The sequence below is a fragment of the Gemmiger sp. An50 genome (assembly GCF_002161595.1).
Classification (GTDB): Bacteria; Bacillota; Clostridia; order Oscillospirales; family Ruminococcaceae; genus Allofournierella.
Map to the genome: position 1 here is coordinate 1 of NZ_NFID01000022.1, position 56,148 is coordinate 56,148.

Here is a 56,148-nt window from a genome sequence, read left to right on the forward strand (position 1 = left end):
GCAGTCTCGATGATTTCCAGCCGGTTTTTGCAGGCGGCGTCGGTTTCCGCCAAATGGGGAAAGAGTTTTTCTGTAAGCAGCAGGGTACTGTAAAGGGCCGGACGGTACTCCTTCAGATAAGCACGACGCATCCGTCCATACTTGCCGATGTGATACTCCCTTGTGTCTGACAATACAAGGTTGGGAATCAAGTAGTCCCCGCATTGTGTGTAGGTCAGTTCCATAATGGCCTCCTTTGTGGGAATGTGTAGTGGGTGACAGTTACGGTCAAGGTCAGGAGCATCCCTCCTTCATCACAACTGTCTTTTCATTCGCCACAAATGAGCCGCAGTCATGATGTAATTTTCGGTGGTGTAATCCACCCTTTATAAATTACATCATGGTTGGAAATGGAATTGCTCTCGCCTTGCAACTCGTCCTCATGAGACAATCTCGGATAAAGGGCGGTAATGAGGTTTTGGGTGGCTTGTCTTAACATAAAATCCTCCGTTTCCGACAGCCAGCCCCACTATTCCGTGGTTTCATTGTACCACGGAATAGGGCGGGCTGTATAGCTGCAAAAGTGTAAAATCTGCTTCTTTATGATTTGTCAAATTGCTGATTTTTGTGTAGCGTTTTGTAGAGTTGCTTTCAGTAGAAAAGTTTATATCTGTGTGCTATACTTACTTTCAAAAGCGATTTCGATAGAGCGGGTGATAAAACATGAGTAGTTGGTTTACAACGGAAATAATCGACAAAGATACTTTTGCAATCAGTGAGTATCGGCATTGGGAAGAAACGCATTGCTATTTACTTTGTGGCACTAAGAAAGCCATATTGATTGATACGGGGTTAGGGGTGGCAAATATCAAAAAAGTAGTTGATAGTTTGACATCACTTCCAGTTACAGCCATAACAACACATATACACTGGGATCATATCGGCGGGCACAAATATTTTGATATTATCGCAGTCCACGAAGCAGAAAAAGATTGGTTATCTGGTAAATTTCCTATACCTTTGCAAGTGGTAAAAAGCAATCTTATGAGAAAACCATGCGATTTTCCCTCTGACTTCAAAATAGAGGAATATCAGATTTTTCAAGGAGTCCCGCAAATAATTTTACATGATAACGATTGCATTGATTTGGGGAATAGGAAATTGATAGTTCTTCATACGCCCGGGCATTCTCCGGGGCATTGCTGCTTCTATGAACCGGAAAGAAAATACTTGTATTCCGGTGATTTAATATACAAAGGGTGTCTTGACGCTTTTTATCCAACAACAGACCCACAACTTTTCTTTCAGTCCATAAGAAAATTGCAGTCTTTAGAAGTACAGCGAATTTTACCTGCACATCATCAACTTGCTATTCCCGCCGATATAATTAGCCGGATTGAAAAAGCCTTTTGCCAATTAGCAAAAGAGGGTAATTTAAAGCAAGGCTGCGGTGTATTTGATTTTGGTGATTTTCAAATCCATGTATGACCTTTACTCACATTCCAGCGGCCATGCTCCCCGGCATGGCCGCTTTCCTCATGCCCCGGTTCACGCCGGACAAGTCGGCTCCTGTGTAGCAGCGGCTTCCGCTTCCAGTACCCGCGCCATTTTGTCGGCGGCGGTGGTGGTAGTGTCTTTCTTGAAATAGCCGGACACGACAAGGACGGAATTGCCCATGCGGATTTCCGTCACGCAGTCGGGGCGGCGGGCTGTGCGGGTGTCGTGCTGCTTGTTATCTGCCATAGGCAATACTCCTTTCAGTCGGTAATCAGTTTCTTCATGCTCTCCATTTTCCGCTGCGCGGTTTCCTGCCGGAAATTGTCGCCGGTAAAGCGTACCGGGACGCACATGGAAAGCAGGCGGTCATAAATCCGGGAATGGGCGGTGTCCTCCGGGTTCCGCAGGTCGTCCAGCGTGAGGTTGGTCGTGACGATCAGCGGCTTGCCGCTGCGGTAACGGCTGTCAATCACATTGAAAATCTGTTCCAGCCCGTACTCGGTGCCGCGCTCCATGCCGAAGTCGTCAAGGATAAGCAGCGGATAGCGGCAAAGGCGGGAAATGTATTCGTTGCGGTTCTCAAAGCTGGCGGCAAGGTCGTTGAGGATAAGGGCAAAATTCGTCATGTGGACGGGGATTTCTTTCTCCATGAGGGCGTTTGCGATACAGCCCGCAAGGTAGCTTTTCCCGGTTCCCACGCCGCCCCAGAACAGGCAGCCGATATTGTCGGCTCGCATATCCTCCCAATGCTCCACATACCGGCGGGCAATCCCGGCCTGCGGGTTCCTGCCGTTGTCGTTCTCAAAAGTCCAGTCCCGCATGGTGGGGTCGGTAAAGCCCCGGCGTTTCAGTTCCTCCACGGTGTCAAGGTGCCTGCGCCACTTCTCGGCGGCCTCCCGTTCCTCACGGGCGGCTCTCTGGCAGTCGCACTCTGCCGGGTGGCGGTCACGGCCAAAGATAGCGGCCTTATCCGGCGCAAAATAGGCTTCTTTCGGCTTGCGGCACTTGCCGCAGTACAGTAAACCGTCCTCGCCGGTGTAGTCCTCCGGCTCCGGGGTGGCAGTCGTCATATTCTCCAAAACAGCGTTGATTTCGTTCTTCATAAACTCTCGCCCTCCTTGCATGAGTAGTCTGGTATGCCCTTTTTCGGGGCTTTCTTGGCTGCGTCCTCCTGCGCCCATTTGTAGATTGTGGCGGCATGGCTGCGGTATCGCTTGCCGCTGGACGCGATATGGCAGGATAACCGGTCAATGTAGTAGTTCCATTTGTCGGGCAGGTCTGCTTTCAGCCCGTCCAGTTCTGATTGCGAAAGAAAGACATTTTCATACCGGCCATAGGCAGCGCGGGCGGGCTGTCCCGTATCTAACTCTCGCTCTCTCTCTTTTTCTATCTCTATCTCTTTCTCTATCTCTATCTCTGGTGGACAAATGTCCGCTTGATATGGTGGACAAATGTCCGCCCCGGCCTTTGGCAAGGCTTTCTGCTCCTGCAAAGCCAGCCTTGCCCGCCGTTTCCGCTCCCCCTCGGTAGAGGATTGGCCGATCAGCAGTTCAATGTTGCTCATATACAGCGCGCCGCTTGGCAGCGGCTCTACAAGCCCCAGCTTCATAAAAATCTGCAAGGCTCGTTCTACGGTGCCGACTTGCTGGCGGGTAATGGTGGCAATCATCTGCGCGGTGTAGGGGATATTTTCATCAAGCTGCAACTTCCCGCCGTTTTTCAGCGATTTTAGGTACAGTTTCAAGAGAATGTTGGAATAGAGGATACCGTCCTGCATACTTTCCAGCAGCACGATAGCGTCCTCGTCAAAGTAATTCTCTTTCAGCTTGAGGTAGTAGTATTTTCGGTTGTCTGACATGGTTCCTCCTTTGGGTGGATTTGGGGCGTTTGTACGCATTTAGAACGCCGTTTCCGGGGGAAAAGGATAAATGTATCGCGTACCCTTTGACATCCACGAAAAAAGCCTTGATTTATGCGGGTTTGAAAGGCTCTAAAGCGTGACATTTACGCCTTTGTTTCCGCTTTCTCTCGGCGGCTTTGATTTTCTTCATGCGTCCGGCGCAGTCGGGGCAGTAGTTTCCCCGGTTGGATTTGGGGACAAATGCCGCGCCGCAGACAGCACACCGTTTTCGGCTCCCCCGGTACAAGAGGGCTGCGGCCAGCTCCCCGTCAAGGGGCAGGACAGCCACACGGAACCAGCGGCACATGAGGGAAAGGGAAATGCTCTGGACGCACACGCAAGGCTCCCCGTCGTCTAACAGCAGGCAGTTCCCCCCGTCATAGTTACAGCACTCATGTACCAACCGCCGCGCCCGCCGGTGCTGGCGGTAGTCCATGCGGGGCAGGTTATCGTTCATGGCTCTGCTCCTTTCTGCGGTGGGGTTCCTCCCGGCGCAAAATCTGGTCGATGTTCCGCTTGACGGTCTGCAATTCCTTGAACCGCTGTTTCTGTTCGTGATAGGTGTTATACAGGCCGTCTTTCTCGGAGATAAGCTGCTCGATCTCGACCTGCAAAGCTTTCCGGGCGGGCAGCTTGGTAATGCCATGCGCCTTGAAATACCGGGCGGCGGCTTCGGCTATGATAAAATCGCTCTCGTTTGCCTGCCGGTATGCGGCGCGGGCTTTCTCGGATTTCTGCGCTTTCAGCCCGTCGCGGGCGGGCTTGGTCTTGGCATAGGCAAGTACCTGTTGCTGCAACTCCTTTTTCCCTTGTAGCTTTGTTTCCAGCGTTTTCAACTTGCCGCTGGTCTGGCGCATTTCCTGATAGGCGGTATCAACGGCGGCTTCTAACTGCTCCGGGGAAGTGAAGCCGTATTCCTGATACACATTCAGCGTCGCGGCCATTTGTTTGAGGTTGTGCATGGTCGCCCAGCGTTCATAGCCCCGGCCTTTGCCCTCGGCCATTTTCTGCTCAATGTCCACAAGCCGCTGCACACCGTCCTGTTTCGTGGTGGTTTGTGGGGCTTTTGTGGGCTGTATGCCGGTTTCCCCATGCCGGGGATATTCGGGTATGGCTGCGGCCTTTTCTGTGGCTCTGGCGGCGTTCTGCTCCAAAACGGCAAGGACAGCGGCGCGGTCAAAGTCGTCGCCCAGTTTCCGGGCGGTAATGGGCTTTGTCCTGTCCGGCGTGAGATAGGATAGCCGCCCCCGGCTCTCCTTGACGGCCACGCCCTCCCGCAGCAGCAGAGAGGAAAAGTCCTCGAATGAGGTCGCCGCAGACAGCGCGGCGCGTATGGTCTGCCGCAGCTTCTCCTTGTTCGTTTCAAACTTGGTCTGCCGGGGCGTGATACCGTCTGCAATCATGGGGGCGTTCTGCTTGTCCAGCGCGGCCTGTCCCTTTTTCTGCGCCCAATACTCCCGGTCTGTGACGCGGTTCTTGCTGCCGTTCAAGAGGTCGATTTGGTAAAGCCCCTCCCGGTGGCACATTTCCATGACTTCGGACTTGAAGTAGCGCAAGGCAGCGTCGGTACAGCGGTGCTTGCAACCGGCTTTCGTGTCGGCTGGCCTGTCCATGTAGGGCAGGAACGGGACTTCCTCTATCCGCAGGCTGTTAATGACGATATGCACATGGATATTGCCGCTGTGGTTATGCCCGTCCGGGTGGGTACATACAAGGGCTTGGTGGCCGGGGAAATGCTCGGCGCAAAACTTCTCGCCCAATGCCTGCGCCCGGTCTACGGTCAAGCCGTTGTCCGGGCCGTCCCGTGGGTCAAAGCTGATGATATAGTGGTGGCTTTTCACATCTTCCCGCCGCTGGTTCTTCCCATAGCGGAGATTTGCCCGCATACAGGCAACGGCAAAATCCTCCCCACCGCAGTTCAGCGTGGACAGCCGGTAGTCCTCGCGGGGGATAAGCCTGCCGGTTTCATCAAGGACGGGCTTCATGGTAAACTCGTCATGCTCAAAAAGCAGATATTGTTCGGCGGCTCCGTAGTCGGCATTTTTAGAGTTGATATGCTTGAGTGTTGCCAACTGCGTCACCTACTTTCTGTAAGACTTCATACTTGAGGGCGGCAAGGTCGGCTACGGCGGCGCGTACCTCGCCGGAGAGGGCGTTATAGGGTGCGCCGTACTCATTCAGATACCGGGCAATCTGATTGAGGTTGCCGCCGATCCTGCCGTACTCGGCGGTCAGCTTCCCGACAGCGGAGAGCAGTTCGTCATTGACCGCTGACACATGGATAACGGGGCGTATGGTGGTGCGCCGTATCGCCTGCCGGAGAAATTCCGACTGGCTGATACCATAGGGCGCAAGCCGCGCTGTGAAGTCGGCGTATTCATCTTCGGACAGCCGGGTTTTCACAACGCGGCTGCGGTGGGGTGTGTTGTATTTCTTTCGCATGGTCGTGACCTCCTTTCTTGCCGCATGAGCGCGGCGGGGATAAGCGGCGCAAGCCGCAAAGCAGGGTTTGGGGAAGGCACTCCCCAACAAGTTTCCCGCGAGGGGCAAAACCGCAGAATTGCGGATTTTGGCACCGTGGTAGAAACTTGCTCTTAGTAAGCCGCAGACTGCCCCTGTCCGGGCTTTTCCGTACATAGAGCGAACGGGGCGGGGCTTTCAGCCCGCTGTACGCGGTCTTTTTCCTTTCGCCAAAGATACATTTGAAAGGCCGCCAGCTACCCGCTGTCCGGGGATTTTTTCAAATTTCCTTTCGCTTCTGTAATACGGGAAAGGGGATTTTGGCAACCGGCGGGGCAGAGAAATTTTCCTTTCACTCCCTACAACACCAACAAAGGCAAAAATGACGGAAATACTGGAAATTTTCTCTTTGCTTCTTAATACGGACAAATTTCAAAAATGCCAAATGGACAACAAAAAAAGCAGCAAATCTTTTTCAGACTTACTGCTTTCGCTGGCCGCCGGTGGCGGCTGGTATTCAGTTTTGAAAGTTCAAGTTTAGATTTCCCCAACGAATTGGAAATGTTATTTCCGATTCGGTTTTCTTTTGATAGCTAACAATTTCATATAATCATCAAATTCAGCCATATTAGTCGGTTCAAACATTACCCATTTTCCGTCGTGGTAGGTTTTTGCTTCATCATATTGTTTACAAACGGAATTAGAAAGGCTATCCCTAATATCTTCAAATTTTGTCCTTTCATCTTTTCCAAAAATAATCATGAAACCAATGCAATTACTTTTTGCATATAGGCAACAAAGTGTTTTGCCACCTCTACGATATTTATACTCGTAAGTCCAATTCTTACCGCCAGTATTCCAAAGTCGTTCCATATCGTATTTTTCATCAATAGCTGAACATAATGTTTGCCATACTTCAAATAAAGATTGTCCGAGCAATTCAGTCATAGTTGATTGAGATGGTATATTTTCGAGCATTGTATCACCTCCATAAATGTGTGTTTATCGCTGGGTCTATTATACTATATCTGCTCTTCCTTGGAAATAGATGAATTGTAAACTTGCTGAGTGGCACCGCTAATGACAGTTGGTATTCAGTTTTTCAATCTATCGGTCAAAGCGAAACTTGAATAGCGCGGCAATTAGCTGCTGCTTCACATATTCCTCAACCTCGGCGTTGACCTGCCCGTGTACTTTGGAAAAATAGCGGATATATCCGGCGTAGTGGGAAAGGACGGTGTCGATTGCGTCCGGGTCGCCCCCATGGGCTTTAACGATTGTTTCATAGGGGAGAAGTTTACTCATAGTCTTTTCCCTCCATGAGCCGCCGTAACCGCTGCAAGGCAAGCTGGATATGCCGCCCCGCTGTGCTGCGTGTCCGGCCAATATGTATGCCGATCACTCGCTGCGGCTGGCGCAGGAAATAGTAACGGAAAATTTCTTCCTGTGCCTGCTCCGACAAAAGGGCAAGGGCAGCGGCAAGTTCCGCATGGTACAGAACGGCGGTCTGGCCGCAGGCGGTAAAAAGATATTCTTCAAGCTGCTCCGGCTCGGCAAGCTGGACAAACTTCTCATTCATCAGATAGTCAAGGGAAACTTCCCGTTCCCATCTCCGGCGCAGATTCAAAATTTTATCTATGGCTGCGTGACGAATGACAATCTTGCAAAAGGCATTGAATGTGTACTGGATATGCACCTTGTAGGCTTCATCTTCGGTCATGGAAATTCCCCCTCTCTGATAATAGTGCGGGGCGGCAGCACTCCTTGCTGTCGCCCCTTGATTGCCTACCAGCAAAGGCGGGCGGGGCTGTCAACGACGACGCGGAGCGGCGTTCATTTTATCGTTGATTGGCTCGGCTGGCTTTGCTATGACAATATAGTTATTTCCAATGCTTTAACTGCGAAAGATACAAATCAAACTGATTACGTCTGGTTTTTTCATCTGCGTTATCGGGATTTGGCATATTCGCAACCAGATAATCCAACAAAGATTCCTTGGATTGATATGCAAATTCCCCATTAGCATAGCACCATTTACAATAGTCCTCGTTATAGCTTCCGTCTGGTTCTCGGCTAATCAGACCATCTTCATTCAATGGCATTCCGCAACACTGACAAACAAGTTGCCGTGGAGAACCCAGAAGCGTATTGATTGACACATCAAAAACTCGTGATAACAGTTTTAAGGTATCTGTATTTGGCTGTGTTTCGCCTGTTTCCCAGCGACTAACCGCCTGTCGGGTAACTTGCACACGTTCAGCCAGTTGTTCTTGCGTAAGGTTGTTTTTCTCGCGTAAATTTTTAAGAATACCTTGTATTTCCATGCCCGTCCCTCCTAAAGGTTGTTTTTACTCATTATAACTTCAAAACGGGGTTTTAACAAGCAACTTGCTGTTGCTGCGGAATAGTGGGCTGCTGTCTATCAATTCTTATGTGTTACTTTATGGCACATGAGCATTAGCTCCGGGATTGTCATTTCCATATCCTTCCAAAAGATTGATAACGCCCCATGCACCCAAACCGGCGCCCAGCGCAACAACCAAAATCTGCAGGGTATCAATAGCAGAAGTGAAAAAACTCATATTGGGTAATTACCTCCTTATCAAATGAAAAATGATAGTGTTGTGGCCGTTTTTGGCCTGAAACGCAAAAAAAGCCGCCCGCTGCTTGAAGAAAGAACAAACAGCGGGCGGCGAGCGCAGGCGTACATCCTGCGGATTGTGAGTAAATTTAGGAGAATCACGGCTCCTTACCAATAGGCACCTCCTTGAAATGGGCATAAAAAAATAAGGCCCGCCGAAAAGAAAAAGGATTTTGCAAATCGGCGGGCCTATTCGGTATCGTCTGCGGATTCTTCCGCAAGCTCGGACGGGCTGATCTCATAGTTGAGGAACAGATCGTCCGGCCTCACCCGTAAGCGGGTAGACAGGTATTTCTCTATATCGAAAGTATTTTTCGGGTTAAAATCCGAAAGGTACTTATAATTGGGGTGCTGGGTAATATCGTATTTTTTGGACAGGAAGGGCCGGACGCCGCGCACCTGCAGCAGACACTTCCCGCCGTCCATCACGGCAAGCTCATCCATGGACATCAGATCTTTACCCAGCTTTTGGAAATTCTGACCGTGGGATTCCTGCGTCCCTTTCGTGACGCTGGTGTTATACATATCAATCGTTTCTTTCCCCAGCAGGGCGCTCCAGCTTTTCAGGGTGGTTTCCTCCTTTCCTCCCAGGAACAAGCTGGAATCACAGTTGCCGATGATGGTGTCCATGTTATCCTTATACAGTGCTTTCAACTGGCTCTGTGCCTGCAGCACCAGGCAGGCTGAAATCTCTCTTGACCGAATCGTTGCCATGAGTTTTTCGAGGTTTGGGATCTGCCCGATATTAGCCGCCTCGTCAATCAAACAGCGCACATGCACCGGCAGCCGGCCTCCGTATTTATCATCCGCCCTTTCACAAAGCAAGTTAAAAAGCTGGGTATAGGCCATGCTGACAAGGAAGTTGAATGTGGCGTCCGTATCGGAAATGATAAAAAACAGGGCTGTTTTCCGGTCCCCGACCAAATCCAGCTCCAGTTCGTCATACATGGTGATCTCCCGGACTTCCGCAATATCAAAGGGTGCTAATCTGGCTCCGCAGGAAATCAGGATTGACTTTGCTGTTTTTCCTGCCGCCAGTTTATACTTCTTGTATTGCCTGAGGGCGAAGTGGTCCGGATCTTTCTGCTCCAAAGCGTCAAAGAGAAGGTCAACCGCATTTTTGAACGATTCATCATCCTCACGGACCTCCATGGCATTTATCATTTCTACCAAAGTGGAGAAGTTCTGCTCATTCTTGGGAGCCTCATAATAGATGTAGCCGATCAAAGCCGTGTAAAGCAACGTCTCGGCCTTCACCCAAAAATCGTCCCCAGATTTGCCTTCCCCTTTCGTATTGGCAATCAGAACTGTCACCAGTTTTAATATATCCTTCTCCGAATGTAGATACGCAAAAGGGTTATAGTGCATACTTTTCTTAAAGTTAATGGTATTGAATACCTTGATCTGATAAGGCTCATAAACGATCTTGCCTTTCTTATTGCGTAGGGGCTTGCCGTCCTTGCCCAGCTTGGGAGCGCCGCGGGACAGCAGCTTTCCGCACTCCACCAGGACAGTGCCCTTCGGGTCTGTCACTACATAGGAGGAATGGAGCTGCATCAAGTTCGGCTTGATGAAGAAGCGGGTTTTCTGTTCGTGATTACCGGATAGCTTTTTATCTATCCCTCCGGGGCTTTCGCCCATTTCCATCGGCATGGCGTCCATGCCCGGCATAGCATACCTTTTCGCCTAGCAAAGACCGGCAGGCGGCGCGGACTCGTGGAGCCGTTATATTCTGCCGAAACAGGGTCAGGCTCTATGCGTTGCGTGTGACTTCCTTTTTACAGGCAAGCCTTCCACTCTGATTAGGGCGCGACACCCTTCCAGGTTTCTTCCGCACTGATACCCTCGACCTGCAGCCGGTATTGGTCGAGGCGGCGAAAGCAACGCCCATTCGCGCATTTCAAGCATTGCCTGTCAGTCCACCACTGCCGCTTCCTCCAACGACAAGGACATTTTTATTCCGGGCAAAAGCCGGATTTTTTGGCCTGCCGGACATCATCAGCCCCTCCGTCTGGGTCAGAATGATGTTATTTTCCGGCTTGGGGTCCATAAAGGGAGCAATATCCGCCTTCGTGCCCCAGCGGGCGCTCCCGTATTCCACATCCTTCCTGTACTTTTTGGCATTTTTACCTTTCACATAGACCACCAGGCGAACCACTGCGGCGCCAATCAGCCCGATCAGCCAGTCAACCGCCGCGCCGGGCATAGAAGTCTGAAAGGCCAGAGTAAAACCATCCGCCAGCCCCAGCAGCTTTGTGGAAGCGTCAACACCGGGAGCCAGCCGCACCGCTTCGCCAACCTTGGCAAAGAACCAAAGGAATATAAGATAAGGAAGGTTCGGAAGCACATATTTTTTCAGAATATCCGTCATCTTCATCGCTCCGGCCCTCCATGCTCCTTGTTCTTTACAGGATCGCGGGCCATCTTCCTTGCCATCTCTTTGAATTTCGATAACTGGGAGAGAAGGGACGGCCTGTTTTCACGTTTTACCGTCTTTTGCGTATATTTCTTGAAGGCGGCTTCGATAGCATCGGCTTGATTGGCCTTAAAGTACACGGTCCATTTAGGAGGGGAAACACTGACATCCTTCTCCACATGGTAACGGACCTTATATTTCTTTGCATACCGCTCAAAAGAGCGAATCCGTTCCTCAACCTCGATCTTATGGGCGTCCGGCGTCTGTGCCGTAAGGCGGCGCATACTGTTCCGGCCCACTTTTGGGGTATTGCGCTCTTTTTCAATTTTTCGCAAGGCAGCGGCAATAGCAGCCCGCATGACACGGCCTGTCAGCTTTGTGGCCTGGACAGTTACGGATATGGATTTCCGTTCAAGTTCTTCCTGCAATCACATCCTCCTTTCGCATTTATAATAGGTAGAAAATCATCTGGCCTCCGTTTGGAGGGCTTGCTGCCGGGGCGCTTTTTCAAAGTCTTTGGCCGCCTGCGCTACCTGCACACGGGCATGGTCGAGAAACATTTTTAACATGGAACGGGGAGAATCCCGTTCCACCAGCTCACCGGTCATGCCGCTGCACTCGTCAGGCAGGTAATCCTCAATGTCTTTTAAGGCTTCCTCGTTACTGCCGATAAAGCCCCAGCAGCTATCCTCCAGCTCGCCGTCTTTATACAGTTCAAAACCATACGCCTCGCCGCGAAGGTAGGAATCGTAATATTCCACCTCGCCGCGCATACGGTCCTCCGCCTTCTTCCGGGTAGCGGAAGTGAAGGTCTTGCCGCCAAACTCCCGGAGGGCATCTTCCTTGGAGGCGTAGATCCATCCGACCTGCCCGCTGTCCCAGGGGCAGGAAAAGCCAGTGGTATTCATGGTAATGCCGCTGTGGTCGTAAAGATACAGCGGCAGCATAAGGAATTTCTGTGAGATCACCTTCATCAGCCGTTCATCCACCTCACGCTCATAGGCCGGAGAATCAAAAGGGGCTTTGATTTTGTAATTCATTAGGTCCAGTGCCCGCTCATAACGATGGGCGCCCCGTTCATTGTCACCCACTGTTTTCAGGTACAGGTCCCGGAGAAAGTCATCTTTATCTATGTAATTGTGATGGTCGCCCAGGGGATAGCGCCGGTGGAAGCAGACCATTTTCCCGAAATTATCATCCTCACGGGGATTGAACGGGTCATCGTCCGGCTGGATCACCAGCACATACGGGCCGCGTGTCGCTGTCAGCATCTTTGGCCTCCTTCCTAAAGCTCCGGCCCGGATTTATGGGGCGGCTTCTGTGTCCTCTCTTTATCTTCCGGCGAGGGGACCGGCTGCTTGACGGCAAGGATCTTACCGCCGATCCGCGCAAACGATTCCGGCGCCAGAAATTGCTCCTTATATTTTTCCAGCAGGTCAGGGGGAAGATCTGAAAAACTTTCTTCCCCAAGCCCGGTGATAAGAAAATTACCGGCAATGATGTCGTAAATCTCTCCGGTATCATCCCGAAGCGCACGGTTCAAAGGCAGCCCCAGGAATTTCCCTTCCTCATTGCAGATCAGGGCCACAGGGTCCTCATACGGATAAACCGCCTGGATAGGGCCGTCCACCGCAGCCTGCAAAGACTCAAGCCCCGGCTCAATATCTGTTTCATGGGGGATTTCCCCAGGCTGCACCATTAAAACTTTCATCTATGAATATCCTCCTTTTTCTTATCCGGCGCTTTTGGCGGCGCTGCTTTTTCCTGCCTCTTTGCGTCTGAGAGCTTTTCCAGCACCGAAGCCCGTCCTGCCTTGCCCGAATCACGCCCCGGCGCAGTTACAGTCTTTTCCGGTTCCTGTCCTTCCACGGTATATCCGGGCAAAAGGGCGCCATGTACGGTAAAATGGTCTTTGTATTGCTCTGGGACCGGAGGGGAAATCTCCGTGAACAAATGAGAATAGGCTTTTTTCCGGCCTTCCAGATACTTCATGGCAGCATTTTTATCGGTATAGCGTTTCTGGTTCTGCCCGGCGATCCTTTTTCCGTACCCCCGTTTAGGGGAATTTACATAGACATCCCAGGTGACATACCAGGCAACCGGTATGCTCTGTTTCGTTTCCCGGTCATATTTCGTATCTTCCCAAACGCTGCAAGTCATCTTATAAACACGGTTGCTGATTTCTTCGCCATCCCGCCAGTTATCCTTTGATTGCCACTGATTAGATGTATGAGCAACCTCCGGGGTCCGCAGATATTCCAACGCCCGGTTGATGGTCTGTGTCGCCGCCGCCTGCTGTTCCCATTGCTTTGCCGCAGCCAAAACGATCTCATAGGCTTTCTGCTCACCATCAATGCTTCCCTGGCACATGGCCTCCAAACTTTCCGTGCCCATGGCGATCAAAGCAGAAATATCTACATTTTCGCAGGAAACACTATGTTCCACTTTTAATTCATATCCGGGTTTTAAGTCATCCCCATAACGATAAACACGGTAATCCTTATTTTCTTCCAATCTTTCACCTCCATCAAAGTTCCGGCTCATGGGTCTTATTTTGTTTTGGCGCTGCTGGCGTTTTGCTCTGCTCTTTAGTAGCGGCAAGTTGTCCTAAAATAGAAGGCTTCTCCCCACCAAAGAGGGAAAGCTGTTCTACATCCGTGATAACCGGCATGGAATCCATGCGAGAAGGCGTAGGTGCGGCCACTGGCCGAGTTTCCTCCAATGTCTGCGGGTGATCGGAATGGGTGAGGAAATGCTCCCGCTTTAGATCCGCAAAAACTTCATCAAAAACAGCATTGATGGCCTTGCGTTCCTCGCCCTCCGGGAAGGCTTTCAAGATTTCCATTTTCCCATCCTTGCCGGTGGCAAAAGTAGCGGCGCTGTCGGCGTGGCCCGCCAGGTAGTCCGAAATTTCAGGCGCCAGCTTATCTTTGATATAGCAGGCGAAAGCCCTGGCGGTCATCTCCGTATTGCTTTCCCAATAGCCGCCGTCCTTTTCGCACTCTTTGCCCATACGGATAGAGTTTTTATAGAAATCCGTTTCTACACGGCCAATCTGCGGAGGTTCCTGCGTCTGCATCCCGGACAGCATATGCTCGAAAATCTCCAGCCGGTCACGCTCACTCTTAGGGATCACCCGCCCGGTAACAGATTTCTTGAAATCATTTAACTGTTCCACAGAGCCGGGGACACCCAAAAGAAATTCTTCCCGAAGGACCGCATAAGCCTCCATGTGCATCTCGTCATTTGCCGCCCGTTTAAGCGGGGTGAGTACCGCCGAATCCAGCCAGCTTGCCGCATTTTTCCGGGTACGTTCCACCTGCGTCTCTGTCCGGGCCGCGGCCTGTTCCGGTGTTTCCGGCTTATATTTCATGGTTTCAATCAGTTTTTTGAATGGCTCATACAGGTGAGAATGTTCAGAAAGAAATCCCTTTGCTCCCATTTTCACGCCCAGGTAATCATCAAGACCATGCCACCACTCATGGGCCAGTGAACCGGCTCCGTGCATTTTGGTAAGATTGATGACCTTCCGCAGCGGTTCATAGTGGGCGGCGGCATTTCCGCTGCCGCGGGCGCCAAAGGCAATCGAGAGCGTTCCCTGGTAGGAAATATCCTTTTCACTGATCTGCAGGACAGCCGCCAGGTCTTTAAGAGCGTCAAACCCCATATTCAGAGAAGCGCGCCGGTCATTCTGCGTCATCCAGTTTCCAAACTCGCCGCCCCGGAAAGCAAAGGCGTCAAGATAATCCTGCCCGATCACATCACGCTTTCCGCGGTAATCCGGGCCGGTACGCCGGACGCGGGAAAGCTGCTGCGGTACAAATCGCTGTTTACCGCTGGCTCCGCGCTGTCTGGAAAGATCCTGAACCCATTTCAGAGCTTCCTCACGGGTGGCAAAATTCGTTTTCAGGATCGTATAGCCCTTCGTGACATAGTAGGTATCGGGAAGCCAGTCATTATTTTTCGAGTAGGTCCTTTTGCCATCATTGAACCGAATATCATACCCGCGGGGAACCTTTTGCTCGGCGGGGACGCCAAACTGCTTTTTTACAGCCTCCCGAACGATTTTCCGGTCAAAGTCCTGTGTCCCACGGAAATATAGGGCATTTACCAGCTTATCGGTGATTACCGGGTTATCCCGCCCCTTTGGGGTGGCCCGGATATACCCGCCGCCGATCCCGTGAGAAATACGCTCACAGTAACCTCCGCCGATGATAAGAGACTCAAACACGCCCATAGCCTCCTGAATCGTCTGAACCTTTTCAACGGCTTCCTGCACCTGACGGACGGTTGCAATGTACTCTTTCTGCCGCGCCAGGCGCTTCTCCGGCGTATCATCAGAACGCAGATAACGCGGGGAGGCGTTCAGGCTGTCACGCACAACTTTCCGAAAGTACAGAATATCCACCGGGACGCCGGATTGGATCAAGGCATTATAATCCGGCTTTTTCCATACATTATCTTTTTTGACATACTTATCGGCCTCGCGCTCGTTCATACCCAACAGGTCATCCACATACAGGCCGCGGGCTGCCCAAAGGTCCTTTTTGGCGCCGCCGATCTTTTCACCGAAATCTTCATGTACGATTTCTTTCGCCATCTAACTCCACCTCCTTTATCAGCGAGAGTATATATTTTTTTGCTTCCGGCACATTAGAAAAAGCGCATGGCCTTCCAGACAGATAGGCCAGCGCCCGGTTCCATTCAGATATGGGATATAAATGGTTATCTATTTCAAGCATGATCCCGAAAGCGGGGAGCGTACACCAAAGCCGCAGATCCGAAATGAACACATCCAGCCGGTCAGCAAGGGTGTCAAGCAATCCCATTGCCATGACACCTACCGTTCCGCTTTGCTTACAGCAGGCACAGTTTTTTTCGCTGGCGGCTGCACCTTCTCGCCATTTTCCTGCATAGCCCTTAAAACGGAGGGCCTGCGTTCAGCGGATTCCTGCAAGCGGGTTACACTGTCAATGGCTTTTTCGATGCTCTTTTTGGCGGCGGTCATGCAGGCACGATCCGCTTTATAGGGAGCCGCAATCACCTTAGAAAACCTGCCGGGGCTTTTGACTTCGGCCACCGGTTCTTTGCCCACCAGGGCGCGGCCCATGTTTTTCAAATGCCTGCCCGCCTGATGGTATTCAGCGGAAAGGGTCTGGATCTTGGAAACAGCGTTATCGTCAATACGAATACTGTTATCAATCGCTTTCCTGATCCCTTCCAGCATGGGTTTGACATGGAAAAACCGGGAAAGGCCATCCAGGGCAGAAGTGCCGCGCTCTTTGAAAGCCGAAAGTGCTTTTTGGCAGCCTTCGATAATGTGATCTTTCAGCTCCGCCAGCTTTTGGCGCATATTGGATATATTATCCTCCAGCGACTTACAGCTCTTTTGAAGCACAGCTTTCAGAGAGCGGCTCTGCACCTGTTGAAGCTCCTGGCGCATAGTTTTCAATTCCTCTACGGCCTCGGCCAACCGGCTTTCCAGCTCGCCAACATGGGCAACCATTTCAGCAAAATCCTTGCCGCTGGGGGAAGGGTTCTCTTTCAGGACGGCCAGCAATTCCTTCACATACTCATTTTCCACAAGAAGCTGTTTGTTCCTTCGCTTCACTCGTCTGGCGTCCTCCTTTCTCCGGGCAGCTTTCCCCGGCAATCTTACTTACGATTTCCGGCCCGGATTCATAAATCTGCATCAGCCTCCGGGCCATGCTGCAGGGACGGGCAGCACCCGTTGTCCAGAGGCGCACCGTGGAAGGGGTGACATTCATTAGCAGAGCGAAGGCTTTTTCATTGGTTTCCAGCTTTTTCATCAAAGCCTTAACCATGGACGGGCTGTACTCCGGGCAGCGGGCAGCCCCGGCGATTACCTGAATCGCGGATTTGTCGTTATTCATTGGGTTTTCCTCCTAAATTGAAACAGCCGCCTGTTTCTGGCGGCTGGCGTGTTTTTCTTCGCGGATCGCTTGAAGCGTGCGCTGTAATTTTTCATTGTAGTCTTTCCCGCTGCGGGGAGGATTGACAGACACCCGGATTTTAGAAAATCTCTGGTCTGATTTCAGCAGTGCCTTGATTTTCCGGGCGTTGACCCGGCCCGCAAGGTCATTGTCCAAGTAGAGGGCAACACGGGTGATCTCCGGGTGGCGTTCCAGGAAAGCGACCAGGGCCACAGGGGAGGTCCCGCCCAGGGAAAGCCGGTAGCCATTCCATTGCCAGCCCTCCAGCTTTTGGAGCGTAGCATGGGAGAGGGCGTCAATCGGAGCCTCAAAAACCGCCAGGTGGCGGCTGCCCGGCTGATCCGGCGGGTAGCAGAAGCTAAACCGCTTATCGCTGCCGCTGATGTCCTTTTTCAAGTTACCTGCAATTCCGCGGACGCAGGCAAACCGGTCCGTACCGGTATCATCCCGGCCAACAAAAACGCAAACCGCCTCGTTGTTATAGCGGGACTCATAGAATAGGCCCAACTGCATACACCGTCTGATGATGTCCGAATGGATTCCCCGGCGTTGAAGATAAGAAACAGCAAAGGTGGCACAGCGTTTCCCCCTGGGGAGGCGGAAGGGCTTTTTCTCCACCGGTTTCCGCTGTTCCCGGCTGCCGGAAGCTGTATAATGGGAAACAACAGGGGTTCCGCTGCCTATCAGCCGTTCCACAGCATCCACAAAGCTGTACCCCCGGATCTCCATGAGATAATCCACGGCGTTGATCTTTCGTCCACGGCTGTTCCAGTACCAGTAATTCTTACTTGCCACATAAACCAGGCTGTCATGCTCATTATGGCGGTAATTGGCGCCTTCCTGTTTCAGCACACCGCTTTCGTTGGAAAGCAGATAAGCCAGCAGATCAACTTCCCGTGCCTGGTCGATCTGTTCCTGGCTTAACTTCGGCATAATTTCAGCGTTTCATGGATTTTCATGGCGCTCGGCCTCCTTTCTGTAATTTTTTCATGTAAGTACGCAGGCAGCTCCCGTCCGTACTCCAGCACACAAAACCATGTGAAGGAAAAGGGCAGCCTGCACAATCCGGTTTCATCGTGCAATACATTTTTTCGGTTTGAGGACGCTTTTCCTCCCGCCTGGAAGCATATACCGGGCGTCCGTTTCTTTTGCCCATAGATGCATCCCCCTTTAGCCGTAAAGATCGTGATTGACTTCGGCCCGGTAATAGCTGTCCATGGTAGCCGGCGCGTTATAGAGAGCCGCCAGCAGATAGGACTTGATATTCCGAACCTTGGTCGTGTTATTATCCAGGCAGTCAAACACGTACTCCACATGAGAGAAGTTCACTTTCAGAAAGCGGCTTTTTACCACCTCACGGGGGTAGTCATCACCGGCAATGCGGATATATGGCCGCTGGGAGAGGACCGTCTGCAGCATCAGCTCAACCAGTTCGTCCACACGCTCATACCCATACCGGTGGACAAGAGCCTCAAATTCAATATTTTCTTTGATAATCTCCCGGTAGGTATCTATCCTATCAATCCTATCCCTATCCATCTCCGTGTTACCATCAGGCGTTCCTCCAGAGGCCGGATAGATTGATTGATGGATATTTGATATATCCGTAATTGATTTTTCAGTAATTGATTCTTGTATATTTAATTGGGCGGGTTTTTCCTGTTCAGGTTTTCCCAAAACAGGTTTTACCTGTCTTGGATTTACCTGTCTTGGATTTTCCCGTTTAGGTGGCAGAATAGCGTCCTGCTCATCAGAAGGCACAGGTTTTTCATGGATGACATACTCAATATCGCCCAGCCTGCCATGCGCGTCACGGAGCCGCTGCCGGGTAAGATACCCTTGCTTTTCCAGCTCCTTGATCGCGCTGCTGATAGAATCCACCCCATCTTTACAAATATGGGCCAGGCCCTTAGTCGTATAGTCCCAATTATCAGGCAAGGACAACATCAACGACAGCAGCCCCTTTGCCTTCAAAGACAGCGACACATTCCGAAGATGGTGATTGGACATGACCGTAAAATCTTTTGTCTTTTCAACTCTGAACACTGCCATTTGACATCCTCCTTCCTGGCAAGTCTTTATACTGAGCAGCAGCTACAAATCTCTGTCTTTATGGTCGTAATTCAAATAGCCATTGTGTACCTTGGCATGGTTCTTTAGCTTGATAAAGCCACGTTCCTGATTCTCCAACGCTTTCTGATACCCTTCATCCGTGAGAAACAGGCGCATCTTATCGCCTTTATAGCCGACAGGGGATTCAAAAGAAAGCACATCAAAGACAACCATGTGGCGTACCTGCGGGTCAAACCGCTCCAGGGCCATAATGTCATGGCCTTTCAGTTTTTCAGCCCCGGATTGCTGCCGGGCCAGTGCGATCCGCTCGCCCATAGTGCGAGGGTAAGGCAGGTGATAATTCTTCTGGATGTCCTTCACCAGATCCATGCACTGTTCATCCGACAGAACCCGCAGCTTTGCCATGAGGCCCCGCACCATATCACGCTGCTCTGGGTTGCGGGTGAAACGGGCTGTCATATACAGTTCATCCAGCACTTTGGCCTGGCAGTCGCCGTCAACCTGAAACAACTGCCTTTTTTCTTCTTCGTTAAGTTCCATGTGAATTTCCTCCTTCTGAAAATGGGCGCAAAAAAAGGGCGCCCATCAGATCAGATGAAACGCCTTGGCAAACAGCGGTCCGGTAAAATACCGCACCGCTGCTGTAATATTCAATTTTGTCTTTTAGGTAACACCTCCCATCATTCGACAGATTTTTCGTTGACTATCAAGGTTGGAAAAGGAATTGAATAGGCAACGACAAACGCTGAAACCCTTGAAAACACTGGGTTTTTCCGTTTGTCTTTATTATACCGTAAGGGCATACCTGTGCCTCGCTTTTGCTGGCCAACGGTGTTCCGATGGAACAGGTAAAAGAATGGCTGGGACACAGTGAGATTTCAACAACGGTGGATATTTACGGGCATCTGCAATATGCCACGAAAAAACAATCCGCCGCAGCCATTGAGCAGGACATTGTGGCGCCCATGCTGCAAAACCTATCGGCGGTTTCTCCATAAAAAGGAAAGAGGTCTACCAGCTTTTCGCTGGCAGACCTCATGGCGGAGATGGAGAGATTCGAACTCTCGCGCCGGTTTTGAGCCGACCTACCGCATTTCGAGTGCGGACCCTTCAACCGCTTGGGTACATCTCCAAATTTATGTTATATCCCTGGTCCCGACCCGCCGACCAATTCAGCCGGTGGAAATCGGGAAGAACAACAGGATAGAACAAGCAACATTATTCAATTTGAACTCGGCTGGAACCCGCATGGTTCCAATGGTTTCAGCCGTTTGGCACTCCGCATAGGAAACCTGATTTCGAATCATTACACCAACTTGGATGATGACGGTAAATCAGGGACGATAGCGGTAACTACGGAACCCCAAAACACACCTCTCAAAGTGGCCGTCAGATGGCTGCTCTCATTATAGCCATTTTCCCGCAAAATTCAAGCCGTGGAAATCGGGAAGAACAACAGGATAGAACAGACCCCAATTCACGATTTGAACTTGCCCGCAAACCCGCATGGTTACTGGCTTTTCGGCAGTTTGGACTTCCAAAGTGGAAACATGATTTCGAGTTTCGCACCTTCGACCACTCGGACAACTCTCCAGATTTAATTTGCACCGTCTATTATAGCAAAATCCCGGCGGCGCGTCAATTTGAAATTTGCGCGCCGCCGGGATTTTTTCGTTTTTCCCTTTAGCCGATCAGGCTCCAGTGCTTGTCCACCTGATTCAGCACCTCGCAGCCGCCGGCGGTCACCAGCACCAGGTCCTCCACCCGCACGCCGAACTCGCCCGGCAGATAAACGCCCGGCTCGATGGAAAAGATCATTCCCTCCTCGGCCACCAGCTCGCTTGTGCTGCTCACGTCGCCCTGCTCGTGGTCGGTCTGGCCGATGAAATGCCCCAGCCGGTGGGTGAAGTATTCGCCGTAGCCCTCGGCGGCGATCAGATCCCGGGCGGCGGCGTCCAGCTCGCTCAGCTTCACGCCCGGCTTCACCAGCGCCTCGGCGGCCTCGTTGGCCCGGCGCACCAGATCATGGATGGCGGCATACTTCGGGTCGGCCTGCTTGCAGAAGTAGGTGCGGGTCATATCCGAGCAATACCGCTGCTTGCGGCCGCCGATGTCGATCACGATGCAGTCCCCGGCCTTCAGGCGGGTCTCGTCGGGCATGTGGTGGGGGTCCGCCGCGTTGGCTCCGAAGGACACGATGGGCGCAAAGGACACATCCTCGCAGCCCAGCTCCTTATACTGGGCCAGAACGAAGGCCTCGCCCTCCTTCTCGGTCATGCCCTCCTTCAAAAAGGCTACGGTGCGGCGCATCACCTCGTCGTTCAGGCGGGAGTTCATACGCATCAGCTCCCGCTCGGCCTCATCCTTACGGGCGCGGGCGTCGTCCACGCAGTCCGAGGCCAGGCGGCACTCCATGCCCGGGCAGGCAGCCATCAGAGGCAGCAGGAACCGGGCGGGCCATTCCTTATCAATGCCCAGGGGTTTTGTCTTGTCCACCCGGGCGGCGATCATGCCCACGCCGTCGTCGGTGTCGGTCATCCAAACCGCCTCGCAGGGAGGATTCGGCACATGGAACAGCCGGTTCAAAAACAGCACGCTGCCCTCCTTGCGCAGATACAGCGCGAACAGCCGCTCAAAGGGCTCCACATCCACGCCGGTCAGATACCAGACGCTCTTGGGATCGCTCACGATCATTTGCTCCAGCCCCTGGGCCTTCATCGCGCCCAGTACCCGCTCCCGGCGAGCCTTCCAAACCTCTTCCATGGTTTCATTGCCTCCTTGCTTTTGCGGCGTCTTGGGCCGCTGTCCAAATCATTATCTCCATCATAATCACCGGGCGGGCCGCTGTCAACGCCCGCGCTTTGCCCCGCCGGGCCGGGTGTGTTATAATGGGCGGCAAAGGAGGCGCTGTGTTATGCCTTACTATCAACTGTCCGCACCGCTGCAGCCCCTGGCCGCACCGCCCGCTGACTGGGACCGGGTGCTGGCGGTGCTCACACCGGAAGAGGCCGCTGCCGCACCCCTGCCCGAGCAGCTGAAGCCCCCCGCCCATCTGACCCAGCCGGACCAGCTGCACCACTGCCGGGTGGATTTCGACGCCGGGCGCATTCTGGGTGTGCTGCACATTCCCGCCCGGGCCAAGCAGCCCGCCAGAAGCCTTTCCTTCGTGTGGGAGGGCTCGAACGTTCTTGTGCTGGCCTCGGAGGAGACCGGCGCTGCGCTTTTGGCCCAGGTGCTGGCCATGCGGCCCCACGACCAGGGCGGCGCGGGGGATTTTCTGGTGGATCTGCTCACCGCCCTGATTCAGGACGGCCTGCCCTACATCCAGCAGCTGGAGGAGCGGGCCGCCCAGCTGGAGCAGGAAATTCTGGCCGGGCGTACCGACCGGTTCATCCACCGGATGAGCGCGCTGCGCAAGGAGCTGAACCGGTGCAACCGGTTTTACGCCCAGCTGAACGACCTGGCGGACATCCTTCTGGAAAATGCCGAGGACCTGCTGGGGCCGGAGAGCGCCCAGCGCATGGGCCACTTCGGCCGCCGGGTGGAGAGCCTGCGGTCGGAAAGCCAGATGCTGCGGGAATACGCCAGCCAGATCGCCAGCGAATACCAGGCCCAGATCGACATCGGGCAGAACCGGATCATGAAGGTGCTCACGGTGGTGACCACCCTCTGCCTGCCCCTTTCGCTGATCGCCGGATGGTACGGCATGAACTTCGCCCACATGCCCGAGCTGCAATGGGCCTACGGCTACCCGGCGGTGATCCTGGTCAGCGCCGGAATTTTGCTGGGCAGCCTGTGGTACTTCCGCAAAAAGAATTTCTGGTAAGGCTCCGGCCTTCCAAAAGACGCACAAGGGGTGCGGGTCCTCGTCGGACCCGCACCCCTTTTCCGTTTATTCCTGTCCCTGGGCCCAGAGTGCTTCCAGCCGGGTCAGCAGGGTTTTCTTTTCTTCGTCGCTCACAAAGGCGCTTTCCAGCGCGGTGCGGTCCATGAGGTAAAATTCCTCGTCGGAAAAGTCGAACCGCTCCGCCAGCACCCGGTGCTCGTTGGCCAGGGTGGTGGCTGAGACGGTGGGATTGTCGGTGTTCACCGTCACCCGTAGCCCCGCCTGCTGGAAGCTGCGGATGGGATGCTCCGCCGGGTCCGCCACCGCCCGGGTCTGCACGTTGCTGGTGAAGCAGCATTCCAGCGCCGCGCCGCTCTCCCGCAATCGGTCCATGCACTCCCTGGACCGGATGGCCGCGGTGCCGTGGCCGATGCGCCTTGCCCCGAAGGAGAGGGCGGTGAGAATGTTCTCCCAGCTGCCGCACTCCCCTGCGTGGATGGTGAAGGGAATGCCCTCCGCCTTCACCCGGGCAAACAGGGGCCGGTATTGCTCCATGGGCACCATGCCCTCGGCCCCGGCAATGTCCACCCCCACAACGCCCTGGCCCAGATACTGCCGGGCGGCGTCCAGGGTGGCCGCGTGGTCCTTGTCGCCGCCCACCATGAAGCAGAGCAGCAGCCCGATGCCGATCTCCGGGTACTCCTTCCGGGCGGCCCGGATGCCTCGCAGCACCGCCTCCACCGCCTGCTGCTGGGTCAGGCCCTTGGCGCAGTGGCTGGCGGGAGCAAAACGCAGCTCGGCATATACCAGCCCCTGCCGGGCCAGGCGGCTGACCAGGTCATAGGCGCAGCGCTCCAGCGCATCGGCGTATTGCAGAATGCGCAGCGGGATGTCGAAGCATTTCAAATAGTCCACCAGATTTTCGCACAGCGGCTGTGCAGCCAGCGCCCCGGCCAGATCCTCCGGCGCTTCCAAGCCCTGTTTTGTCAGACACTCCCGCGCAAAGGCCTCGGTCAGCGCCCCGTCCAGATGCAGATGCAGGTCCACTCGTCCCGGATACATTCGTTCTCCCGTCCCTTCCGTTTTGATTGCAGCCCGCCCGGTCCCGGCGCGGGCTTTTTTCCTATTATAGCACAAGGCCATTTCCCGCGGCCATGATGCCGCTCATTTTCCACACAAAAGCCCCCGCATGGAGCATCCATGCGGGGGTAAGGAGGAAACGGGAAAAGCGCATCCGGCCAGGGAACCGGTTGGTTTTCCGTTTTGCGAATCAAAGCGATAGCTCCTTAATCCCCCCACATTTGGTTTAGCATCATTACAATAATTGGAAAATATCAGCCTTTGCCCCCTGGTTTTCCTCACTTTTTGAACAAATAAGCCCCTTAATTATTAGGCGCATAAACAATTATGCTCCTAAACTCTTGATTTCTGCCAGGGAAGGATATACACTTAGAGCGCAATATAGTTAAGCACCGAAACAAAAAATTTTTACAGGAGGAATCACCCTGCATTACGACTTTGAAACCGTCATCGACCGTGCGGGCACCGGCGCCTGCAAATGGGAGCACATGTTTGCCGACAACCCCAACGTGGCCAAGGGGATCATCCCTCTTTCCGTGGCCGACATGGAGCTGAAAAACGCCCCGGAAATTCAGGAAGGCCTGAAGCGCTACATCGACAACTCGGTTTTGGGCTACTCCAACCCCACCGACGCCTACCTGGATGCGGTAATCGGCTTCATGAAGCGCCATCATGACTGGGACGTGAAAAAGGAATGGATCTACCAGACGCCGGGCGTTGTATCCGCGCTGTTCTTCGCGGTCAAGGCCTACACCGACCCAGGCGACGGCGTTATCATCATGACTCCTGTGTACTACCCCTTCTACGGCGCAGTTACTGCGAATGGGCGTGTGGTGGTGGAAAACCCGCTGATCGAGGACGGCGACAGCTACCGGATTGATTTTGAGGACCTGGAGCGGAAGACCAAGGACCCCAAAAACAAGCTGATCCTGCTGTGCAGCCCCCACAACCCGGTGGGCCGCGTGTGGACCCGGGAGGAGCTGGAGCGCATCGGACGCATCTGCATCGACAACGATGTGCTGATCGTATCCGACGAGATCCACTTTGACCTCATCATGCCCGGCTACCACCACACCGTGTTCAGCACCATCAGCGAGGAGTTCAACCAGCACTGCGTCGTGTGCACCGCTCCCAGCAAGACCTTCAACCTGGCCGGCATGCAGACCTCCAACATCATGATCGCCAACGAGGAGATTCGCAAGAAGTTCATCGACCAGGTGGAGAGCTGCGGCATGTACATCGCCAACATCCTGGGCTACGAGGCCTGCCGCATCGCCTATACCGACTGCGACGCCTGGCTGAAAGAACTGCTGGAAGTGATCGTGCGCAACAAGGAATACATCGAACAGTTCGTTGCCCGGCACCTGCCCCAGGTGAAGGTGAAGCGGCTGGAGGGCACCTATCTGCTGTGGCTGGACTTCCGCGCCTACGGCCTGAGCGCCAAGGAGCTGGAGCACTTCATGAAGATGGATGCCCAGCTGTTCTTTGACGACGGCTACATGTTCGGCCAGTCCAGCGAGGGCTTCGAGCGCATCAACATGGCCTGCCCCACCTGGGTCATCGAGCAGGCCATGGACCGGCTGCTCGCCGCAATGAAGGAAAAGTTCCCCAAGACCGTTCAATGACCACGCCCGCAGCCCTGCGGCAAAAATGTTTACTGAGGAGGAATCATCATGGCTTCCAATGAAACCACTCCCGCTCCGGTTACAACCAAAGACTTGAAGCGGGTTCTTACCTTCAAGGACCTGTTGCTCACCAGCATCGGCGGCATCATCGGCGCCGGTATCATGTCCATCATGGGCATCACCATCGGCATGACCGGCCGCAGCGTTCCCATCTCGCTGCTGTTCGCGGCCGTCTTCGTGCTGCTGGGCATCACCCCCATCATCATCATCATCTCCGGCACCGTGCGCATCCGCGGCGGCCAGTACACCATGGTTGGCATGCTGGCCGGAAAGAAGCTGTCCGGCCTGTTTATCATCATCGACGTGGCCACCAACATCTCGCTGCCCATGTACGCGCTCAGCTTTGCCGATTACTTCCTGGCCTTCGTGCCCCAGGTTCCCCGAAAGCTGATCGCCATCGCCGTGCTTACCCTGTTCTGGGCACTGAACATGTTCGGCATCGACAAGATGGCCAAGCTGCCGGAGCTGGTTCCCGAAATCTGGGAGAAGTCCAGCTTCAAGATGAGCCCCCGCATGCTGAAGGTCTGGTCCCGCGTTGCAATTCTGGTGGGCATCGTGCAGCTGTATCTGCTGGCCCGCGACCTGAGCCTGCCTCTGATCATCGGCAACGTGGCTTCCTTCATCTTCGCGCTGATCTTCTGCAACGTGCGCTCCAAGAGCCCGGACGTGCAGATGGAAATCAGCTGCGAAGCCGCTTAACTCAAAATTACTCTCCGATCCCCCAATCTCTCTTCTCACAAAAGAAAGGAAGCAGCGGCGCGCCGCTGCTTCCTTTCTTTTTATTGGCAATATAGATCCGGCAATTTACTGCTCCGCCCGCAGATAGCCGGTGTAAAGATCCAGCACCTTATAGAATGCGTTGATCTCGTCCATCGTGCAGCTTTTCAAAAGCTCCTGCGTGGTCGCCAGGATATCCGTCACGTCGCACACCATGTGCGCGTCGTTCACCCGCAGGCCCAGCTCCGTGGGATACACCAGCACGTTCTTTCCGTTGCTGTCGCTTTTCCGGCGTTCGCTCAGGCCCTTTTTTTCCAGCTTGGTGAGCACCTGGCAGACCGCCCCCTTGGAGCGCTCCCACCGGCGGGCAAGGTTGGTGACCGTGACCCCGGGCGTGAGCACGATGGAGTTCAGCATATGCGATTCCGTCATCGTTAGATCGGGACCCACACCGTAGTTTCGGTTTTGGGCAATGTAGTTGCTGTACAGCGCAACGAACCGGTATAAAATATCCGCTTTCTCGCTCAGCTTCAAAAAGGTCTCATTGATATTTTCTGAATACAGGGGCATCTCTGACGGCAGCTTTTCCATAGAAATCCTCGATATCTCGTCGTTTGTTAAGTGGATAAACTATTATACCACAGATTCCCGGATTTTCAAAATCTCAGGCTTTTGGCTCGCCGCCTCGTTCAGACAAAAAGCCCGGCAGGACCAAGAACGCCGGTCTCTTTTTTTGCGCCGGACGCCGTTTTTTCAGCAGGAATCCCGCACCCGAATCTTTCCGGAGAGAAACACATGCTCCCGATAGCCGTCCGTCCGGATCTTTTTCAACAATAAGTCGATGCACCGGTTGATCAATTGGTCCTTCTCCACACTGATCGTGGTCAGCCGGGGACTGCACCGCCGGCTGTAGGCGCTGTCGTCAAAGGTGACCACCGCCACGTCCTCTGGTACCCGAACCCCTGCCGCCGCCAACGCGTTCACCAGGCGGTAAGCGGTCTTGTCGCATACACAAAGGTAGGCGATGGGCAGGCGGTCGGGCAGCGCCAAGGGAATATCCCGGCCGTTTTCCGCCCGGTCGTTCATCACCCATTCCGGATGCAGCAGCACCCCGTTCTCCAGCAGTGCCTTCTGGTAGCCCAGGAACCGGTCCTGCATGCCGCTGGTCATCCGGGTGTTGCCGCAAAAGCCAATCTCGGTATGGCCCCGGGCAATCAAAAAGTCGGTGAGGGTGTAGGCATTGAAATAATCGTTGGGCGTGACCCAGTCGATGTCCAGCTTGTTGGTGTAGTAGTCGAACAGCAGGAAGGGCAGACCCAGCGCCTGCAGGTCCTCGATCCGCTCACAGGCAAGCCCGCCCAGAACAATGAGGCCGTCCGCCGAGAACAGCTCGCCATCCGAAAGCGTTAGCCCCCGGGCCTCCTCTTCTTCTGAAACCCGGCGCAGCTCACAGGTGTGACCCAATGCGCCCAGCGCCTCCTGCAGCATCCGTACCAGCTGTTGGTAGTAGGACCCGTTTTTGCCGAAATACCGGGCCGCGCTCAGCACAAGGATATGGTAAAAGGGAGCCTTACTGTAGTGCAGCTCCTTCGCCTTGCGCAGAATCGTATCCCGCAGCTCCTTGGAAATATCGGTTTTGCCGTTCAGCGCCTTGGAAACCGCGGATTTGGAGACCCCCAGTTCCCCGGCGATGGATTCCATCGTCACCTTTCTTTCCATGGTCCCCTCCTCCCGGCTCAGCGCACACGAGCTGGGTTCCCCCATCCTGCGCACCTACATCGGCTTCAATCCCCGGGAAGTGGAGGATGTGCAGAAGGAAGTGGACTACGCGCTGGCCCAGCTGGACCAGGAAAGCCGCGCGCCGAGGAATACAACATTAAAATTGCCATCGAAAATCACTGTGATCTGAAGACCGAAGAGCTGCTGGACCTGGTCCAGCGGGCGAACAGCCCCTACGTCGGTGTCTGCGTGGATCTGGGCAACTTCATGATCCATCTGGAGAACCCCACCGAGTCGGTGAAGCTGCTGGCTCCCTACATCTACTCCACCCACTTCAAGGACTATGCGTCGGAGATGATGAACTGGGGCTTCAAGACCTTCGGCGTTCCTCTGGGCAAAGGCTCCATCGACCCGAAAGCCATTGTGGATATTCTGATCAACGAGTCCAAGCTGGATCGAATCATGCTGGAGCTGCCGGTGGAAAAGGAAGCCACCGAAGCCGCCACCCTGAAAAAAGAGGACGACTGCGTGGCAGAGAGAGTGGCCTATGCGCGGAACATTTTGCTGAAAGACTACAACTAACTCCTTTTTATCTACTCCTCCGGGAACACCGCTTCCCGAAAGATACCCGCCCCGGCATCTGCCGGAGCGGGTATCTTTTCTCTGTGGCACGAAAAAGCAAAAAGCCTTGCAGAATTACTTCTGCAAGGCTTTTTGTTGGTGGGAGCGGGTGGATTCGAACGGCCGGAGACCTCCCGTTTCTTCTTTCCCCCGCTTCCTGCCCTGGTTTTTTCCTTAAATTCTGCGGATTCTGTTTTCCATAATACCATTGATTTCGCCCCGTTTCAATGCAGTGTGGTCCAAAAAACGGGGTCCGAAATCATTACACAAAACCGAAAGGAGCTTACCCATGCCTGTTTTCCGCGTCCCGAAACGGAACAACTACACCGTTATGAGCAATGTCCATCTGCGTGATCCAAATCTTTCACTGAAAGCCAAAGGACTGCTCTCCTATATGCTCTCCAATCCAGATGACTGGGACTACAGCATTCGCGGTCTTGCCAGCCAAAACCGGGACGGTCTGGACAGCGTCCGCACCGGGCTGAAGGAACTGGAAGCTCACCATTACTTAAAGCGCGAAAAGGTGCGCGATGCACAAGGCCATATCATCGACTACGATTATCAGATCTTTGAACAGCCCTTTTCCTGATTCGCTCCCTGGCCCGAAATCGGCTTTTCCATGATCGGATTTTCCAAATACGGAGATTCCGATGCAACCAAGTATAGAAGAGAGTAAATATAGAAAGAACCAAATATGGAACCTACTATCTGAAAAGAGGGAAGCGCCTTCTTTTCATTTTAAAATCCCAGGCTCGAAAGCTCGGCGCTTCTTCTCGCAGCCCATTGCGCTGCCTTCTTCGGCGCACCGCTTTATTCAGCCGGTAAACTTCCAGCAAGCACGGCATTTGTCCACACAAACGCCACTTGTCAGGGGAAAGCCCCTGATACCCCATTCCATCTGAAAGGATTCTGCACCATGCGAAATAGACCCATCCGCTTTGAAACATTTCTCTCGAAAGAAGAGGCGCAGCACCTGGAGCACCTGCAAACCGTGAGCGGCCTATCCAAGAGTGCCATTGTACGCCAGTTGATTTCCGGCTGTTCCATCAAGCCGCGCCCCGCGGAAAGCTACCGGGAACTTTCCAGAGAACTGTCCGCCATTGGAAATAATCTGAACCAGATCACCCGCCTGGCCAACGCAACCGGCCGGCTGGATGATCCTCAAATCCAGCAGGTTTCCGCGATCATGCAGCAGGTTTGGGCTGTTGTACAGGAAAAGGTATGATTTCTCGTAACATTCCTGTCGCTAAATTTTAAATTCAAAATTTCGGCCGCAAAAAGCGTTCGCCGACATAGGGATATTTCTTTTTAAGCATAGGCATTTCTGATTTATGTCTTTGATCTTCCAAATTCCCATCGCCGGATTTTTGGGTTCAATTGCACTATTGGTCGGATCATACCAATTCTTGCAAAAAGCACATTTCTTTATCGCCTTAACATTTATTATTAAAGACGGCATCTTTACACCTTATACCTTCTTTTTTTCAAACTATTTTTCTCGTAGACAATATCTTTCTTTTTTTGCTCTACAATTTTAAGATAATTGTCAATGGCCTTCACCGCATCTGGTGAAAGTTGTGCGGAAACCCGAGTGTATTCCCGTTTAAAACGAATAACCTCACTGTCAATTTTAGCCATTGAACAAATTAAGGTCGATACCTTATCTCGTCTTGAATCAGCTTCTGCAAGAATCAACTCATGAAACGCCTGCTGCATTTTTTCTACAGTTTCCACATACACCTTATCTTTAGATGCTGCTATCATAATGGAAACCAAATCACTAAGACTATTCGCAGCCATTACAACCGTCCCATCTCACTTACGATACTGCTAATAATTCGCGAAAAATCTTCACCAGACAAATTTGCGTTATTGTTATACTGATAGAAATCACGCATCATATCTCTTACCATTTGCATTTTCTGTACAACCCCATCAGTATCCGCATTTTTCTTAGTGGCATACGCTTCTGCTTCAGCCAGAAGATTCTTCCGAGACTCTTCCATTTGTTTTAAAACCGCAGCGGACTGTACTTTCATCTTTTCAATTTCAACAATACCTGATGCAAGCTCCAAAATCTGTCCAAAGTTATCAGCAATCGCATCGCTCATACGAGAGTTCTGTGCAGGAGGAATCACAACAGCATTGCCTTGATCTGCAACAGAAAGAGTTCTCCTGCTTTGTACCATTTCAAAATCACGACTCATAGTCCAGCTTCCTCCAATTCTTTGTGTGTTTGCTTTTTTTGTTCAAGCCAAGCAGAAATATCCTCCGTCACTTCATCATCTTCCAATTCATAAGACGAAGCAATTTCTTCAATAATTTCTCTTAACGTTTTGATATTTTGTTCCCTTAAATTTTCAAGATCCACAGTAACTGTTTGGACAGTCTTATCATACCATTCTCCAAGGCCTTTTTTCACTTGCTTCTTAAGTTTAGACTTCCATGTCGAATAATCGATAATGACCTGCGCGAGTTCAATCACCACTGCAACCACATTTCCAATAGCCTTTGTTGAGGTTGCTCCAATTTTTTTCAAGGTGTGCGCCAGCGCATTATAAGTTTCACGCGAGAATCGCTTCCCGACTAAGTCTCCCGCCTTTTTGAGCAAATGCTTTGCTGCATTGGCTACACCAGCCCCAGCTCCACCAGCTCCACCGAAAGCTGCAAAGTATTGCTTCAAACCGTTCTCCATAAATTTGCCGACAATTTTCCTGCCGCTTGCGCGAGCCGCAAGCTCTGCGTTGGATGCAAAACGAAGCTCAATTTCGTGATAGTAGTCTGCAATTGCTTCATTCAAGTAGTCATCAACTCGTTCGTTCATTGCATCCAATTCCAGCATCAATCTACGTTCATATTCCTTCGTTTCACGATTGATTGCCATCGGAAGTGAATGATTATTTACAAAAGCTATTGTTTCATCCATTCGCCCAGTTGCCTCATTGTCGATAGCAACGGCTATATTCTCGTAAATCTCCTCCTGCGCTCTGGAAAATAATTTTGGCACATCTGATATCAAGCGATCAAATGTTGGGATTATCTCCGCACGAATAATATGGTCACCCTTATTCCGCAAATCTTCAGCATAAGCACGCAAATCCTTTTTTTCCTGTTGCGTCATCAGGTGGGCAATTTCACGCTTGTCTACAAGGTTATCTGCCTGCACCAGTAAATCATCCAAATAAGCATTAAGGGTATTCACCAAAGTATTCTGCCGTTCCGGAGATCTCAATAATTTATTGATATAGTCCCACAATTCTTTTGCCGAAGGAAGAGTTTCCCCTGAGGCATTTACTTCAGCCGCAACAGTGAATACGGGAATATTCCGGTGAAAAAGGTCAGCTGAATAACGTTGAATTTCCTTCAGTCGTTTGTCTTTCTCGGTAATCATTGCAGGGCACCGATTGACCACAACAACGACATCTGTATCTTGGTGAACTAACTCTTGAATATACCGCATAAACAGAAAATCGTTCTCTTGAATGCCAATTTTATACCCAATAACATAGATAATGACATCGCTATTGGGTATAAACTCTTTAAGAACTTCTTCGTGTTTATCGACAATGGAACCATATCCAGGAGTATCAAATAATCTTAATCCTGCCAGCCCTTCCACTTCCGGAACTGCAATCTGAAGGCGTGCAAGCATATCATCAGGATTAGTCGACAGCGACATAAAGGTGTTTTGATCGAGGCGTTCCATTGTAGCGTCTCGATTGACAGCGTAATACTCCGGAGAACTTATGTCAGCATCGAACAGCACTTCCACGACCGCTCCTGTAGTTGGGGCGGCACTTGTCTTCAAAAGCTTCTTCTGAAGAAGTCCATTGATAAGCGTAGTCTTCCCACTGCTTGTTTCCCCCAGCATAGTAACATAACTTTCTGGTGACAAAATCCGGCTGCGCATAAACTTTGAAAGAGTGGTAAGCTCATCATCATTTACAACATTAAGTAATTTCTGAATAATATCGTGTTTTTTCTTTAAGTCAGTAAACGTCACCGCAGAGCCTCCTTTTTACTTTCAAGGTAAGTATAGTGCTCATTTAGTTCGGAAACATCATATTTACACTTATACTCGTCATCTGCCGTCTGTTCCTTAGAACACATCACGCTTTCATAATAAGTACGACGATCATCCATATATGTATGAAGAACATCTATCATCTCATCGAACACAGAGTTTGTATTTGACGAAATAGTTGTGTAGATTTTATCTTCATATTCTTTTACGAGGGGTTCAATCGCTCGTTTCGCTTGTGACCCACGTTTTGCTGTTATTGCATGTTTTGTTTTGTGAGCAATTAAGCCAACAACCATAGAAACACCAACACCGGCCAGAAAACCAGCAGCCATACCTGCCGGGCCAGCCAAAGACCCTAGCATTGTAAAGCTTGCAATTGTTCCCTCAACGGCGGAAAAAGCCCCTATTCCACCCAAAACACCGGCAATATCCATTCCTACAGCCAACCCTTTTTCAAACTTAAATGCTTGACCGTTTTCAAACTTTTGAGCCTCAAAAGAAGACGCTCGCTCAACTTGAATTTTCTCAGAAAGGACCTCAAGTTTTTTCCCAAGCTCATACGTAAGCTGACTCATAAAATCATAATGCTGCTCAATGGCATCCAGCAGATACTTTTCCTGATAATCGGAAAACGCCTCTGTCAGCTGTTCTCCATCAACAACGCCACTATCAATCAGCTTTCGAATGTCCGCACGAAGGTTTTCTGCAGCCATCCTCGCTAGCTCACCTGCAAAAATATCTGCTCTGTCTTTTTCAGAATGAACGCATTCAGTCAAATCATCAACAAGAATCTGGATTTCTTTTGTAGCCGCTTCAAACTCTTCGCGAATTTTTATTCGCTCCACTTTAAGCTGCTCTTCGCTCATTTTGCTTTCATTGATAAACTGCATAACAACCGCCTGTGCAGTATCAATATATGCAGCAACCTTGTTTTTGAAATTTTCTTTTTCTGTTTGTATGCGATTTTCACCTAGATTTTCTAATTCAGAAATAAGTTCCGGCAAATTAGATTCTTCGCACTCAGTCACATTATTATGGATTCTGCCAAGAATCGCCTTATACGCATTCACCACACAAATTTTCCCGCTAAAAGTTGTGTGTGCATTTTTGGCGATGTTTCTTAAAACTTTAGAATTAAATTCTACCGAATCATTCACTTCTTCGTCGGTTTCTCCATCCCAACGATTTTGAACAAAAATTGCAGAAGAAAAACTGCTCCATGCACCACGGATAAAAATTTCTTCGCTACGCCTAATTGTGGGAACTGTAGGAATAACAAAAATCGCAGTACACAGCTGCCGAATATACCTCATGGTAGTCTCGTGATTGTTTTGTGTCAGAGAACCAACACCAGGAAGATCCACAATCACAAGTCCATTTTTCAATAGTTCGTTGGAAGTTTCAAGAGCAATGTGAGAGACACATTTTTCATTCCCGTCATTCTCATTGTTATCAACAAATTCTCTCAGCGAGTCACACGAAAGTTCAATTTCAGAGGATTCACCAGATTGAAAATATACCACCGCTTTTTCCCGGGTACCATAACGAATTTCAACAGGAACACAGGTTGTCTCATCCGCATCGTTAGGTAGAATATTTGCTCCTAAGATAGCATTTATGAGAGTGCTTTTCCCCATGCCTTGCGATCCCAAAACAGGGACAATCAATTCCGGCTTTTTGATTCCTTGGGCAAGCTTAGCAATAACTTCTGATGCCGGAATAGCATTTGAAACATCAAATGACAAATATGTATCAAGTAAGCTAAGCAGTTTTGAGTCACCTGTAATTATGTCTACCATAATGCACCTTATCCTCTCGTGAACCATCTCTTATAGAATGGAAGCTTAAGATATTGCACATCTTTTTCTAGTTCATCCTGTTTTTGGATAATAGCATTTTGCTGTTCTGTAATAAGCTTCATCGAAGATGAAACCGCTTCCAAACCAACCACAATTTCGCCAACCCTTCCAGAAAGCTCTTTTACAGCAGCATCGCTTTTCACGGAGAGTGATTTTATTAACTCCATATTAGCGGTTTCTTGAGAAAGAACCTTTCCATTCATTTCCTGCAAAAGCGATGCAGACGCTTTGAGTTGTTCTAATATCGAATTACATTTATCCGATGCGCTCGATGCATCTTTAGACAAATCCTGTAAAAGTTGCGTAATTTCGCTCAAAGCAGAAAGGATATGGTCACTCTTTGTGTGAAGTCCGGCTGCTTGTCCATTGCTATCTGAATTCAATTTTTCTAAAGCTGCTAAAACAGGCTCAATCTTCCCAAGCACTTCTTCTTGATTTGCTTTTGCTTGTTTATTCGCTCTATTCGTATATTCAGCAAAATCCGAGCAAAACTTTTCAATGCACTCAATTACCTCATCAAAACGCGCATCTGTCTCATCAAAAAGTTGTTCAGATATTTCCTCCATTACTTCCGCAGTTTCATCAGCAACCTGCAAAACAACATCTTTCGATTGCATAACAATCTCCTTCCCTCTGCAATTAACTACGCAAAATATTGTTTATACGTTTTTTTTCGATTTCTGATACTAACTTAGGGAATCTCGCTGTTAAAGAATCATAAAACTCCGTTTCCTCTTTAAGCTTCACATCAGTAGTCTGAGCATAGATAATCGCCATATTGTATACCGGGTTCTTATGGCTTATTAAGGTCATTCCCTTTTCACCATTGGCAGTAGTATTCTGTTCCATACGAACAGACCTCAAACATTCTGAAATCGCATTTCCGTTTGATAAAACCTCAAAATCTTGAATGGTTAAAAACAACGCATCATTTGGGCGCAAATTTTCTTGAACACTTCGGCGCAAAATCGTTTCGAATTCTGTATGGAATTGAAGTCCATTGATTAACAAAAACACATTCGCTCCCGATCTTTGCTCAAGCATACTTTTTATTTGATCTGCAGTAGGAGAACAAGCAACCGACAATTCATTTGATAGGCAGTAACTTTGCTCCCTTCTAAAATCAGTTTTCTTGATTTGATAAACCCGGAACAAAAAATCAGACAGATTATCTGGGCTGTTCGATATAACAATCACCGGATAGTCTCTTCTCTGCTTTATTTCCATTGCATAGTTGAATACTGATCCTTGGACAGCGTGCAGATATTTTTCCGCTGCATGATATAGCTGTGCAAACTTATAAGGAGCTTTAATTAACTTGGTGCCAATCGAAACATTCGTATCATCATTGACTCGTTCATAAACGTTTTTCTCTTGTTTTTGGGATTTTCCTGCATAACGTTTAAAACATTTTTCAAGCTCTTTTCGCAGTTGTTTCCAATCATTTGCATCCAACACCTGCTGTTCTTTTTCCTTTATAGCAGAAACGCGCAAGTCAATTTCCTGTTGTATCGACAGTACCGTTGATTTTGCGTTAGTTGACCACGCATCCAAAGTCTTTGCGTATTCACGTTGGAGTCTTTTTATATAGCGTTTTACAGATTCTTTCGTTGCTTCATCGTCTCTAATAGTTTCGGTATAGTACTCTGTTTCCTCCCCTTTATATAGTCCAAAAGTTATTCCACGAAGAATCGAGCGCAGTATTCCGCTTTTTTTGACTGTTCGTCTTCTTTGTACAACTTTTGTTTTAACAGAAACCTCCGGCATACGGGGCAATCCATTATAACTCCAAAGGTCTCTAGCAGGAAGATTCAATTTCTCTATCGCCATCGAACATTTTTCTGAAAAAGCTTGAACACTTTCTATAGTCTTTGATTCAAACTTTTTTACGACGTTCTTGATTTCGGCAATATCCTCTTCATCAAGTGTATCCTTCCGTAAAAAAGCACTCACAAGACCAGAAATTTTTCGTCCTGCTGCCTCACTATCATCCGAAAAGTACTTTGCGTATATCTTTTCCAACTCCATAATGACATTATAAATATCATTGTAAGTATCTTCCAACGCACAAGTGATGTTATCCGAAATAGCCGTAAGAGCGGTATCTGCAGTGAGTGATGTCGATACATTCTCAGTCCGTTTGTCTTCTTGTCGAATCAAGTCTTCAAGGTGTTCTAGAATTGTACGCACTCGCTGTTTTTCTATCTCCGGTCGTTTGCTTTTAATCAAATCTTTTACACCGGCAACAAAGTCGTCGTAACGAGCCGCTTTATATGCTCTTTCTTCTTGTTCTGTGGGATTGGGATTACAGCGATATCGCATCGCATTTACAGCAGAGATTTGAGATACTTTAACATCGCTCTTATTTTTTATTGCGGATTGCTCAACGGCAAGCAAAACTCGATTCATTCGCTCTTTTGCAACGGTAGCTGCACTCTTTTTCCCATCAACGCTGGGGCGAACAGCATCAAGCATATTTTGGACAATCATCACCGGGCAATCATACTTTGCAATCGTGTCCAGCGTTTGCTTCATTTTTTTGTCCACTTCTGATTTTACCGTCGTAACAAAAACGACAATATCAACAGTAGGGAGAAGGGTTTCAAGTGTTAGCTTTTCATGCGCTTCATATCCAGTTGCATCTAACCCTGGGCTATCGACCAATAACACATCCTCTCCAAGAGCAAAGTTCGGTGTAGATAATTCAAGTTGAGCAACCTGCTTTTGATTACGCTTGTTATAGTTTTCATCGGAGTATTGTACGATTGTCTCTTTCAATCTGACAGTATCTCCTACCCTTTTTTTCTCTCCGTTCAAAAAGTAAACCACAGCAGAACGTTCTTTGGCATAAGAACAACTCACAAGCTGACTCGACGATGGACGTACCGCAACAGAAAGCAAATCATCTCCTAAAAGGGCATTGATCAACGTAGATTTTCCACTGCTTGTTACACCAATTACTCCAACCCTAATACGGTCAGAGGCCCACAGATTCTGCCATCGTTCAAACCAATTCAACTCAGATGCATAACGAAGTTTTCGCTGCTCAGTAGATGCCAGTATCCTTTTGACTTCGTTTGCTAAATCAATTTCTTTCACCGTTATCAACCTCACAGACGGCTTACTTGATCGTTTTCATTACTTTAATTAATTTTTCAGCGCACTTACTACAGGCTGTCAAATATCTTTTTGGGGGGTCAAAACTGCCCTCCCCTTAAGTTTTCATCTCTATTATAGAATCCAAGAAGGACAACAGTTCGTCCATGTAAAAAAGTCAAGCAAACAATAACACTTCTAGAAGTTTTCGCATCAAAGGAGCGCACTGACATTTTTTAGCCAAGACTCCCGAACAACCTGAAATTTTTTAGGCACACAAAACTCGTCGCTGCTCCTATCTCACTGTGCCGGTCTGCCATTTCTCCACAATCGACCTGTTGTTCCTCTCCACTTCTTCACCGGCTCCACGCGGCCGCAGTCATCGCAGGAATAGGGCCACTGGAGCTTCCATTCAAAATACTCGTCCCGCGTAATGATCTTATCCCGCAATTCCTGCTGACGGATCGCCCACTCCCTGAGCGCATCATTCACAATGATATGATTGAACCACAGCATGGTGGGTTCCCGCGGCATCCAATCATCATTATCTGTGTATTCGATCTCATATCCCATCACAGAATTATATTTCTTGTCATTCCGCTTGGCCGTTGCCAGCGTTAAGATCGACGGCGACTCCACATCTGCCCAGAAAAGCATTTCAATCATCACCGTCGAACTGCCTTCATTCTCTGAATCCAGGGCATACACGCAAACATCCAGTACCTCTGCCATCCGGAGAATCAAATCCCGCTTGGGAACCCGATAACCCGTCTCATATTGCGCAATTCGCGTCTGAGGATCGCCTTTTAGCCCCAGGGCAATACCCAATTCTTTTTGTGTCATTCCGCGAAAAGAGCGAATCCTGCGTATTTTTTCTCCAATGTTCACGTCTTATCCCCCTTCTCTCGTTGTCTCTCTTCTATTCTATTGCATATTGCCCCATTCCGCAACAGAAAATTAACATTTAAGTGAATCTCTCCCTATTGACATTATCTTTTTCGTTAATTATACTCTACATTGTAATTAACTTTTTTGATAATGAAAGGAGATTCAATCATGCGTACGCAGAAAACTTTTGCCGAATTGCGGTGCCGGATGATCCGGGAGAACATCAACCAGAAGGAGCTGGCTGAAATTGCCGGTATTGCGGATGCCACCATGACAGATCGAATGGCTGGGCGCAGCTTCTTCCGTGTGAATGAAATCAATCGAATGGCCGCTCGCCTGAGCATTCAGGAATCGGACTACTACCGGTACTTCTTTGCCCAGGAGAACTATCCCAGCCGCACTCCTGGCCGTGCCTGTTCCAAATGAGGAGTACTGCAATGCAAACGAAAAAAGTAGAGGCCCGGTGGGAACCGGGCCGAAAGCGCTGGCGGGTAAACGCACAGCGGAATGGGGAACGAAAAACCTTCTACAGCACCGTTCCCGGCTTGCGAGGGAAAAAGGAAGCCGAACGGAAAGCTGACAGCTGGAAACGAAGCGCCGGCCTTTCCTATGAAAATTGTGATCCCCTTGTATCGGAATTGTGGGACAGTTTCCTCTTGTATCTGCAGGAAGAAAAACGTGTTGGCACCAGTACACTGGAGCAAACCCGAAAGTTCGGCAGGAACTATATCCTGCCTGTCTGCGGGAACCTGAAAATTTCCCGTCTGAACGAAGGACATCTGCAGCGGGTCCTGAATCTCTCCGCACAAAAAGGATGTTTACAGCCACATCCCACACGCCCGCCCAAGGGTCCACTCAGTCTGAAAACGCTCCGAGGCCTTCGCAACACCGAGCAACAATTCGTCAAGTGGTGCCGCATCAACGACTTTACCGATCTGGTTCTGGAAGGTCTGGAGGTACGCACCTGCGCTGAGAAGCAGGAAAAGGAAATTCTTCAACCGGAAGAGCTTCAAACCCTTTTTCGTGTGGATACACGACTTGTGCGTGGTGAGCGTGTTTTTGATGATCAGATTTATGCCTATCGGTTTGCAGTGGTCACCGGGCTGCGCCCCGGCGAACTGATGGGCCTTCATATCGGCGATATCGACGGCGATAAGCTTCATATTCAGCGGGCCATCAATCGCTACGGAGAAAAGACAAAGGGCAAAAATCAGAATGCGCGCCGCACCTTTGGTCTCAATACATTCGCCCGAATCCTCATCGATCAGCAGCTGTCCCTGCTCCATTCCCTGGGCATGCCCACAACGCCTGACAGCCCTCTATTTCCCGCTTTGAATCAACAGAGCCGCTATCATCAATGGAAGTCCTACGCACGTTCAAACGGCATTACAGCCATCAGCTGCTACGAAATGCGCCACACCTTTATTTCCCTGGCGCAAAACCTTCGTGAGGGTGATCTGCGCCGATTGTGCGGTCAATCCGCCAGCATGGACACACGCGGCGTATACGCGCACAAACTCACCGATGACGACTCCCGTATTGCAAATGAAGTTGATCAGATTCTGGGGCGCTATCTGACGCCATGAAGGATTCCACCGGAAGTGTGGTCCAAAACGTGGTCCAGAAAGCAAAAAGCCTTGCAGAATCGAGATTCTGCAAGGCTTTTTGTTGGTGGGAGCGGGTGGATTCGAACCACCGAAGCAAAAATGCAACAGATTTACAGTCTGCCCCCATTGGCCGCTCGGGAACACTCCCACATATCAGTTATTCAGTTGCGCCTCATCGCTGAGTGCTTGATTATTATACCAAGCGTTTCGGGAAAAATCAACCCCTTTTTGAAAAAAATTTTTTCTTTTTTCGCGGCCTATTTCGGGGGCTTTTTTCTTTGGTCTATTCAGCACGCTGCTTTTATGCTATATTAAATAAATAGGGTTTTGCCCCGCCCCGGCGGCGGCCCCCATCCCACGCAAAGGAGGCATACTGCCATGGCCGAAATTTCCGAATACTCCCGCGTCACTCCCGCCATCGAGCGGCTGGCACAGGTCTGCCTGGCCAACAGCCAGATCAACCGGGACGACTACATCCGCTACAACGTCAAGCGCGGTCTGCGCGATCTGGACGGCACCGGCGTGCTGGCCGGGCTTACCGAGATCAGCGAGATCATCAGCAGCAAGACGGTGAACGGCGAACAGCATCCCTGCCCGGGTGAGCTGTATTACCGGGGCTACTCCATCCAGCAGCTGACCGACGGCTTTCTGCGCGACGGCCGCTTCGGCTTCGAGGAGACGGCTTACCTGCTCATGTTCGGCCAGCTGCCGGACGCGGCCCAGCTGGAGCAGTTCAACCGCCAGCTTGCCTTTTACCGCAGCCTGCCCACCAACTTTGTGCGGGATGTGATTCTGAAAGCCCCCAGCGCGGACATGATGAACACCCTGGCCCGGTGTGTGCTCACCATGGCCAGCTACGACGAGCGGCCGGACGACATCAGCCTGCCCAACGTGATCCGCCAGTGCATCGACATGATCGCCATTTTCCCGCTGATCGCGGTCTACGGCTATCAGGCCTACAATTACTATTTAAACGGGAAGAGCCTTTACATCCACACCCCCCGGCCCGAGCTTTCCACCGCGGAGAACATCCTCAGCCTGCTCCGGCCGGACGGCCAGTACACCCCGCTGGAAGCCCGCATCCTGGACCTGTGCCTGGTGCTGCACGCCGAGCACGGCGGCGGCAACAACTCCACCTTCACCACCCACGTGGTCACCAGCTCCGGCACCGACACCTACAGCTGTATGGCGGCGGCGCTGGCCAGCCTGAAGGGTCCCCGCCACGGCGGCGCGAACATCAAGGTGGTGCGCATGTTCGAGGACATGGAGGCCAACCTCACCGACTGGGAGGACGAGGACGCCATCAAGGATTATCTGGCGGGCCTTCTGGCGGGCGAGCGGTTTGACAAGAGCGGCCTGATCTACGGCATGGGCCACGCGGTCTACTCGGTCAGCGACCCCCGCGCCCAGATCCTGCGCAGCTTCGTGGAGCGGCTGAGCGACGAAAAGGGCCTGCACAAGGAATACGCCCTGTATGCGGCGGTGGAGCGGCTGGCCCCGCAGGTCATCGCGGAAAAGCGCCGCATCTACAAGGGCGTTTCCGCCAACGTGGACTTCTACAGCGGTTTTGTGTACCGGATGCTGGGCCTGCCCACCGAGCTGTTCACCCCACTGTTCGCCATGGGCCGTGTGGCGGGCTGGAGCGCCCACCGCATGGAGGAGCTGATCAACATGGGCAAGATCATCCGCCCGGCCTACATGGCGGTGCAGCCCCGCCGGCAATACGTTCCTCTGGAAAATCGCACCTGAGCATCTCTTTCAAACAATCCGCAAAAGACCCGGTTCCGCTCGGAACCGGGGCTTTCTGTATGTGCCGTTAAAATCAGGCGAAGGGATTCTCGGTGGGATAGGGCAGCGCCTTGGGCTGGTTGTAGGCGATATCCTGAATGCCCAGGTACTTGAACACCTCGAACAGGGCCTTGCCGCAGTGGGCGAAGGCCACGGCCCCGTGGTGGGGGTAGCGCTTCTGGATCAGCACATGGCGGTAGAAGCGGCCCATCTCGGGAATGGCGAACACGCCGATGCCGCCGAAGCTGCGGGTAGCCACCGGCAGCACCTCGCCCTGGGCGATGTAGGCCCGCAGCACGCCCTCGCTGTCGCACTGGAGGCGGTAGAAGGTGATGTTGGAAGGAGCGATGTCGCCCTCCAGGGTGCCGCGGGTGAAGTCCGGCTCGCTGCCTTCCGGCTCCAGCAGGCGGTGCTGGATCAGCTGGTACTTCACCGCACGGTCAGCGCACATCTTGCAGGAGGGCGTGTTGCCGCAGTGGAAGCCCATGAAGGTATCGGTGAGGCTGTAATCGAACTTGCCGGCGATGTCTTCCCGATAAATGTAGCCGGGCACACTGTTGTTGATGTCCAGCAGGGTGACCGCGTCGCCGCTGACGCACAGGCCGATGTACTCGCTCAGCGCACCGTAGATATCCACCTCGCAGGCCACCGGAATGCCCCGGGCAGCCAGACGGGAGTTCACGTAGCAGGGCTCGAAGCCGAACTCCTCGGGGAAGGCGGGCCAGCACTTGTCCGCAAAGGCCACATACTGGCGGCTGCCCTTGTGCTCCTCGGCCCAGTCCAGCAGAGTCAGCTCAAACTGTGCCATCCGGGCCAACAGGTCGGGGTAGTATTTGCCCTCGCCCATCTCGGCGGCCATGTCGGCGCAGACCTCAGGAATGCGGGGGTCATTGGCATGCTTGCGGTAGGCCACCAGCAGGTCCAGCTCGGAGTTCTCCTCCACTTCCACGCCCAGCTCATACAGGCCCTTGATGGGGGCGTTGCAGGCGAAGAAGTCCTGGGGACGGGGACCAAAGGTGATGATCTTCAACCCGCGCACGCCCAGAATGGCCCGGGCCACGGGTACGAACTCGGCCATCTTGTCCGCCAGCTCCTCGGCGGTGCCCACCGGATACTCGGGGATGTAAGCCTTCAGGTGGCGCATGCCCAGATTGTAGGAGCAGTTGAGCATACCGCAGTAGGCGTCGCCGCGGCCGTTGATCATGTCGCCGTCGCCCTCAGCGGCCGCCACGAACATGCAGGGGCCGTGGAAGTATTTGGCCAGCAGGGTCTCGGGGGTCTCGGGGCCGAAGTTGCCCAGGAACACGGTGAGGGCGTTGCATCCGGCGGCCCGCAGATCGGCCACCGCCTTCTTCATGTCGTTCTCGTTCTCCACGGTAACCGGGCACTCGTAGAGATCCAGGCCCTTGGCCTTGCAGGCGGCGGCGATGTTCTGGCGCCGCTGGGTGGACAGCGCCACCGGGAAGCAGTCGCGGCTCACCGCCACGATGCCCAGGCGTACCTCAGGAATGTTTGCAGACTGCATGACAGATTCCTCCTCTTTCCTTATTAATAATAGTAGTGTTTATAATGCATCGGCAATGTCGATGTTTTCTCCCACCAGGGCGGCAGCTGCCCCCTGACAAGCTTCGTCCGAATCAGGATGAGCCAGCAGCCACTTGTTGCAGGCCCACAGCCAGGCGTCGTCGCCGCCCTGCACCGGCAGCTCCGGCTTATCGGTGTTGGTACCCTTGGGCAGGGCCACCATTACCCGGAAGCCCTTGGCCGGGTCGGTGTGGCAGGGCGCGTAATGCAGGGTGGTGGCGTAAACCTCCACCAGCACGCCCGCCGGGACCCGGAAGGCCTTGACCCTGGCGGTGTCCAGCTGGCCGTTCTCGATCTCCTCCTGCTTTGCCAGCAGCAGGATAAAGTCCTCGGTGCCCAGGTTGAACTCACTGTCCCGATGGTATTCCAGGCAGTTGAGCCGGGTGTTGTGGCCGTTGCACCAGCCGAACTGCACCGGCATGCCGCCGTAGAGCGCGCAACCCAGCGCCTTGGCCTGGGGCAGCTGCTGCAAGGCCGGCTCCTCCGGCACATAGCCGGTGGCTTCGGGCAGCGGGGTGTGGGCGTTCAGCGCACCGGTGATGGCGGCGCACTCGCCCTCGTAACCGGAAATCACCCGGCCATACCGGGCAAATTCCGGCGAAGTGACCGGATAAATCTTCATCGTTGCTTCCTCCCTTTTCTCAATCCGCCAGCGCGCCGAACAGCTCTTTGCAGGCCGGGTAGATTTGGCGGAACTTCTGATAACGCTCCTCATACCGGGCGGTCAGCTCCGGGTCCGGCTGGATGGTCCGGCTCACATGGACCAGCGTGTTCGCCGCCTCGCGCACCGAGGCGAAGCGGCCGCAGCAGACCATGGCCAGCAGCGCACCGCCGTAGCCCGGGCCCTGCTCGGTGACCGGGAGGTCCAGCGGGATGCCCAGCACGTTGGCCAGGATGTTGCCCCACAGGGGGCTCTTGGCGCCGCCGCCGCACAGACCGGACCGGGGGATCACCGCACCCGCCGAGCGGGCGGCCTCGAAGGAATCCCGGATGGCGAAGGCCACGCCCTCCAGCACCGCCTGGGTGATGTCGGCCCGGGTGGTGTTCATGCTCATGCCGATCAAAGTGCCCCGGGCGTTGGTGTCGTTGATGGGGCTGCGCTCGCCCATCAGATAGGGCAAAAAGTACACCGAATTGCGGCCCAGGTTTTCCCGGGCAATGGGGGCCTGCTCGGCGGGGTAATCCACCGCGCTCACCTTCAAAATTTCATCCATCCACCACTTGTTGCAGGATGCGGCGGACAGCATACAGCCCATCAGGTGCCAGCCGCCGTCCGCATGGGCAAAGGCGTGCAGGCCGTTGGCCTCATCCACGCCGAAGCGCTCCCGGCTGATGAAGATGGTGCCGGAGGTACCCAGGCTGATGTTGCACCGCCCCTCGCCCACCGTACCGGTGCCGATGGCAGCGGCCGCGTTGTCGCCTGCACCGGCGCAGACCTTCACCCCTTCGGGCAGGCCCAGCGCCTGGGCGGCCTGGGGCTGCAGGCAGCCCACCTCCTGCCAGCTTTCGTGCAGCTCGGCCAGCCATTCCGCCTTCACGCCGCAGATGCGGCACATCTCCTCGCTCCAGCACTTGTGCTCCACGTCCAGCAGCAGCATGCCGGAGGCGTCCGAATAATCGGTGGAGAATTGGCCGGTCAGCTTCCAGACCAGATAGTCCTTGGGCAGCAGAATCTTGGCGATGCGTCCGAACAGCTCCGGCTCATGCTCGCGCATCCAGAGCAGCTTGGGAGCCGTGAACCCGGCAAAGGCGATGTTGCCGGTAAGGCGGCTCAGCTCCTTTTTGCCGATCACCGTATTCAGGTATTCCGTCTGCTCCGCCGTGCGGCCGTCGTTCCAGAGGATGGCCGGGCGCAGCACCTGGCCCTCGCCGTCCAGCGCCACCAGACCGTGCATCTGGCCGCCGATGCCCATGCCCTGCACCTGGGCCGCGTCGAAGCCCTCCAGCAGTGCGGGGATGCCGCTCAGGCAGGCCTGCCACCAGAGCGCCGGGTCCTGTTCGCTCCAGCCGGTTCTGGGCATGGAGAGAGGATATTCACGGGTAAGCTCCCGGCACACCTGGCCCGCCTCATCCACGAGCAGGAATTTGCAGGCCGAGGTGCCCAGGTCCACGCCGATATAATACATTGCAATGCGCCGCCTTTCTTGATTGATTCACTTTTACAGGGTGGAAAGGCCCGCCATGGCCAGCTCGGAGGTGTCCGCCGCCACGAAAAGGCCGGTCCCCAATTCCAGACAGAGGTCCTGCAGCGGGCCGCCGAACATGGAGAAGCTGCGGGTGATCTGACCGCCCACGCACAGGCATTCCGGCCGGAACTGGCGCAGGAAGGGCTCCAGCGCATCGCGCAGGCGGCCGCCGAATTCCAGAAAGCAGGCCGCTGCCTGCTCGTCGCCCGTCGCGACCCGGGCCGCCAGCGCCGCGCCCTCCATCGGCTCGCCCAGCCGCTGGCTGGTCAGCTCCACCAGACCCCGCTTGGAGACGATGTCGTCGATGCATTTGCCCAGAAACGGCGTGGGGTAGATCTCGCCGTTCTTCGGCACGCCGGGGATGCCGTCCGGCGCCAGCTCTTTGCCCACGCAGAAGGCGCTGCCGCAGCCGGTGCCGATGCACACCGACATGGACCGGGCGCTGCCCCGCGCATCGCCGTAATGGGTCTCGCCCAGGCCGAAGGCCGCCACGTCATTGATAAAGCGGATGTCCGAAGGGCTTTCCAGCAGGCCGGGCAGCCGGTCGAACAGCTCCTGGCGCAGGCTCACGCCGTACAGCGCGTCGTACTTGTCCAGCCCCTGCAGCAGGCAGACGCCGCTGGCATAGTCAAAGGGGCCGGGGAAGGCCAGCCGCAGCCCGCCCACCGTTTTCGGTGCGCCGGGCCCGTCCAGCAGCGCCCGGATGATGGCGGTGAAGTTTTGCAGCAGGGTCTCCCGGTCCTCGTGAGAGCGGGAGGGAAAATGCCGCAGCGGGGTCAGCAGCCGCCCGTCGCAGACCACTGCGCCCTTGATCTCGGTCCCGCCCACGTCCAGGCAGAGCAACGGAGTATTCATATGTATCGTCCCTTCCTTATGTGATGCTTCTTGCTCTCAGTATACGCATCCGCCGATTATTTGTAAATACAAATCGAACATTTTTTCTTCAAAATAGTTAAAATGTATTGACATGCTAAAAAAAAACGCCTATGCTGTAAGCACAGCAAAAGAGAGGAGGCGTTCCCAATGGAAAAAGTGCGATCCGGTAATTATGTATTGTACCCCCACGTGGAGGTCAATTGCCCCGAGGCTCGGCTGGCCGAGGGCTTTGCGCAGATCATGCCCATGCTGCGCGCCGCCGCCGAAGGCAAGCGGGTGCTCACCGTGGAGTGCTACCCCGGTGTGGACCAGCAGGAGCTGCTGGAGGGCCTGGCCGGTCTGGAGCCGGTGCTGGTGATCCACAGCGACGATCTGGCCTTCGAGCCGGAAAAACTGGACGCAGCCCTGGAGCAGGACCTGCTGCCCAACGATCCCGTGTTCGGCATCATGACGGCCCGCCGTTTGAAGGATTTCTTCTACGAGGACAAGCTGGCCGAGGCCCGCAGCCTCATTCAGGAAGCGCCCGCCGGTCTGGTGCTGGTCTACGGCGTGGGCGCCACGCTGGTGCGTCCCGGCGACGTGCAGGTGGTGGCGGACATCACCCGCTGGGAGATCCAGCTGCGGTACCGCCGGGGCATGAGCAACTGGCGCACCGCCCAGACCGATCTGCCCAAGCTGAAAAAGTATAAGCGCGGCTTCTTTGCCGAGTGGCGCTGGGCGGACCGGGAGAAGGACCACCTGCTGAATACCATGGATTTCTATCTGGACATGACCACCGAGGGCAGCCCCGCCATGGTGGACGGCGCCTCCTACCGGGAAGCGCTGCGCCAGACCACCCGCCGTCCCTTCCGGATGGTGCCCTACTTTGACCCGGGCGTCTGGGGCGGCCACTGGATGAAGGACCACTTTGCCCTGCCGGAGAACGGCAGCAACTACGCCTGGAGCTTCGACGGCGTGCCCGAGGAAAACAGCCTGCTGCTGGATTTCGGCGGTCATCTGATCCAGACCCCCGCGCTGAATCTGGTGCTGCAGCAGCCCCGCGCCTTGCTGGGCGAGCGGGTACACGCACGGTTCGGCAAAGAATTCCCCATCCGGTTTGATATGCTGGATACGGTAGGCGGGCAGAACCTGTCCCTGCAGGTGCATCCCCTCACCGAGTACATCCAGCAGAACTTCCATATGAACTACACCCAGGACGAGAGCTACTACATCTTGGACGCCGACGAGAACGCATCGGTCTGGCTGGGCGTCAAGGAGGGTGTGGACCCGGCCGCCATGGAAGCCGACCTGCGCCGCGCTCAGGCGGGCGAAGCGCCCTTCCCGGCGGAAAAGTACATCAACAACATCCCGGTGAAAAAGCACGACCATGTGCTGATCCCCGCTGGCACCACCCACTGCTCCGGCGCGGGCACCATGGTGCTGGAGATCAGCTCCACTCCCTACATCTTCACCTTCAAGATGTGGGACTGGGGCCGTCTGGATCTGGACGGCAAGCCCCGGCCCATCCATCTTGACCACGGCATGGCCAACATCCAGTGGGACCGGGACACCAAGTGGGTGACCGAAAATCTGATTCATCAGGCCCGGGTGCTGAAACAGGACGAGCACACCACCCTGGAGCGCACCGGCCTGCACGAGCGGGAGTTCATCGACACCTTCCGCATCACCACCGACCGGACCGCCGACATGCCGCGCAACGGCAGCGTGCATGTGCTGAACCTGGTGGACGGCGAGCGGGCGCTGCTGACCAGCCCGGACGGAGCCTTTGCTCCCATGGAGCTGCACTACGGCGAGACCTGCATCCTGCCCCAGGCCGCGGGTGATTACCGTATCGAAGCGCCGGACGGCGCGCCGGTCAAGGTCATTGCCGCCTGCGTGCGCGGCTGACCGCAAAAAAGGAGCGACCAAACATGGCACAAGCGCTGCATGAGCAGGCCGCGGAGTACATCCGCGGCCGCATCCAGTCCGGTGAATACCCGGTAGGGGGCCAGATCCCCACGGAAAACGAGCTTTGTACTCTGCTGGGGGTCAGCCGCCCCACCCTGCGCCAGGCGCTGGACACCCTGGCCCGGGAGGGCTGGCTGATGCGCGTCAAGGGCCGGGGCACCTTCGTGACCGAGCCCAAGGTGGCCCACGAGTCCACCCGGTTCGTCACCGGCTACCGGGCCGAGAGCACAAAAAACCACCGCACCCTGCGCACACGTGTGCTGGACCTTGCGATGGAACGGGCCCCCGAAGAGGCGGCTCGGGCATTGCAGCTGACAGCCGGGGCCAAGGTGACCCGGCTGGTTCGGCTGCGTCATCTGGAGGGCTACCGGAACAACGCACCCGTGGTCTACACCACGCTGTACGTGCCCCACAAGCTCTTCCCGGACATGGCTCAGCTGGATTTTACCGATCTTTCTTTCTATGAGGTGATGGCCAGCCGCGGGCTGGAGGTACGTCACGCCAGCCGCAAGCTGGAGGTGGTGCCGCCGCCCGCCGAGGTGGCCGCCCGGCTGGAGATCAGTCCCTTTGAGCCGGTCATTCTGATCACCTCCACCGGCCTGACCGGCGACGGACGGCGGGTGGAATATACCGAGAGCTACTACCCCGCGGGCAGCAGCAGCTTTTTGATCGAGGTGGACCGCTGACCGGGCTTATTCCCCGGCCAGCACGCCCCGGTACAGCACATCCGAGGACACATAGCTGACCTCCTGGGCCAGGCCCGGATGCTCCAGCAGGAACAAAATCTTGCTGGCCAGACGGGCGCCCAGGGTCTTGGGGCGCACCTCCACGGTGGTGATGCGCTCGGCCACGTTCAGGTACTCGGCGTTGTTGTCGAAGCCCGTCAGCGCCGGAACACGGCCCGCTTCGGTGCCGTGCTCCTCGTAGTAGCGCTGGATAAAATGAGCGATGTAGTCGCTCACGCATACAAATCCGTCCGGCTGGACCGGCAGCTGCTCCAGAAACCGGCTGAGCTCCTCGTAATGGGTGCGAAGCCCCAGGGCGCCGGTCATGGAAAGGGCCGGGTCGGGAGTCATCCCACGCTCAGCAAAGGCATCCAGAAAACCGCGGTAGCGGTCGGTGTTGGTCTGGGCGTAGTTTACGTCGCCCAAAAATCCAAGACGGGTGTATCCTCTGTCCAGCAGGCGGCTGGTGATGCGGCGGATGGGCTCGCGCCCTTCGATGAGCAACAGATCTCCGTCCAGCTGGTCAAAGGTCATGGTGGGGATGGTGTCCAGATAAACCTTGGGCAGCGGAAGATCCGCCAGCATCTGGAAGATCGGCGGCGAATACACGTTGAGCACGATGATCCCCTCCACCGAGCCGTCGGTGAGGCTGGAGGGCAGAGTATACCCCTCTTTATACCCAGTGGGCAAATAGGTATACATTAAATTAACATCTTTTCGCGACAGGTCCTTTGCGATCTGATGGATGATCTGCATCCAGAACAGCGAGGACTCCGGCCGGCACACCGCCACCGCCACCGTGCGGCCGTGGCTGGGCTCCTGCACCGCCGCCGGGGCCGCCGCAGGCTGCCAATAGCCCATTTCCCGTGCTTTTTCCTGAATCTGCTGGCGCAGCGCATCCGATACGCCGGGCCGGTTGTTCAGTGCCTTCCACACCGAAACGCGGGAAGTCGATAATGCGTCCGCAATGTCCTGCATGGTTGGTTTACACATGATGGTACACTCCCGTCTTGAACTCATTCAGTTTTGCTTTTCTAATTATACCTTATCTAAATTTAAAAGACAATACATTTGTTAACACTTATTAACTTTATTCTTTCTTCTGCTCAAAAACTTCATTTAAATTTTATTAATTATTCACAAAAATGACGCAACGCCAACAAAAAGTCTTGAAACTTGTGCAGTTTGCCGGTTGACAAGCCTCCTGGGACAGGTTAATATTAAGCTAACAAATGAAAACACGCCTGATTAACATGTTAACTAACGTTAATCGTTAACAATGTTTTTTGCGCGTGTTCGGTTAACTGAAAGGAGTGCCCACATGAAAAAGGAGAAGACCGCTGCCTCCGCCCAGGTGCGCCCCAAACGCGCGCGCTGGACCCGTGACGACACGGAACTCACCCTGCTCGGCCTGCCTGCAACCATCTGGTTCGCCGTGTTCTGCTACCTGCCGATGTTCGGTCTGATCATTTCCTTCAAGGACTTCCGACTGGCCCCCGGCAAAGGCTTTTTGGCAAGCCTGTTCCAGAGCGACTGGTGCGGGTTCCAGAACTTCAATTTCTTCCTGAGCAGCAACACCTTCGGCATGCTGCTGCGCAACACTCTGTTGTACAACCTGGTATTTATCGTCATCAACCTGGTGATTCCGGTCACCCTGGCGATCATCATCAACCAGCTGTACTCCAAGTTTGCCTCGAAGTGCTACCAGACCATGATGTTCTTCCCCTACTTCATGTCCTGGGTTGTGGTCAGCTACTTCGTATACGCTTTCCTGAATCCCGACAAGGGCCTGGCCAACAACATCATCACCGCTCTGGGCGGCGAGAAGGTCATGTGGTACTCGGCCCCCGCCTACTGGCCCTTCATCCTGGCCTTCATGTCCACCTGGAAGTCCCTGGGCTACAACATGGTGGTTTACCTGGCCAGCATCACCGGCATCGACGGCACCCTGTATGAGGCCGCCCTGCTGGACGGCGCCACCAAGTGGCAGCAGGCCAAGTACATCACCATCCCCTCCATCAAGCCCATGATCATCATCATGTTCATTCTGAACATCGGTAAGATCTTCTATTCCGACTTCGGTCTGTTCTACCAGGTCACCCAGGGCGTGCCCAACTCCCTGTACAACGTGGCCAGCACCTTCGACACCTTCATCTTCCAGAACCTGCGCACCAACGGCATGAGCATCGGCCAGATCGCGGCCGCCGGCCTGTTCCAGGCGGTATGCTGCTGCGCAACCATCCTGCTGGCCAACTTCATCGTTTCCAAGCTGGATTCTGACAGCGCCATCATCTAAGAGAAAGGAGGAGCATCATGACCGTTTCTGAAAAGCGCAAGCTCCGCAAGGAGCAAAAAGCCATCGAATTAGCGGAAGCCCGGGCAACCGCTAAGCTGGACCGGATCAAACCGGCCACCAACGCTACGTTCAACGCCCTGTTTGCCCTGCTTTCCTTCGTGTGCCTGTTCCCTGTTTTCTACGTCATCATGATCTCGGTCAGCTCGGAGGAATCCATCCGGACCCACGGCTACGCCCTGTGGCCTGAGACCTTCTCCTCCGCCGCTTACCAGTTTTTGTGGAACGAGCGAGGCACCATTTCCCACGCGCTGCTGATCTCCGTTATCGTTACCGTGGTAGGTACCGTCATCGGCGTTCTGCTGACCACCAGCATGGGCTACGTGCTCTCCCGCCCCCAGTACCGCCTGCGCGGCTTCTTCAACTGGGTGGTATTCATCCCCATGATCTTCAACGGCGGTATGGTTGCCAACTACGTGGTTGTGGCCAACATGCTGCACCTGAACGACACCATCTGGTGCTTGATCCTGCCGCTGGCGGTCTCAAGCTTCAACGTGATCATCTGTAAGACCTTCTTCCGAACCACCATTCCGGATTCCATCATCGAATCCGCCAAGATCGACGGCGCTACCCAGCTGACCATCTTCAGCCGCATCGTGGTTCCCATCTCCAAGCCGGTATTCGCCACCATCGGTCTGTTTTTGACCTTCGGCTACTGGAACGACTGGTTCCAGTCCAGCTTGTACATTTCCAAGAACAACCTGGTCAGCCTGCAGGCTCTTCTGAACAACATGATGAAGAACCTGGACTACATCGCCAACAACCCCTCTGCCGGCCTGAGCCTGCAGCAGTACCGCAACTCCATGCCTTCCGAATCCGTTCGTATGGCCATTGCGGTTATCATCGTTATCCCCATCGCCTGCGCCTATCCGTTCTTCCAGAAATACTTCATTTCCGGTCTGACCATCGGCGCCGTTAAGGGCTAAGGGACCCACTTTCATTTCGGTTTTCCAATTTCGGAATTACAAAATAACAGAAAAAGGAGAAACAATATGAAAAAGCTCAACAAAGCACTTGCTCTGGGCATGGCCGGCGCCATGGCACTGAGCATGGCCGCTTGCGGCGGCAACAGCACCTCCGGTACTGCCAGCACCGCAGGCACCACCTCCGGCGCTGCTGACGGCGAAGTGGTCAACCTGACCTGGGTTACCGTTGGTAACGGCCAGCCCACCAACTACGACGCCTGGCTGGAGCAGATCAACCCCTACCTGGAAGAGAAGATCGGCGTCAACCTGGACGTTCAGGTCGTTTCCTGGGGCGACTGGGACAACCGCCGCAACGTTATCGTGAACACCGGTGGTGAGTACGACATCCTGTTCACCAACATGAACACCTACGTGAACGACGTGCACATCGGCGCTTTCGCCGACATCAGCGAGCTGGTGAAGACCTCCAGCCCCGAGCTGTACGCTTCCATCCCCGAGGATTACTGGGAGGCTTGTGAGATCGACGGCAAGCTGTACGGCGTTCCCACCTACAAGGACTCCTCCATCTCCGAGTACCTGGTTTGGGACAAGGAGCTGGCCGAAGGCACTGGCTTCACCATCCCCGAGGCTATGCCCATGTCTGACCTGGGCACCCTGACCGACACCCTGACCGCCATGAAGGACACCAAGGGTGAGGCTTCCTTCCCCATGAACAAGAACGGCGCCACCTGGGTTGCCTTCGAGTACGACAACATGGGCACCGGTCTGCTGCCCATCGGCGTTCGCTACAACGACGAGACCGCTACCGTTGTTCCCGTTCTGGAGCAGCCCGATATCCAGGCTTCTCTGAACACCTTCCACGAGTGGTACAAGGCTGGCATCATCAACTCTGACGCTGCCACCAAGCCCGAAGAGAACGCTTACAAGCCCTGCAGCGTAGCTCAGGGTTGGTCCGGCGCCGCCATCACCAGCTGGGGTCCCCAGATGGGTGTTGACGCTCAGGCCACCAAGCTGGGCCCCACGGTTATCTCCAACGACACCGTTCGCGGCTCCATCAACTGCATCTCTGCCAACTGCGCTCACCCCGACAAGGCTCTGGAGCTGCTGCAGCTGGTAAACACCGACTCCTACGTACGTGACCTGCTGTACTACGGCGTACAGGGCGACAACTGGGATTACACCGACGACACCAAGCAGTGGGTTCACAAGAACAACGCTGACTGGACCATGGCCGGTTACACCCAGGGCAGCTTCTTCGCTGTAACTCCCAGCGACGAGTTCGATTTCAACCAGTACGACGAGGTTAAGGAGCTGAACGAGAACGCCGAGGCTTCCGTGCTGCTGGGCTTCACTCTGGACACCTCCGCCTTCAAGGATCAGCTGGCCAACTGCGTTGCCATCTACGAGCGCTACAAGGGCGAGATGCTGTCCGGCACCCGTCCCACCGATGAGATCGTTCCCGAGATCATGGACGAGATGCGCAAGGCCGGCTTCGACGAGATCGTTGCTCAGTGCCAGGAGCAGGTAGACGCCTTCATGGCCACCAAGGGCACCACCACCTCTGAGAGCGCTCCCGCCGAGAACACCTCCGCTGCCGAAAGCACCGCTGCCGAGAGCACTTCCGCTCAGAGCACCTCTGCCAGCAGCGCAGCCTAATTCCACCGGAATCTTTACCGCAATTCAATCCACCACATAAGGCCGCCGCACCGCGCGGGCAGGAGAAAACACAGAAAGCGGCATTCCGTTTCATCGCCGCCTTTGATCGAACAAATTATTGTCAAGATCAACGTTTTCACCGGCCCGGCCGTGCGGCGGCCCTTTTTGATAAAAACCACAGGGAAATTTTTACATGAAGTGAGGACTCTCTCCATGAAGCAGCACGCCATCCGCACGGTGTATGCCGTGCACCATTCCCACACCGATATCGGTTACACCGACCTGCAGGAGCACGTGATCGAACTGCAGGTGGATTACATCCGCACCGCCCTGCGCATGATGCAGGACGAAGCCAACCGGGACTTCCGCTGGAACTGCGAGACTCTGTATTGTGTGGAGGAGTTCTTCAAATCCGCCACCGAAGAGGAACGCAAGCAGTTCCTGGAGCTGGTTGCCGACGGCCGTATGGGCCTTTCCGCCAACTATCTGAACTTTACCGACCTGCTGGACTGCGGCATCTACTCCCGCCGCCTGGCCCAGTGGCGCGAGCGCTTTGCAAAAGCCGGTGTGACCATGAACACCGCCATGTGCGCCGACATCAACGGCATCTCCATGGGCCAGCGTGACGCCATGCTGGACAACGGTGTGGAATTCCTCTACACCAACATTCACTGCCACCACGGCATGTACCCGCTGTACCAGAACCAGAACGCCTACTTCTGGGAGAACGCCGAAGGCAAGCGGCTGCTGGTCTGGAACGGCGAGCACTACAACCTGGGCAACGTGCTGGGCCTGCGTCCCAACCACACCCCCAACTTCATGACCATGGACCGCCTGGGCACCGGCCCCCGTCCCGAGGACGATGTGGAGGCCCTGGCCCAGAACCTGGACGCCTACCTGACCGAGTGCGAGGAGAACGAATACCCCTACGACTTCATCCTGGCCTCCGTGTCCGGCGTGTTCAGCGACAACGCGCCCCCCGAACCCCTGATCCTCCAGACCATTCAGGGCTACAACGAAAAATACGGCGACACCGTGCAGGTAAAGATGGTCAGCCTGCAGGAGCTGTACGCCGCCATTGCCCCCAAGCTGCAGAACGTGCCTGTGCTGCGGGGCGATCTGAACGACTGGTGGGCCAACGGCGTGGGCTCCACCCCCTATGCGGTGAAGCACTACCTGGGCGCCCGCCGCAGCTACGACCTGGCCCGCCGTCTGGACCCCGATCTGGACACCAAGGCTCCCGAGCTGGTTCGCCAGGCCGAGGACAACCTGCTGCTCTACGCCGAGCACACCTGGGGCCATTCCGCCAGCATCACCAATCCCTATGTATCCATGGTGCTGGATCTGGACAGCCGCAAGAACGGCTACGCCAGCCAGGCCCATGAGGCCGCTGCCCGCCTGCTGGGCCGCATCGCCCGCGAGCAGGGCGACATCCTGCGCTACTACGCCACCAGCGGCACCATCCGGGTGCAGAACCCCACCGGCCAGGCCGGTGTGATGCCGGTGGAATTCTATGTGGAGACCCTGCCCGCCGGCCTGCCGGAGGCTGTGGTCCGCACCGAGGACGGCCGCGAGCTGCCCTGCCAGGTCAGCCCCCATCCCCGCGGACGTCTGATCTCCTTCACCGATACCTTTGCACCCCACGAGGTGAAGCGGTATACTTATGACAAGGCCCCCGCTGTGGAGCAGAAGCTGAACACCCGCCGCTGCTATGTGGGCGCCGAGCGCATCCGGGACATCGTGAACGATTTCGACCCGGTCACCTACCGCCTGCCCTACAGCTTCGAGAACCGCTGGTTCCGTCTGGAATACAAGGTGAGTCAGGGCCTGTGCAGCCTGTTCGACAAGCGTGCCGACCGTGAGCTGATGCCCAAAAACGGCCTGCCCTTCTTCACCCCGGTATACGAGTGCACCCCCGTTCGCCCCGGCCAGACCGACGTTTACGAGGAACGCCGCCTGCTGGGCCGCAACATCCGCGGCAAGCACGCCAAGCAGTACCCCGCTGTGCTGGAGGAAGTGATCTGCGAGGAGCGCGGTCCCGTGTTCACCATCCTGCGCCTGCGCG

At 53.8% G+C, this 56,148-nt stretch carries 56 protein-coding genes, 2 tRNA genes and 4 pseudogenes (1 of these 62 only partly in view); 19 read left to right on the plus strand and 43 right to left on the minus strand.

The features are described from left to right. Window positions 1-224 (minus strand): TnpV protein (locus B5G03_RS15535; RefSeq protein WP_140401722.1); only part of this gene is annotated, 224 nt, incomplete at its 3' end. Between the two features lie 478 nt (window positions 225-702). On the opposite strand from B5G03_RS15535, the gene B5G03_RS15540 reads away from it, so the two are divergent. Next, window positions 703-1,467 (plus strand): MBL fold metallo-hydrolase, encoded by a 765-nt coding sequence (locus tag B5G03_RS15540; RefSeq protein WP_087182582.1) that lies wholly within the window; start codon window positions 703-705, stop codon window positions 1,465-1,467. A 60-nt stretch (window positions 1,468-1,527) separates the two neighbouring features. On the opposite strand, the gene B5G03_RS15545 is transcribed toward B5G03_RS15540, so the two are convergent. The 24 genes and pseudogenes from B5G03_RS15545 to B5G03_RS15660 all read right to left on the minus strand — a co-directional run bounded on the left by B5G03_RS15545 (window position 1,528) and on the right by B5G03_RS15660 (window position 19,460). Beyond that, a complete protein-coding gene (locus B5G03_RS15545; protein ID WP_087182583.1) occupies window positions 1,528-1,722 on the minus strand; it encodes a transposon-encoded TnpW family protein in 195 nt (64 codons plus the stop codon). 14 nt (window positions 1,723-1,736) lie between these two features. Further along, window positions 1,737-2,579, minus strand: a complete 843-nt coding sequence (locus B5G03_RS15550; protein WP_087182584.1) for an ATP-binding protein — start codon at window positions 2,577-2,579, stop codon at window positions 1,737-1,739. After that, window positions 2,576-3,334 carry a phage replisome organizer N-terminal domain-containing protein gene (locus B5G03_RS15555; protein ID WP_087182585.1) on the minus strand — a complete coding sequence of 253 codons (759 nt, stop codon included), beginning with the start codon at window positions 3,332-3,334 and terminating at the stop codon, window positions 2,576-2,578. Before B5G03_RS15555 ends, B5G03_RS15550 begins: the two co-directional genes overlap by 4 nt. Before the next feature lie 112 nt (window positions 3,335-3,446). Beyond that, a complete protein-coding gene (locus B5G03_RS15560) occupies window positions 3,447-3,833 on the minus strand; it encodes a cysteine-rich VLP domain-containing protein (RefSeq protein WP_087182586.1) in 387 nt (128 codons plus the stop codon). Next, on the minus strand, window positions 3,823-5,448 hold the full coding sequence (locus B5G03_RS15565; protein ID WP_087182587.1) for a relaxase/mobilization nuclease domain-containing protein: 1,626 nt from the start codon (window positions 5,446-5,448) through the stop codon (window positions 3,823-3,825). The genes B5G03_RS15560 and B5G03_RS15565 overlap by 11 nt, the downstream gene beginning before the upstream one ends. Beyond that, window positions 5,420-5,818, minus strand: a complete 399-nt coding sequence (locus B5G03_RS15570; protein ID WP_087182588.1) for a plasmid mobilization protein — start codon at window positions 5,816-5,818, stop codon at window positions 5,420-5,422. Before B5G03_RS15570 ends, B5G03_RS15565 begins: the two co-directional genes overlap by 29 nt. A gap of 582 nt (window positions 5,819-6,400) precedes the next feature. Next, window positions 6,401-6,814 carry a DUF3788 domain-containing protein gene (locus B5G03_RS15575; RefSeq protein WP_079697807.1) on the minus strand — a complete coding sequence of 138 codons (414 nt, stop codon included), beginning with the start codon at window positions 6,812-6,814 and terminating at the stop codon, window positions 6,401-6,403. A 129-nt stretch (window positions 6,815-6,943) separates the two neighbouring features. Beyond that, the gene (locus B5G03_RS15580; protein WP_087182589.1) at window positions 6,944-7,141 is read right to left on the minus strand and encodes a helix-turn-helix domain-containing protein; all 198 of its coding nucleotides are present in this window, start codon (window positions 7,139-7,141) and stop codon (window positions 6,944-6,946) included. Continuing rightward, window positions 7,134-7,556, minus strand: coding sequence for an RNA polymerase subunit sigma-70 (locus tag B5G03_RS15585; RefSeq protein ID WP_087182590.1), 423 nt, complete (start codon window positions 7,554-7,556; stop codon window positions 7,134-7,136). Before B5G03_RS15585 ends, B5G03_RS15580 begins: the two co-directional genes overlap by 8 nt. 160 nt (window positions 7,557-7,716) lie before the next feature. Beyond that, entirely contained in the window at window positions 7,717-8,160 is a 444-nt protein-coding gene (locus B5G03_RS15590) for a zinc ribbon domain-containing protein (RefSeq protein WP_087182591.1), read from the minus strand. 129 nt (window positions 8,161-8,289) lie between these two features. Beyond that, window positions 8,290-8,418, minus strand: a pseudogene (locus B5G03_RS15595) (Maff2 family mobile element protein); the annotation flags it as partial. A 248-nt stretch (window positions 8,419-8,666) separates the two neighbouring features. Then, a pseudogene (locus B5G03_RS15600) lies at window positions 8,667-10,070 on the minus strand (VirD4-like conjugal transfer protein, CD1115 family); the annotation flags it as partial. Window positions 10,071-10,398: 328 nt separating this feature from the next. Beyond that, window positions 10,399-10,854: pseudogene (locus tag B5G03_RS15605) on the minus strand (VirD4-like conjugal transfer protein, CD1115 family); the annotation flags it as partial. Then, window positions 10,851-11,321: a PcfB family protein gene (locus B5G03_RS15610; RefSeq protein WP_087182594.1), complete on the minus strand. Its 471-nt coding sequence runs from the start codon at window positions 11,319-11,321 to the stop codon at window positions 10,851-10,853. The pseudogene B5G03_RS15605 and the gene B5G03_RS15610, both read right to left, overlap by 4 nt. Before the next feature lie 36 nt (window positions 11,322-11,357). After that, entirely contained in the window at window positions 11,358-12,164 is an 807-nt protein-coding gene (locus B5G03_RS15615) for a hypothetical protein (RefSeq protein ID WP_087182595.1), read from the minus strand. A 14-nt stretch (window positions 12,165-12,178) separates the two neighbouring features. Then, on the minus strand, window positions 12,179-12,604 hold the full coding sequence (locus tag B5G03_RS15620) for a DUF3846 domain-containing protein (protein WP_087182596.1): 426 nt from the start codon (window positions 12,602-12,604) through the stop codon (window positions 12,179-12,181). Then, complete coding sequence (locus tag B5G03_RS15625) at window positions 12,601-13,407, minus strand: hypothetical protein (protein ID WP_087182597.1); 807 nt, start codon at window positions 13,405-13,407, stop codon at window positions 12,601-12,603. The genes B5G03_RS15620 and B5G03_RS15625 overlap by 4 nt, the downstream gene beginning before the upstream one ends. A 13-nt stretch (window positions 13,408-13,420) precedes the next feature. Beyond that, on the minus strand, window positions 13,421-15,493 hold the full coding sequence (locus tag B5G03_RS15630; protein ID WP_087182598.1) for an LPD1 domain-containing protein: 2,073 nt from the start codon (window positions 15,491-15,493) through the stop codon (window positions 13,421-13,423). Beyond that, the gene (locus tag B5G03_RS17190) at window positions 15,471-15,722 is read right to left on the minus strand and encodes a hypothetical protein (RefSeq protein ID WP_140401262.1); all 252 of its coding nucleotides are present in this window, start codon (window positions 15,720-15,722) and stop codon (window positions 15,471-15,473) included. The genes B5G03_RS15630 and B5G03_RS17190 overlap by 23 nt, the downstream gene beginning before the upstream one ends. An 11-nt stretch (window positions 15,723-15,733) precedes the next feature. After that, window positions 15,734-16,504, minus strand: a complete 771-nt coding sequence (locus B5G03_RS15635; protein ID WP_087182599.1) for a DUF6674 family protein — start codon at window positions 16,502-16,504, stop codon at window positions 15,734-15,736. Continuing rightward, window positions 16,467-16,787: a helix-turn-helix domain-containing protein gene (locus tag B5G03_RS15640; protein ID WP_087182600.1), complete on the minus strand. Its 321-nt coding sequence runs from the start codon at window positions 16,785-16,787 to the stop codon at window positions 16,467-16,469. Before B5G03_RS15640 ends, B5G03_RS15635 begins: the two co-directional genes overlap by 38 nt. A gap of 12 nt (window positions 16,788-16,799) precedes the next feature. Further along, the gene (locus tag B5G03_RS15645) at window positions 16,800-17,780 is read right to left on the minus strand and encodes a toprim domain-containing protein (RefSeq protein WP_087182601.1); all 981 of its coding nucleotides are present in this window, start codon (window positions 17,778-17,780) and stop codon (window positions 16,800-16,802) included. Between the two features lie 237 nt (window positions 17,781-18,017). Continuing rightward, complete coding sequence (locus B5G03_RS15655; RefSeq protein ID WP_087182603.1) at window positions 18,018-18,899, minus strand: DUF6017 domain-containing protein; 882 nt, start codon at window positions 18,897-18,899, stop codon at window positions 18,018-18,020. Window positions 18,900-18,941: 42 nt separating this feature from the next. Then, window positions 18,942-19,460, minus strand: coding sequence for a DUF5720 family protein (locus B5G03_RS15660; protein ID WP_087182604.1), 519 nt, complete (start codon window positions 19,458-19,460; stop codon window positions 18,942-18,944). A 272-nt stretch (window positions 19,461-19,732) separates the two neighbouring features. Here B5G03_RS15660 and B5G03_RS15665 point away from each other — a divergent pair. Beyond that, window positions 19,733-19,918 (plus strand): annotated as a pseudogene (locus B5G03_RS15665) (site-specific integrase); the annotation flags it as partial. 40 nt (window positions 19,919-19,958) lie between these two features. On the opposite strand, the gene B5G03_RS15670 reads toward B5G03_RS15665, so the two are convergent. Continuing rightward, a tRNA-Ser gene (locus tag B5G03_RS15670) sits at window positions 19,959-20,052 on the minus strand. A gap of 261 nt (window positions 20,053-20,313) precedes the next feature. On the opposite strand from B5G03_RS15670, the gene B5G03_RS17195 reads away from it, so the two are divergent. Further along, window positions 20,314-20,607 (plus strand): hypothetical protein, encoded by a 294-nt coding sequence (locus B5G03_RS17195; protein ID WP_140401723.1) that lies wholly within the window; start codon window positions 20,314-20,316, stop codon window positions 20,605-20,607. Here B5G03_RS17195 and B5G03_RS15675 read toward each other — a convergent pair. Further along, window positions 20,604-21,683, minus strand: a complete 1,080-nt coding sequence (locus tag B5G03_RS15675) for a M24 family metallopeptidase (protein WP_087182606.1) — start codon at window positions 21,681-21,683, stop codon at window positions 20,604-20,606. The two genes, B5G03_RS17195 and B5G03_RS15675, sit on opposite strands and share 4 nt — an antisense overlap. 151 nt (window positions 21,684-21,834) lie before the next feature. Here B5G03_RS15675 and B5G03_RS15680 point away from each other — a divergent pair, with 151 nt between their 5' ends. Continuing rightward, the gene (locus B5G03_RS15680; RefSeq protein ID WP_087182607.1) at window positions 21,835-22,746 is read left to right on the plus strand and encodes a magnesium transporter CorA family protein; all 912 of its coding nucleotides are present in this window, start codon (window positions 21,835-21,837) and stop codon (window positions 22,744-22,746) included. A 66-nt stretch (window positions 22,747-22,812) separates the two neighbouring features. Here the strand turns inward: B5G03_RS15680 and add are convergent, their stop codons facing one another. Further along, window positions 22,813-23,808, minus strand: coding sequence for an adenosine deaminase (add, locus tag B5G03_RS15685; protein WP_087182608.1), 996 nt, complete (start codon window positions 23,806-23,808; stop codon window positions 22,813-22,815). 467 nt (window positions 23,809-24,275) lie between these two features. Here add and B5G03_RS15690 point away from each other — a divergent pair, with 467 nt between their 5' ends. Beyond that, on the plus strand, window positions 24,276-25,451 hold the full coding sequence (locus B5G03_RS15690) for a MalY/PatB family protein (RefSeq protein WP_343286912.1): 1,176 nt from the start codon (window positions 24,276-24,278) through the stop codon (window positions 25,449-25,451). A 48-nt stretch (window positions 25,452-25,499) separates the two neighbouring features. After that, a complete protein-coding gene (locus B5G03_RS15695) occupies window positions 25,500-26,210 on the plus strand; it encodes an amino acid permease (protein WP_087182610.1) in 711 nt (236 codons plus the stop codon). Window positions 26,211-26,315: 105 nt separating this feature from the next. On the opposite strand, the gene B5G03_RS15700 is transcribed toward B5G03_RS15695, so the two are convergent. Then, window positions 26,316-26,819, minus strand: a complete 504-nt coding sequence (locus B5G03_RS15700) for a MarR family winged helix-turn-helix transcriptional regulator (protein ID WP_087182611.1) — start codon at window positions 26,817-26,819, stop codon at window positions 26,316-26,318. A gap of 162 nt (window positions 26,820-26,981) precedes the next feature. Beyond that, window positions 26,982-27,947 (minus strand): LacI family DNA-binding transcriptional regulator, encoded by a 966-nt coding sequence (locus B5G03_RS15705; protein WP_242962497.1) that lies wholly within the window; start codon window positions 27,945-27,947, stop codon window positions 26,982-26,984. On the opposite strand from B5G03_RS15705, the gene B5G03_RS17650 reads away from it, so the two are divergent. The 4 genes from B5G03_RS17650 (at window position 27,919) to B5G03_RS15720 (ending at window position 29,793) form a co-directional block, all read left to right on the plus strand. After that, on the plus strand, window positions 27,919-28,137 hold the full coding sequence (locus B5G03_RS17650; RefSeq protein WP_206423641.1) for a hypothetical protein: 219 nt from the start codon (window positions 27,919-27,921) through the stop codon (window positions 28,135-28,137). The genes B5G03_RS15705 and B5G03_RS17650 overlap by 29 nt on opposite strands. After that, window positions 28,134-28,529, plus strand: a complete 396-nt coding sequence (locus tag B5G03_RS17655; RefSeq protein WP_242962501.1) for a sugar phosphate isomerase/epimerase family protein — start codon at window positions 28,134-28,136, stop codon at window positions 28,527-28,529. Before B5G03_RS17650 ends, B5G03_RS17655 begins: the two co-directional genes overlap by 4 nt. Before the next feature lie 328 nt (window positions 28,530-28,857). Further along, complete coding sequence (locus tag B5G03_RS15715) at window positions 28,858-29,157, plus strand: helix-turn-helix domain-containing protein (RefSeq protein WP_058963920.1); 300 nt, start codon at window positions 28,858-28,860, stop codon at window positions 29,155-29,157. A 327-nt stretch (window positions 29,158-29,484) separates the two neighbouring features. Beyond that, window positions 29,485-29,793 (plus strand): MobC family plasmid mobilization relaxosome protein, encoded by a 309-nt coding sequence (locus tag B5G03_RS15720; protein ID WP_087182614.1) that lies wholly within the window; start codon window positions 29,485-29,487, stop codon window positions 29,791-29,793. A gap of 236 nt (window positions 29,794-30,029) precedes the next feature. On the opposite strand, the gene B5G03_RS15725 is transcribed toward B5G03_RS15720, so the two are convergent. The 7 genes from B5G03_RS15725 to B5G03_RS15755 form a co-directional block, all read right to left on the minus strand. Continuing rightward, window positions 30,030-30,368 carry a hypothetical protein gene (locus B5G03_RS15725; protein WP_087182615.1) on the minus strand — a complete coding sequence of 113 codons (339 nt, stop codon included), beginning with the start codon at window positions 30,366-30,368 and terminating at the stop codon, window positions 30,030-30,032. Continuing rightward, the gene (locus B5G03_RS15730) at window positions 30,368-30,775 is read right to left on the minus strand and encodes a hypothetical protein (RefSeq protein WP_087182616.1); all 408 of its coding nucleotides are present in this window, start codon (window positions 30,773-30,775) and stop codon (window positions 30,368-30,370) included. Before B5G03_RS15730 ends, B5G03_RS15725 begins: the two co-directional genes overlap by 1 nt. Continuing rightward, window positions 30,772-32,571, minus strand: a complete 1,800-nt coding sequence (locus B5G03_RS15735) for a dynamin family protein (RefSeq protein WP_087182617.1) — start codon at window positions 32,569-32,571, stop codon at window positions 30,772-30,774. The genes B5G03_RS15730 and B5G03_RS15735 overlap by 4 nt, the downstream gene beginning before the upstream one ends. Continuing rightward, window positions 32,568-34,391, minus strand: coding sequence for a dynamin family protein (locus tag B5G03_RS15740; protein WP_162613435.1), 1,824 nt, complete (start codon window positions 34,389-34,391; stop codon window positions 32,568-32,570). Before B5G03_RS15740 ends, B5G03_RS15735 begins: the two co-directional genes overlap by 4 nt. An 8-nt stretch (window positions 34,392-34,399) precedes the next feature. Beyond that, a complete protein-coding gene (locus tag B5G03_RS15745; protein ID WP_087182619.1) occupies window positions 34,400-35,068 on the minus strand; it encodes a hypothetical protein in 669 nt (222 codons plus the stop codon). 22 nt (window positions 35,069-35,090) lie between these two features. Further along, window positions 35,091-37,550, minus strand: a complete 2,460-nt coding sequence (locus tag B5G03_RS15750; protein WP_162613436.1) for a dynamin family protein — start codon at window positions 37,548-37,550, stop codon at window positions 35,091-35,093. 297 nt (window positions 37,551-37,847) lie between these two features. Then, window positions 37,848-38,435, minus strand: coding sequence for a helix-turn-helix domain-containing protein (locus B5G03_RS15755; protein WP_087182621.1), 588 nt, complete (start codon window positions 38,433-38,435; stop codon window positions 37,848-37,850). Between the two features lie 168 nt (window positions 38,436-38,603). Between B5G03_RS15755 and B5G03_RS15760 the strand changes: the two genes are divergently transcribed. Beyond that, the gene (locus B5G03_RS15760) at window positions 38,604-38,861 is read left to right on the plus strand and encodes a helix-turn-helix domain-containing protein (protein WP_087182622.1); all 258 of its coding nucleotides are present in this window, start codon (window positions 38,604-38,606) and stop codon (window positions 38,859-38,861) included. A gap of 11 nt (window positions 38,862-38,872) precedes the next feature. Then, complete coding sequence (locus B5G03_RS17200; protein ID WP_162613437.1) at window positions 38,873-40,021, plus strand: tyrosine-type recombinase/integrase; 1,149 nt, start codon at window positions 38,873-38,875, stop codon at window positions 40,019-40,021. Window positions 40,022-40,104: 83 nt separating this feature from the next. Here the strand turns inward: B5G03_RS17200 and B5G03_RS15770 are convergent. Next, a tRNA-Tyr gene (locus tag B5G03_RS15770) sits at window positions 40,105-40,190 on the minus strand. Window positions 40,191-40,420: 230 nt separating this feature from the next. Between B5G03_RS15770 and B5G03_RS15775 the strand changes: the two genes are divergently transcribed. After that, window positions 40,421-41,791, plus strand: coding sequence for a citrate/2-methylcitrate synthase (locus B5G03_RS15775; RefSeq protein WP_087182624.1), 1,371 nt, complete (start codon window positions 40,421-40,423; stop codon window positions 41,789-41,791). A gap of 73 nt (window positions 41,792-41,864) precedes the next feature. Here the strand turns inward: B5G03_RS15775 and B5G03_RS15780 are convergent, their stop codons facing one another. Genes B5G03_RS15780 through B5G03_RS15795 form a run of 4 tightly spaced genes read right to left on the minus strand, consistent with a single transcriptional unit; the run spans window position 41,865 to window position 46,455 of the window. After that, the gene (locus B5G03_RS15780; protein WP_087182625.1) at window positions 41,865-43,355 is read right to left on the minus strand and encodes an L-fucose/L-arabinose isomerase family protein; all 1,491 of its coding nucleotides are present in this window, start codon (window positions 43,353-43,355) and stop codon (window positions 41,865-41,867) included. A 39-nt stretch (window positions 43,356-43,394) separates the two neighbouring features. Further along, window positions 43,395-44,036 (minus strand): DUF4867 family protein, encoded by a 642-nt coding sequence (locus tag B5G03_RS15785; RefSeq protein WP_087182626.1) that lies wholly within the window; start codon window positions 44,034-44,036, stop codon window positions 43,395-43,397. A gap of 19 nt (window positions 44,037-44,055) precedes the next feature. Continuing rightward, entirely contained in the window at window positions 44,056-45,540 is a 1,485-nt protein-coding gene (gene xylB / locus B5G03_RS15790; protein WP_087182627.1) for a xylulokinase, read from the minus strand. 33 nt (window positions 45,541-45,573) lie between these two features. Then, window positions 45,574-46,455, minus strand: a complete 882-nt coding sequence (locus B5G03_RS15795; RefSeq protein ID WP_087182628.1) for an ROK family protein — start codon at window positions 46,453-46,455, stop codon at window positions 45,574-45,576. Window positions 46,456-46,623: 168 nt separating this feature from the next. Here B5G03_RS15795 and B5G03_RS15800 point away from each other — a divergent pair, with 168 nt between their 5' ends. Beyond that, entirely contained in the window at window positions 46,624-48,363 is a 1,740-nt protein-coding gene (locus B5G03_RS15800; RefSeq protein ID WP_087182629.1) for a class I mannose-6-phosphate isomerase, read from the plus strand. Window positions 48,364-48,386: 23 nt separating this feature from the next. Further along, complete coding sequence (locus B5G03_RS15805) at window positions 48,387-49,109, plus strand: GntR family transcriptional regulator (protein ID WP_087182630.1); 723 nt, start codon at window positions 48,387-48,389, stop codon at window positions 49,107-49,109. 6 nt (window positions 49,110-49,115) lie between these two features. On the opposite strand, the gene B5G03_RS15810 is transcribed toward B5G03_RS15805, so the two are convergent. After that, window positions 49,116-50,141, minus strand: coding sequence for a LacI family DNA-binding transcriptional regulator (locus B5G03_RS15810; protein ID WP_162613438.1), 1,026 nt, complete (start codon window positions 50,139-50,141; stop codon window positions 49,116-49,118). Between the two features lie 328 nt (window positions 50,142-50,469). On the opposite strand from B5G03_RS15810, the gene B5G03_RS15815 reads away from it, so the two are divergent. From B5G03_RS15815 to B5G03_RS15830, 4 genes are all read left to right on the plus strand, one after another. Then, window positions 50,470-51,444 carry an ABC transporter permease gene (locus B5G03_RS15815; protein WP_087182632.1) on the plus strand — a complete coding sequence of 325 codons (975 nt, stop codon included), beginning with the start codon at window positions 50,470-50,472 and terminating at the stop codon, window positions 51,442-51,444. Between the two features lie 17 nt (window positions 51,445-51,461). Further along, a complete protein-coding gene (locus tag B5G03_RS15820) occupies window positions 51,462-52,427 on the plus strand; it encodes a carbohydrate ABC transporter permease (RefSeq protein WP_087182633.1) in 966 nt (321 codons plus the stop codon). A gap of 66 nt (window positions 52,428-52,493) precedes the next feature. Next, window positions 52,494-54,083, plus strand: coding sequence for an ABC transporter substrate-binding protein (locus B5G03_RS15825; RefSeq protein ID WP_087182634.1), 1,590 nt, complete (start codon window positions 52,494-52,496; stop codon window positions 54,081-54,083). A gap of 213 nt (window positions 54,084-54,296) precedes the next feature. Continuing rightward, window positions 54,297-56,148: the 5' portion of a glycoside hydrolase family 38 N-terminal domain-containing protein gene (locus tag B5G03_RS15830; RefSeq protein WP_087182635.1), read on the plus strand. 545 nt of this gene lie beyond the right edge of the window; only the first 1,852 of its 2,397 coding nucleotides appear in the window; it begins with the start codon at window positions 54,297-54,299; its stop codon lies off the right edge, out of view.

Excerpts from the sequence above, each read along its gene's own strand:
- B5G03_RS15540 (WP_087182582.1), top strand. The coding sequence starts at position 703 with ATGAGTAGTTGGTTTACAACGGAAATAATCGACAAAGATACTTTTGCA.
- B5G03_RS15545 (WP_087182583.1), bottom strand. The coding sequence starts at position 1,722 with ATGGCAGATAACAAGCAGCACGACACCCGCACAGCCCGCCGCCCCGAC.
- B5G03_RS15550 (WP_087182584.1), bottom strand. The coding sequence starts at position 2,579 with ATGAAGAACGAAATCAACGCTGTTTTGGAGAATATGACGACTGCCACC.
- B5G03_RS15555 (WP_087182585.1), bottom strand. The coding sequence starts at position 3,334 with ATGTCAGACAACCGAAAATACTACTACCTCAAGCTGAAAGAGAATTAC.
- B5G03_RS15560 (WP_087182586.1), bottom strand. The coding sequence starts at position 3,833 with ATGAACGATAACCTGCCCCGCATGGACTACCGCCAGCACCGGCGGGCG.
- B5G03_RS15570 (WP_087182588.1), bottom strand. The coding sequence starts at position 5,818 with ATGCGAAAGAAATACAACACACCCCACCGCAGCCGCGTTGTGAAAACC.
- B5G03_RS15575 (WP_079697807.1), bottom strand. The coding sequence starts at position 6,814 with ATGCTCGAAAATATACCATCTCAATCAACTATGACTGAATTGCTCGGA.
- B5G03_RS15580 (WP_087182589.1), bottom strand. The coding sequence starts at position 7,141 with ATGAGTAAACTTCTCCCCTATGAAACAATCGTTAAAGCCCATGGGGGC.
- B5G03_RS15585 (WP_087182590.1), bottom strand. The coding sequence starts at position 7,556 with ATGACCGAAGATGAAGCCTACAAGGTGCATATCCAGTACACATTCAAT.
- B5G03_RS15590 (WP_087182591.1), bottom strand. The coding sequence starts at position 8,160 with ATGGAAATACAAGGTATTCTTAAAAATTTACGCGAGAAAAACAACCTT.
- B5G03_RS15615 (WP_087182595.1), bottom strand. The coding sequence starts at position 12,164 with ATGCTGACAGCGACACGCGGCCCGTATGTGCTGGTGATCCAGCCGGAC.
- B5G03_RS15620 (WP_087182596.1), bottom strand. The coding sequence starts at position 12,604 with ATGAAAGTTTTAATGGTGCAGCCTGGGGAAATCCCCCATGAAACAGAT.
- B5G03_RS15630 (WP_087182598.1), bottom strand. The coding sequence starts at position 15,493 with ATGGCGAAAGAAATCGTACATGAAGATTTCGGTGAAAAGATCGGCGGC.
- B5G03_RS17190 (WP_140401262.1), bottom strand. The coding sequence starts at position 15,722 with ATGGGATTGCTTGACACCCTTGCTGACCGGCTGGATGTGTTCATTTCG.
- B5G03_RS15640 (WP_087182600.1), bottom strand. The coding sequence starts at position 16,787 with ATGAATAACGACAAATCCGCGATTCAGGTAATCGCCGGGGCTGCCCGC.
- B5G03_RS15645 (WP_087182601.1), bottom strand. The coding sequence starts at position 17,780 with ATGCCGAAGTTAAGCCAGGAACAGATCGACCAGGCACGGGAAGTTGAT.
- B5G03_RS15655 (WP_087182603.1), bottom strand. The coding sequence starts at position 18,899 with ATGGCAGTGTTCAGAGTTGAAAAGACAAAAGATTTTACGGTCATGTCC.
- B5G03_RS15660 (WP_087182604.1), bottom strand. The coding sequence starts at position 19,460 with ATGGAACTTAACGAAGAAGAAAAAAGGCAGTTGTTTCAGGTTGACGGC.
- B5G03_RS17195 (WP_140401723.1), top strand. The coding sequence starts at position 20,314 with ATGGCTGCTCTCATTATAGCCATTTTCCCGCAAAATTCAAGCCGTGGA.
- B5G03_RS15675 (WP_087182606.1), bottom strand. The coding sequence starts at position 21,683 with ATGGAAGAGGTTTGGAAGGCTCGCCGGGAGCGGGTACTGGGCGCGATG.
- B5G03_RS15680 (WP_087182607.1), top strand. The coding sequence starts at position 21,835 with ATGCCTTACTATCAACTGTCCGCACCGCTGCAGCCCCTGGCCGCACCG.
- add (WP_087182608.1), bottom strand. The coding sequence starts at position 23,808 with ATGTATCCGGGACGAGTGGACCTGCATCTGCATCTGGACGGGGCGCTG.
- B5G03_RS15695 (WP_087182610.1), top strand. The coding sequence starts at position 25,500 with ATGGCTTCCAATGAAACCACTCCCGCTCCGGTTACAACCAAAGACTTG.
- B5G03_RS15700 (WP_087182611.1), bottom strand. The coding sequence starts at position 26,819 with ATGGAAAAGCTGCCGTCAGAGATGCCCCTGTATTCAGAAAATATCAAT.
- B5G03_RS17650 (WP_206423641.1), top strand. The coding sequence starts at position 27,919 with ATGGATTCCATCGTCACCTTTCTTTCCATGGTCCCCTCCTCCCGGCTC.
- B5G03_RS15705 (WP_242962497.1), bottom strand. The coding sequence starts at position 27,947 with ATGGAAAGAAAGGTGACGATGGAATCCATCGCCGGGGAACTGGGGGTC.
- B5G03_RS15715 (WP_058963920.1), top strand. The coding sequence starts at position 28,858 with ATGCCTGTTTTCCGCGTCCCGAAACGGAACAACTACACCGTTATGAGC.
- B5G03_RS15720 (WP_087182614.1), top strand. The coding sequence starts at position 29,485 with ATGCGAAATAGACCCATCCGCTTTGAAACATTTCTCTCGAAAGAAGAG.
- B5G03_RS15725 (WP_087182615.1), bottom strand. The coding sequence starts at position 30,368 with ATGGCTGCGAATAGTCTTAGTGATTTGGTTTCCATTATGATAGCAGCA.
- B5G03_RS15730 (WP_087182616.1), bottom strand. The coding sequence starts at position 30,775 with ATGAGTCGTGATTTTGAAATGGTACAAAGCAGGAGAACTCTTTCTGTT.
- B5G03_RS15740 (WP_162613435.1), bottom strand. The coding sequence starts at position 34,391 with ATGGTAGACATAATTACAGGTGACTCAAAACTGCTTAGCTTACTTGAT.
- B5G03_RS15745 (WP_087182619.1), bottom strand. The coding sequence starts at position 35,068 with ATGCAATCGAAAGATGTTGTTTTGCAGGTTGCTGATGAAACTGCGGAA.
- B5G03_RS15760 (WP_087182622.1), top strand. The coding sequence starts at position 38,604 with ATGCGTACGCAGAAAACTTTTGCCGAATTGCGGTGCCGGATGATCCGG.
- B5G03_RS17200 (WP_162613437.1), top strand. The coding sequence starts at position 38,873 with ATGCAAACGAAAAAAGTAGAGGCCCGGTGGGAACCGGGCCGAAAGCGC.
- B5G03_RS15775 (WP_087182624.1), top strand. The coding sequence starts at position 40,421 with ATGGCCGAAATTTCCGAATACTCCCGCGTCACTCCCGCCATCGAGCGG.
- B5G03_RS15780 (WP_087182625.1), bottom strand. The coding sequence starts at position 43,355 with ATGCAGTCTGCAAACATTCCTGAGGTACGCCTGGGCATCGTGGCGGTG.
- B5G03_RS15785 (WP_087182626.1), bottom strand. The coding sequence starts at position 44,036 with ATGAAGATTTATCCGGTCACTTCGCCGGAATTTGCCCGGTATGGCCGG.
- xylB (WP_087182627.1), bottom strand. The coding sequence starts at position 45,540 with ATGTATTATATCGGCGTGGACCTGGGCACCTCGGCCTGCAAATTCCTG.
- B5G03_RS15795 (WP_087182628.1), bottom strand. The coding sequence starts at position 46,455 with ATGAATACTCCGTTGCTCTGCCTGGACGTGGGCGGGACCGAGATCAAG.
- B5G03_RS15800 (WP_087182629.1), top strand. The coding sequence starts at position 46,624 with ATGGAAAAAGTGCGATCCGGTAATTATGTATTGTACCCCCACGTGGAG.
- B5G03_RS15805 (WP_087182630.1), top strand. The coding sequence starts at position 48,387 with ATGGCACAAGCGCTGCATGAGCAGGCCGCGGAGTACATCCGCGGCCGC.
- B5G03_RS15810 (WP_162613438.1), bottom strand. The coding sequence starts at position 50,141 with ATGTGTAAACCAACCATGCAGGACATTGCGGACGCATTATCGACTTCC.
- B5G03_RS15815 (WP_087182632.1), top strand. The coding sequence starts at position 50,470 with ATGAAAAAGGAGAAGACCGCTGCCTCCGCCCAGGTGCGCCCCAAACGC.
- B5G03_RS15820 (WP_087182633.1), top strand. The coding sequence starts at position 51,462 with ATGACCGTTTCTGAAAAGCGCAAGCTCCGCAAGGAGCAAAAAGCCATC.
- B5G03_RS15825 (WP_087182634.1), top strand. The coding sequence starts at position 52,494 with ATGAAAAAGCTCAACAAAGCACTTGCTCTGGGCATGGCCGGCGCCATG.